At 70.1% G+C, this 55,315-nt stretch carries 49 protein-coding genes (1 of these 49 only partly in view); 16 read left to right on the top strand and 33 right to left on the bottom strand.

The window, feature by feature from the left end; genetic code table 11:
* Positions 1-196: 196 nt before the first annotated feature.
* A complete protein-coding gene (locus QRD43_RS09340; RefSeq protein ID WP_285982211.1) occupies positions 197-910 on the bottom strand; it encodes an ABC transporter ATP-binding protein in 714 nt (237 codons plus the stop codon).
* 10 nt (positions 911-920) lie between these two features.
* Between QRD43_RS09340 and QRD43_RS09335 the strand changes: the two genes are divergently transcribed.
* Positions 921-1,553, top strand: coding sequence for an arylesterase (locus QRD43_RS09335; RefSeq protein WP_285982210.1), 633 nt, complete (start codon positions 921-923; stop codon positions 1,551-1,553).
* A gap of 25 nt (positions 1,554-1,578) precedes the next feature.
* On the opposite strand, the gene QRD43_RS09330 is transcribed toward QRD43_RS09335, so the two are convergent.
* Entirely contained in the window at positions 1,579-3,612 is a 2,034-nt protein-coding gene (locus QRD43_RS09330) for a DUF6600 domain-containing protein (RefSeq protein WP_285982209.1), read from the bottom strand.
* 104 nt (positions 3,613-3,716) lie between these two features.
* The gene (gene def / locus QRD43_RS09325) at positions 3,717-4,253 is read right to left on the bottom strand and encodes a peptide deformylase (RefSeq protein WP_285982208.1); all 537 of its coding nucleotides are present in this window, start codon (positions 4,251-4,253) and stop codon (positions 3,717-3,719) included.
* Between the two features lie 51 nt (positions 4,254-4,304).
* Here def and QRD43_RS09320 point away from each other — a divergent pair, with 51 nt between their 5' ends.
* Positions 4,305-5,264, top strand: coding sequence for an MBL fold metallo-hydrolase (locus QRD43_RS09320; RefSeq protein WP_285982207.1), 960 nt, complete (start codon positions 4,305-4,307; stop codon positions 5,262-5,264).
* A 13-nt stretch (positions 5,265-5,277) separates the two neighbouring features.
* On the opposite strand, the gene ntrC is transcribed toward QRD43_RS09320, so the two are convergent.
* From ntrC to QRD43_RS09270, 10 genes are all read right to left on the bottom strand, one after another.
* Positions 5,278-6,780 carry a nitrogen regulation protein NR(I) gene (gene ntrC / locus QRD43_RS09315; RefSeq protein WP_285982206.1) on the bottom strand — a complete coding sequence of 501 codons (1,503 nt, stop codon included), beginning with the start codon at positions 6,778-6,780 and terminating at the stop codon, positions 5,278-5,280.
* A 30-nt stretch (positions 6,781-6,810) separates the two neighbouring features.
* Positions 6,811-7,902, bottom strand: a complete 1,092-nt coding sequence (gene glnL, locus QRD43_RS09310; protein ID WP_285982205.1) for a nitrogen regulation protein NR(II) — start codon at positions 7,900-7,902, stop codon at positions 6,811-6,813.
* A gap of 26 nt (positions 7,903-7,928) precedes the next feature.
* On the bottom strand, positions 7,929-8,471 hold the full coding sequence (locus tag QRD43_RS09305) for a hypothetical protein (RefSeq protein WP_285982204.1): 543 nt from the start codon (positions 8,469-8,471) through the stop codon (positions 7,929-7,931).
* A gap of 162 nt (positions 8,472-8,633) precedes the next feature.
* A complete protein-coding gene (gene glnA / locus QRD43_RS09300) occupies positions 8,634-10,049 on the bottom strand; it encodes a type I glutamate--ammonia ligase (protein ID WP_269629735.1) in 1,416 nt (471 codons plus the stop codon).
* Positions 10,050-10,328: 279 nt separating this feature from the next.
* Positions 10,329-11,123, bottom strand: a complete 795-nt coding sequence (locus QRD43_RS09295; protein ID WP_285982203.1) for a competence/damage-inducible protein A — start codon at positions 11,121-11,123, stop codon at positions 10,329-10,331.
* A 13-nt stretch (positions 11,124-11,136) separates the two neighbouring features.
* The gene (locus QRD43_RS09290) at positions 11,137-12,063 is read right to left on the bottom strand and encodes an EI24 domain-containing protein (protein WP_285982202.1); all 927 of its coding nucleotides are present in this window, start codon (positions 12,061-12,063) and stop codon (positions 11,137-11,139) included.
* A 90-nt stretch (positions 12,064-12,153) separates the two neighbouring features.
* The gene (locus QRD43_RS09285) at positions 12,154-13,161 is read right to left on the bottom strand and encodes a sterol desaturase family protein (RefSeq protein WP_285982201.1); all 1,008 of its coding nucleotides are present in this window, start codon (positions 13,159-13,161) and stop codon (positions 12,154-12,156) included.
* A 24-nt stretch (positions 13,162-13,185) separates the two neighbouring features.
* A complete protein-coding gene (locus QRD43_RS09280; RefSeq protein WP_434063846.1) occupies positions 13,186-13,995 on the bottom strand; it encodes a polysaccharide deacetylase family protein in 810 nt (269 codons plus the stop codon).
* Positions 13,995-14,990: a YncE family protein gene (locus QRD43_RS09275; protein ID WP_285982200.1), complete on the bottom strand. Its 996-nt coding sequence runs from the start codon at positions 14,988-14,990 to the stop codon at positions 13,995-13,997. Before QRD43_RS09275 ends, QRD43_RS09280 begins: the two co-directional genes overlap by 1 nt.
* 157 nt (positions 14,991-15,147) lie before the next feature.
* On the bottom strand, positions 15,148-15,960 hold the full coding sequence (locus QRD43_RS09270; protein WP_285982199.1) for a TIGR00266 family protein: 813 nt from the start codon (positions 15,958-15,960) through the stop codon (positions 15,148-15,150).
* Positions 15,961-16,055: 95 nt separating this feature from the next.
* On the opposite strand from QRD43_RS09270, the gene QRD43_RS09265 reads away from it, so the two are divergent.
* Positions 16,056-16,862, top strand: a complete 807-nt coding sequence (locus QRD43_RS09265) for an IclR family transcriptional regulator domain-containing protein (RefSeq protein WP_285982198.1) — start codon at positions 16,056-16,058, stop codon at positions 16,860-16,862.
* A gap of 402 nt (positions 16,863-17,264) precedes the next feature.
* Here QRD43_RS09265 and phbB read toward each other — a convergent pair whose 3' ends face one another.
* The 3 genes from phbB to phaC all read right to left on the bottom strand — a co-directional run bounded on the left by phbB (position 17,265) and on the right by phaC (position 21,103).
* Positions 17,265-18,008, bottom strand: a complete 744-nt coding sequence (phbB, locus tag QRD43_RS09260) for an acetoacetyl-CoA reductase (RefSeq protein WP_285982197.1) — start codon at positions 18,006-18,008, stop codon at positions 17,265-17,267.
* A gap of 181 nt (positions 18,009-18,189) precedes the next feature.
* A complete protein-coding gene (locus tag QRD43_RS09255; RefSeq protein WP_285982196.1) occupies positions 18,190-19,371 on the bottom strand; it encodes an acetyl-CoA C-acetyltransferase in 1,182 nt (393 codons plus the stop codon).
* A gap of 70 nt (positions 19,372-19,441) precedes the next feature.
* Complete coding sequence (gene phaC, locus QRD43_RS09250) at positions 19,442-21,103, bottom strand: class I poly(R)-hydroxyalkanoic acid synthase (RefSeq protein ID WP_434063862.1); 1,662 nt, start codon at positions 21,101-21,103, stop codon at positions 19,442-19,444.
* 294 nt (positions 21,104-21,397) lie between these two features.
* Between phaC and QRD43_RS09245 the strand changes: the two genes are divergently transcribed.
* A complete protein-coding gene (locus QRD43_RS09245; RefSeq protein ID WP_285982195.1) occupies positions 21,398-21,703 on the top strand; it encodes a hypothetical protein in 306 nt (101 codons plus the stop codon).
* Here QRD43_RS09245 and pgeF read toward each other — a convergent pair.
* Positions 21,635-22,420: a peptidoglycan editing factor PgeF gene (gene pgeF / locus QRD43_RS09240; RefSeq protein WP_285982194.1), complete on the bottom strand. Its 786-nt coding sequence runs from the start codon at positions 22,418-22,420 to the stop codon at positions 21,635-21,637. The genes QRD43_RS09245 and pgeF overlap by 69 nt on opposite strands.
* Complete coding sequence (gene maiA, locus QRD43_RS09235) at positions 22,417-23,055, bottom strand: maleylacetoacetate isomerase (RefSeq protein ID WP_285982193.1); 639 nt, start codon at positions 23,053-23,055, stop codon at positions 22,417-22,419. The genes pgeF and maiA overlap by 4 nt, the downstream gene beginning before the upstream one ends.
* Positions 23,056-23,146: 91 nt before the next feature.
* On the opposite strand from maiA, the gene QRD43_RS09230 reads away from it, so the two are divergent.
* The gene (locus QRD43_RS09230) at positions 23,147-23,695 is read left to right on the top strand and encodes an NUDIX hydrolase (protein ID WP_285982192.1); all 549 of its coding nucleotides are present in this window, start codon (positions 23,147-23,149) and stop codon (positions 23,693-23,695) included.
* 49 nt (positions 23,696-23,744) lie between these two features.
* On the opposite strand, the gene QRD43_RS09225 is transcribed toward QRD43_RS09230, so the two are convergent.
* Positions 23,745-25,685 carry a bifunctional diguanylate cyclase/phosphodiesterase gene (locus QRD43_RS09225; RefSeq protein ID WP_285982191.1) on the bottom strand — a complete coding sequence of 647 codons (1,941 nt, stop codon included), beginning with the start codon at positions 25,683-25,685 and terminating at the stop codon, positions 23,745-23,747.
* A gap of 37 nt (positions 25,686-25,722) precedes the next feature.
* Positions 25,723-26,328, bottom strand: a complete 606-nt coding sequence (locus QRD43_RS09220) for a transglutaminase-like cysteine peptidase (protein WP_285982190.1) — start codon at positions 26,326-26,328, stop codon at positions 25,723-25,725.
* Positions 26,329-26,663: 335 nt separating this feature from the next.
* Here QRD43_RS09220 and QRD43_RS09215 point away from each other — a divergent pair, with 335 nt between their 5' ends.
* Positions 26,664-27,527 carry an HDOD domain-containing protein gene (locus QRD43_RS09215; RefSeq protein WP_285982189.1) on the top strand — a complete coding sequence of 288 codons (864 nt, stop codon included), beginning with the start codon at positions 26,664-26,666 and terminating at the stop codon, positions 27,525-27,527.
* A gap of 104 nt (positions 27,528-27,631) precedes the next feature.
* Here QRD43_RS09215 and QRD43_RS09210 read toward each other — a convergent pair whose 3' ends face one another.
* Entirely contained in the window at positions 27,632-28,675 is a 1,044-nt protein-coding gene (locus tag QRD43_RS09210) for a M35 family metalloendopeptidase (RefSeq protein ID WP_285982188.1), read from the bottom strand.
* A 267-nt stretch (positions 28,676-28,942) separates the two neighbouring features.
* A complete protein-coding gene (locus tag QRD43_RS09205) occupies positions 28,943-30,124 on the bottom strand; it encodes a rhodanese-like domain-containing protein (RefSeq protein ID WP_285982187.1) in 1,182 nt (393 codons plus the stop codon).
* Positions 30,125-30,312: 188 nt separating this feature from the next.
* Here QRD43_RS09205 and sorT point away from each other — a divergent pair, with 188 nt between their 5' ends.
* The 4 genes from sorT (at position 30,313) to QRD43_RS09185 (ending at position 33,515) form a co-directional block, all read left to right on the top strand.
* Positions 30,313-31,542: a SorT family sulfite dehydrogenase catalytic subunit gene (gene sorT / locus QRD43_RS09200; RefSeq protein ID WP_285982186.1), complete on the top strand. Its 1,230-nt coding sequence runs from the start codon at positions 30,313-30,315 to the stop codon at positions 31,540-31,542.
* Complete coding sequence (gene sorU, locus QRD43_RS09195) at positions 31,542-31,919, top strand: SorU family sulfite dehydrogenase c-type cytochrome subunit (protein ID WP_285982185.1); 378 nt, start codon at positions 31,542-31,544, stop codon at positions 31,917-31,919. Before sorT ends, sorU begins: the two co-directional genes overlap by 1 nt.
* 129 nt (positions 31,920-32,048) lie before the next feature.
* On the top strand, positions 32,049-32,831 hold the full coding sequence (locus QRD43_RS09190) for a hypothetical protein (RefSeq protein ID WP_285982184.1): 783 nt from the start codon (positions 32,049-32,051) through the stop codon (positions 32,829-32,831).
* Positions 32,832-32,930: 99 nt separating this feature from the next.
* Complete coding sequence (locus QRD43_RS09185; RefSeq protein ID WP_285982183.1) at positions 32,931-33,515, top strand: hypothetical protein; 585 nt, start codon at positions 32,931-32,933, stop codon at positions 33,513-33,515.
* A 66-nt stretch (positions 33,516-33,581) separates the two neighbouring features.
* On the opposite strand, the gene QRD43_RS09180 is transcribed toward QRD43_RS09185, so the two are convergent.
* From QRD43_RS09180 to QRD43_RS09160, 5 genes are all read right to left on the bottom strand, one after another.
* Positions 33,582-34,349: a LiaI-LiaF-like domain-containing protein gene (locus tag QRD43_RS09180; RefSeq protein ID WP_285982182.1), complete on the bottom strand. Its 768-nt coding sequence runs from the start codon at positions 34,347-34,349 to the stop codon at positions 33,582-33,584.
* Positions 34,346-34,744 carry a LiaI-LiaF-like domain-containing protein gene (locus tag QRD43_RS09175; protein WP_285982181.1) on the bottom strand — a complete coding sequence of 133 codons (399 nt, stop codon included), beginning with the start codon at positions 34,742-34,744 and terminating at the stop codon, positions 34,346-34,348. Before QRD43_RS09175 ends, QRD43_RS09180 begins: the two co-directional genes overlap by 4 nt.
* Positions 34,745-34,925: 181 nt before the next feature.
* The gene (locus QRD43_RS09170; RefSeq protein WP_285982180.1) at positions 34,926-35,900 is read right to left on the bottom strand and encodes a J domain-containing protein; all 975 of its coding nucleotides are present in this window, start codon (positions 35,898-35,900) and stop codon (positions 34,926-34,928) included.
* 6 nt (positions 35,901-35,906) lie between these two features.
* Complete coding sequence (locus tag QRD43_RS09165) at positions 35,907-36,266, bottom strand: hypothetical protein (protein WP_285982179.1); 360 nt, start codon at positions 36,264-36,266, stop codon at positions 35,907-35,909.
* Complete coding sequence (locus QRD43_RS09160) at positions 36,263-37,174, bottom strand: J domain-containing protein (protein WP_285982178.1); 912 nt, start codon at positions 37,172-37,174, stop codon at positions 36,263-36,265. Before QRD43_RS09160 ends, QRD43_RS09165 begins: the two co-directional genes overlap by 4 nt.
* 345 nt (positions 37,175-37,519) lie before the next feature.
* Here QRD43_RS09160 and QRD43_RS09155 point away from each other — a divergent pair, with 345 nt between their 5' ends.
* Both QRD43_RS09155 and QRD43_RS09150 read left to right on the top strand, forming a co-directional pair.
* Complete coding sequence (locus tag QRD43_RS09155) at positions 37,520-37,954, top strand: response regulator (RefSeq protein WP_285982177.1); 435 nt, start codon at positions 37,520-37,522, stop codon at positions 37,952-37,954.
* A 2-nt stretch (positions 37,955-37,956) separates the two neighbouring features.
* Positions 37,957-38,865, top strand: a complete 909-nt coding sequence (locus QRD43_RS09150; RefSeq protein WP_285982176.1) for a dienelactone hydrolase family protein — start codon at positions 37,957-37,959, stop codon at positions 38,863-38,865.
* 461 nt (positions 38,866-39,326) lie between these two features.
* Here QRD43_RS09150 and lpdA read toward each other — a convergent pair whose 3' ends face one another.
* From lpdA to aceE, 3 genes are all read right to left on the bottom strand, one after another.
* On the bottom strand, positions 39,327-41,138 hold the full coding sequence (lpdA, locus tag QRD43_RS09145; RefSeq protein WP_285982175.1) for a dihydrolipoyl dehydrogenase: 1,812 nt from the start codon (positions 41,136-41,138) through the stop codon (positions 39,327-39,329).
* An 80-nt stretch (positions 41,139-41,218) separates the two neighbouring features.
* On the bottom strand, positions 41,219-42,871 hold the full coding sequence (aceF, locus tag QRD43_RS09140) for a dihydrolipoyllysine-residue acetyltransferase (protein WP_285982174.1): 1,653 nt from the start codon (positions 42,869-42,871) through the stop codon (positions 41,219-41,221).
* Between the two features lie 41 nt (positions 42,872-42,912).
* The gene (gene aceE, locus QRD43_RS09135; RefSeq protein WP_285982173.1) at positions 42,913-45,624 is read right to left on the bottom strand and encodes a pyruvate dehydrogenase (acetyl-transferring), homodimeric type; all 2,712 of its coding nucleotides are present in this window, start codon (positions 45,622-45,624) and stop codon (positions 42,913-42,915) included.
* Positions 45,625-45,868: 244 nt separating this feature from the next.
* Between aceE and QRD43_RS09130 the strand changes: the two genes are divergently transcribed.
* The 4 genes from QRD43_RS09130 (at position 45,869) to QRD43_RS09115 (ending at position 52,124) form a co-directional block, all read left to right on the top strand.
* The gene (locus QRD43_RS09130; protein ID WP_285982172.1) at positions 45,869-48,421 is read left to right on the top strand and encodes a PAS domain S-box protein; all 2,553 of its coding nucleotides are present in this window, start codon (positions 45,869-45,871) and stop codon (positions 48,419-48,421) included.
* The gene (locus QRD43_RS09125; protein ID WP_285982171.1) at positions 48,418-49,047 is read left to right on the top strand and encodes a response regulator transcription factor; all 630 of its coding nucleotides are present in this window, start codon (positions 48,418-48,420) and stop codon (positions 49,045-49,047) included. Before QRD43_RS09130 ends, QRD43_RS09125 begins: the two co-directional genes overlap by 4 nt.
* 70 nt (positions 49,048-49,117) lie before the next feature.
* Positions 49,118-49,978, top strand: coding sequence for a bifunctional methylenetetrahydrofolate dehydrogenase/methenyltetrahydrofolate cyclohydrolase FolD (gene folD, locus QRD43_RS09120; RefSeq protein WP_285982170.1), 861 nt, complete (start codon positions 49,118-49,120; stop codon positions 49,976-49,978).
* 100 nt (positions 49,979-50,078) lie between these two features.
* Positions 50,079-52,124 (top strand): M3 family metallopeptidase, encoded by a 2,046-nt coding sequence (locus QRD43_RS09115; protein ID WP_285982169.1) that lies wholly within the window; start codon positions 50,079-50,081, stop codon positions 52,122-52,124.
* Positions 52,125-52,280: 156 nt separating this feature from the next.
* Here the strand turns inward: QRD43_RS09115 and QRD43_RS09110 are convergent, their stop codons facing one another.
* The 3 genes from QRD43_RS09110 to QRD43_RS09100 all read right to left on the bottom strand — a co-directional run.
* The gene (locus QRD43_RS09110; RefSeq protein ID WP_285982168.1) at positions 52,281-52,628 is read right to left on the bottom strand and encodes a DUF192 domain-containing protein; all 348 of its coding nucleotides are present in this window, start codon (positions 52,626-52,628) and stop codon (positions 52,281-52,283) included.
* A gap of 257 nt (positions 52,629-52,885) precedes the next feature.
* On the bottom strand, positions 52,886-54,082 hold the full coding sequence (locus tag QRD43_RS09105) for an MFS transporter (protein ID WP_285982167.1): 1,197 nt from the start codon (positions 54,080-54,082) through the stop codon (positions 52,886-52,888).
* Positions 54,079-55,315 carry the 3' portion of a DNA recombination protein RmuC gene (locus tag QRD43_RS09100; RefSeq protein ID WP_285982166.1) on the bottom strand. Its footprint extends 254 nt past the window's final position, so 1,237 of the gene's 1,491 nt are visible here — the last part of the coding sequence; its start codon lies beyond the right edge, outside the window; it ends in the stop codon at positions 54,079-54,081. Before QRD43_RS09100 ends, QRD43_RS09105 begins: the two co-directional genes overlap by 4 nt.

The following is a 55,315-nucleotide window of genomic DNA, read 5'->3' as shown; positions in this document are numbered from 1 at the left end:
CGCCGGGTTTTTTCAGGAGCGCCCGGCCTGGCGCCGGCTTGCTCACGCGTCCCCGGCCGTGTGCCGGGCCTTCCAGGCGAGCGTGGCCCGGCGCGGCCAGGCCCTCCCCGCCAGCACGCGGGCACTCCCGCGGGAGCCCTCGGCGAAGCCGGCGCTCGCCCGGCGCGGCGCCGGCGGACCCGGCGCCGCCGGGCCGTCAGGCGTGGCCCGTCGCGGGGGCGGCCGCCGGCTGTCGCGGAGGGACCACCAGCCGGCCGGCCTCGATGCGCAGCTGCCGCTCGCAGCGTTCGGCGATGGCCAGATCGTGCGTGACCATCACCAGCGTCGTCCCCGCCTCGCGGTTGAGCTCGAACATCAGCGCCATCACCTGCGCGCCGGTCGCGAAGTCGAGGCTGCCGGTGGGCTCGTCCGCCAGCAGCAACGCCGGGCGCTGCACGAAGGCGCGGGCCAGGGCGACGCGCTGCTGCTCGCCGCCCGACAGCACGCGGGGATAGTGGTAGAGCCGCTGGCCCAGGCCGACGCGCTCCAGCATGGCCTGCGCCTGCGAGCGGGCCTCGCGGTCGCCCCGCAGCTCGAGCGGCAGCATCACGTTCTCCAGCGCCGTCAGGTTCGACAGCAGCTGGAAGTTCTGGAACACGAAACCCACGTGCGCCGCGCGCAGGGCCGCGCGGGCGTCCTCGTCCAGCGCGTAGAGGTCCTGGCCCTGCAGGCGCACCGCGCCATGGGTGGGCGTGTCCAGGCCCGCCAGCAGCGCCAGCAGCGTGCTCTTGCCCGAACCGGAGGCGCCCACGATGGCCACGGATTCCCTGGCCTGCAGGTGGAAGCTGATGTCATGCAGAATCGTCAGCTCGCCCGTGGCATCGCTGACCGTTTTGCCCAGGTGTTCGACTTCAAGAATGGATGCAGACATGAGGAGCGCGATGCAACGCCGGATGTGGATGGGCTACTCTAGCCTGAGCGTGGCCCTGCTGCTGGTGCCGGGTCTTGCCCGCGCGACGAAACGCAAGATCCTGGTGGTGGGCGACAGTCTCTCCGCTGAATACGGCCTGGCACGCGGCAGCGGCTGGGTGGCCCTGCTCGAGGCGCGACTGAAGGCGCAGAAGCGCGAGATCGAGGTGGTCAATGCCAGCATCAGCGGAGACACGACCTCGGGCGGCCGCTCCCGCCTCGGCGCGCTGCTGAAGAAGGAGCAGCCGAGCCACGTGATCATCGAGCTGGGCGGCAACGATGCCCTGCGCGGCCTGCCGCTGGCCATGACACGGGACAACCTGCGCGCCATGGTCCAGGACAGCCGCAAGGCGGGCGCCCGCGTGCTGGTGGTGGGCATGCAGATGCCGGCCAACTACGGGGCGGCCTACGGCAAGGAATTCGCGGGCAGTTTCGAGACCGTGGCCCGCGAGGAGAAGGTCGGGCTCGTGCCCTTCCTGCTGGCGGGCGTGGCCGACCGCCCGGACGCCGAGGCCTGGTTCCAGGCCGACCGCATCCACCCGCTGGCCAAGGCCCACCCGCTGATGCTGGAGCAGGTCTGGAAGGGCCTCGCGCCGCTGCTCTGAGCGGCGCGAGGCCCCGCCCGGCGGCTCAGCGCTCGTCCTGGCGGCCCTTGCGCGGCACGTTGTCCTGAGGCACGGGACGGGCGGGCCGCGCCTCTTCCTGGCGCTGCGGGGGCGCCGCCCGCGGCGCCTCCGGCGCACGGACCGGCTCGCGGACCACCTCGCGAGGCATCTCCCGCGGGCGCTCGGGCTGGGCCTGGCGCAGGGGCACCTCGCGCGGCTGCTGCTCGAATCGCTGCTGGCGCTCCTGGCGCTCCATGCGGTCCACGCGATCCTGGCGTTCCTGGCGCTCGCGCTCCATCAGGCGCTCGCGGTCCTGGCGTTCACGGTCGGCACGCTCGCGGTCCTGGCGCTCGCGGTCCTGGCGCTCCTGGAACGCGCGGTCGGGGACCGCCGTCGGAACCTGACCTTGCATCTGAAGTGCAGGCTCGCGACTCTCGTGGCGCGAGGGCGTGTCGGGCAGGCGGCGCAAGGGCGGACCATCGTCCCGCGGGCGGGCCGGCACGACCTGCGGCACGGCGGCGGGCGAGGTCGGCACCGACACCTGAGGCACCGGCACGGCAGCGGGCGGCGCCACCGGCGGCGTCGAGCTCAGCACGGGCGCCTGGCCGGGCTGCAGGCGCAGCGGCACGCCAGGCCCCGGATCCTCACCGCGATCGCCCCGACCGCGCCCCACGTCCCGGCGAGCCGGGGCGACATCGGGCGAGGCGGCCACGCCGGGCACCGCCGGCAGGGTGCGCAGCGGGACGCCGGCATCGCCGCGGGCCTCCTGCGGACGCCACTCCTGACGGCCGGGCGCCTGCGGCAGCGGCCGCAGCGGCACGTTGGCATCGGCGTGGACCACGGCACGCGCGGCCCCGTCGTTCCAGACGCTGACGGCGCCGTGGACCTCGCGGTTGCTGCGGGGCGGCGGCAGGGCCGGGCCGCGGTTCACCACGGTCACGGGGTCATGCTCGCGATTGATGCGCTGCTCGTAATGCGGGGTGTGGCGGTAGCTCGGCACATAGACCTCGCGCGGGGCCAGCGGATACCAGCCATAGCGCGGCACCGGCCGCGCACCGATGCTGATGCCCACGCTCACGTGCGGTCCGCCCACCCAGGCCACCAGGGCCGGCGCGTAGACCGGGCGCGCGACATAGCGGCCGGGCACCCAGCACCAGCGCTCGCGCACCATGACCCAGCGGCCGTAGTGGAAGGGCGCGAAGCCCCAGGGCGCGTCGTCGACCCAGGTCCAGCCCCAGTGGCGGGTCCAGGTCCAGCGTCCGTAGCGGTAAGGCGCCCAGTCCGGCGCCACCTGCTGCGGAATCCAGACGGTGCCGTACTCGTCAGAGGCCTCCCAGCGGCCATGGCGGTCGAGGTCCTCGGCGCCGGTCATCTCCGGCGAGACATAGCGGTAGGCCGGCAGGTCGCCCTCGCTGCGGTTCATGCCCAGCAGCCAGTCGGCGAAACGATCGCGCTCCAGCACTTGGCGCTCGACGCGCGGACCGTCACCCCACCAGAACTCGGCCTGCTCATTGGGCTGCAGCCACACGGGCGGCGTGCCCGGCGCGCGGGCCTCGAAACGAAGCTCGCCCTCCCAGTTGTAGGCACGGCTGCCACGGTCGAGCTGGTCGATGCGGTACAGGCCCTTGCGCTCGAAGGAAAAGCGCCCCTCGCGCGTGCGCACCTGCAACTCGCGCACGGCCTCGGCATTGCGCAGGCGCAGACCCAGCTGGCCGCGCGCCAGCAGCAGTTCGAGGTGGTCCTCGTCGAGGCGGCTCAGTTCGAGATCGGCGGACTGGTCCACCCACAGGCTCGTGGAGCCCACCCGCAAGGCCAGGCGGCCATCGCGCTCGGTGCGGATCCGGTCCCCCTCACCCAGCGTCTGGTTCGGCGCGAGGCGCTGCCAGTCCTTGGTCTCGGCATCGAAGACCCAGGCGGTGCCCTGCGTCTCGGCCACGCGGGCGGCGCGCGTGGGCGGATCCTCCGCATGCGCCACAGGGGCCCAGAGGCTGGCGGCCAGCAGCAGCGCGGTGGCCAGGGGGCGCCAGGGTCGGGCGCGGGACGGTGTCATTGTGGGCATGGAGGCTCTCCTCGGCTGCAGCCCCAACGCGGCAGACGGCCTGCGGGATGACGCCGCGGATGTAACAGGTGGGCGGCCTTCGCCCGCCCTGCGAACGTGGGCGTTCAGTCGTCCGTGTTCGGGTCCAGGTCGGGGAACAGGACCGAGGTGTAGCCGAAGCGGCTGAAGTCCCGGATGCGCGAGGGATAGAGCCGCCCGATGAGATGGTCGCACTCGTGCTGGACCACCCGCGCATGGAAGCCCTCGGCCTCCCGCTCGATGGGCCGGCCCTGCGGGTCGACGCCGCTGTAGCGGATGCGCTGCCAGCGGGGCACCACGCCGCGCAGGCCCGGCACGGAGAGGCAGCCTTCCCAGCCGTCCTCCTGTGCCTCGCCCAGGGGCGTGATGACGGGGTTGATCAGCACCGTCAGCGGCACCGGCGGCGCTTCCGGGTAGCGCTCGTTGCGCTCGAAGCCGAAGATCACCACCTGCAGGTCGACGCCGATCTGCGGCGCCGCGAGGCCCGCGCCGTTGGCGGCCTTCATGGTGTCCTGCATGTCCTCGATGAGCGAGGCCAGCGCCGGCGTGCCGAACTCCGTCACGGGCTGGGCCACGCGCAGCAGGCGCTCATCTCCCATCTTCAGCAGCTCGCGAACAGCCATGGGGTCATCCTCACGCATCAGTTATCGTTGCGGGCATTCTAGGGAGCCTGCATGCCACCGTATCTGTTGTCCTTGGGCCCCGGCCTGTACCGCATCGACACCGCCTTCCAGCGCGACGACTTCGACGCCGCCTACCTCGTGGTCGACCAGGGCCGCGCGGCCTTCATCGACACCGGCACCAACCATGCCGTCCCGCGCCTGCTGGGCGCCCTCGCCCACCTGGGGCTCGCGCCGGAGGCCGTGGACTGGGTGATCCCCACGCACGTGCACCTGGACCACGCCGGCGGCGTCGGGCTGCTGATGCAGTCGCTGCCGCAGGCGCGCCTGCTCGCCCACCCGCGCGGCCTGCGCCACCTGGTGGATCCGCGCGCGCTGTGGGCCGGTGCGCTCGCGGTCTATGGCGAGGAGGAAATGCAGCGCTCCTACGGCCAGCTCCAGGCCGTGCCTGCCGAGCGCGCCGTGGCCAGCGAGGACGGCCAGCGCGTGCGCGTGGGTGGCCGGGAGCTGCTGCTGATCGACACACCGGGCCACGCCCGCCACCACCACTGCCTCTTCGACGCGCAGAGCGGCTGCTGGTTCACGGGGGACACCTTCGGCCTGTCCTACCGCGAATTCGACGTGGACGGCCAGCCCTGGGTCTTCCCCACGAGCACGCCGGTGCAGTTCGAGCCCGAGGCGCTGAAGCAGTCGATGCAGCGCATGCTCGACGCCCGGCCGCAGGGCATGCTGCTCACCCATTTCGGCCGGATCGGCCACAGCGAGGGCGAGGTCCGCGCCTTGCACGTGGCGCTGCTGGCGCTGCTCGACGAGACCGTGGCGCTGAGCCTGGCCCTGCGCGGCGCCGAGGATCGCCATGAGGCCCTGAAGGCGGCGCTGTCGGGGCTCTACCTGGACTCGCTGGCCGCGCACGGCTGCATGCTGCCGCGCGAGCGGCAGCATGCGCTGCTGGCCATGGACATCGAGCTCAACGCCCAGGGCATCGGCGTCTGGCTGGACAAGCTGCCCGACTGAGCCCGGGCCGCGCTCACACGTCCAGGCCCAGCTCCTGGATCTTGCGCGTGATGGTGTTGCGGCCGATGCCCAGCTTCTGGGCGGCCTCGATGCGGCGGCCGCGGGTCATGTCCAGCGCCGTCATGATGAGGCTGGCCTCGAAGCGGCGGCAGAGCTGATCCCAGACATCCGTCTCGCCGGCGGCCAGCAGGCGCCGCGCCTCCCGGGCCATCTCGGCCACCCAGGCGTCCGGACCCCCGCCGAAGCTCGGCAGGGCCGGGGTGCTCCCGGCAAAGGCCGGCATCGCCTGCCCGGCCGCTGCATTGAGCGACGCAGCAACGCTGGCGGACTCGCCCCCCGGCACGGCATCCGGCGCGCGTTCGCCCTGGAGCAGCTCCTGCGGGAGGTCCTTGGCTTCGACCTGCTGCGACGGCGCCATCACGCTGAGCCAGTGGCAGATGTTCTCCAGCTGCCGCACATTGCCCGGGAAGTCGAAGGCACACAACGAGGCCAGCGCCGCGTCCGACAGGCGCTTGGGCTCCACGCCCAGCTCGGTGGCACTGCGCTGCAGGAAGAAGCGGGCCAGCACGGGCACGTCCTCGCGACGCTCGCGCAGCGGCGGCAGGCGCAGGCGGATCACGTTGAGGCGATGGAACAGATCCTCGCGGAAGGCGCCCTGGCGCACGCGCTCCTCCAGATTCTGGTGCGTGGCCGCGATGACGCGCACATTGCTGCGCAGCGGGCTGTGCCCCCCCACGCGGTAGTACTGGCCGTCGGACAGCACGCGCAGCAGGCGGGTCTGCAGGTCCAGCGGCATGTCGCCGATCTCGTCGAGGAACAGCGTGCCGCCCTCGGCCTGCTCGAAGCGGCCGCGCCGCGTGGCCTGCGCGCCGGTGAAGGCGCCGCGTTCGTGGCCGAACAGCTCGGACTCCAGCAGGTCCTTGGGGATCGCCGCCGTGTTGATGGCCACGAAGGTCCCCTCGGCCCGCGGGCTGTGCTTGTGCAGCGCACGTGCGACCAGCTCCTTGCCGGAGCCCGACTCGCCGGTGATCAGCACGGTGACATTGCTCTGCGAGAGCCGGCCGATGGCGCGGAACACGTCCTGCATGGCCGGCGCCTGGCCCAGCATCTCGGGCACCTGCGCCGCCGACTCCTGCTCGACCGCGGCCTCGCGCAGGCTCTCCTCCTGGGCGCGGCGGATCAGCTCCACGGCCCGCGAGAGATCGAAGGGCTTGGGCAGGTACTCGAAGGCGCCGCCCTGGAAGGCCGAGACGGCGCTGTCGAGGTCGGAGTAGGCCGTCATGATGATGACCGGCAGCCCCGGATGTCGCTCCTTGACCTTGGCCAGCAGATCGAGGCCCGAGCCGCCGGGCATGCGGATGTCGGAGACCAGGACCTGCGGGCTGTCCTCCTCCAGGGCGGCGAGGAGGTCACGCGTGTTGGAGAAGCAGCGCACCGGCAGCCCCTCGCGCGCCAAGGCCTTCTCGAGCACAAAGCGGATCGAATGGTCGTCATCAACAATCCAGATGGATTTCATGCAGCTCTCCCCTTTGCCACAAGTACTCCCTCAAGGCAAAGGCAGGGTGATTCGGAAGTCCGTCCGTCCAGGCTCGCTGTCGCAGTCGATCATGCCCTGGTGCTGTTGCGCGATCGTCTGCGAGAGTGTCAGCCCGAGGCCCGAACCGCCCTCCCGCCCCGAAACCAGGGGATAGAAGATGCGGTCATGGATCTCGGGCGGCACGCCCGGCCCGTTGTCCTCGATATGCAATTCCAGTGCCAGGCGCCAACGCTGCTTGCCGAGGGTCACCTGGCGTGCCACGCGCGTGCGCAGCACGATCTCGGCGTCCCCGGCGGCGATGCGCGGCGCCAGGGCCTGGGCGGCGTTCTGCACGATGTTGAGCACGGCCTGGATCAGTTGCTCACGGTCCCCACGGAAGTCGGGCAGCGAGGTGTCGTAATCGCGCCGTACCTTGAGCCCCTTGGGGTACTCGGCCAGGATCAGCGAGCGCACCCGCTCACAGACCTCATGGATGTTGACGTCCCCCACCACCTGCGCGCGGCGATGGGGGGCCAGCAGGCGATCAACGAGGGACTGCAGGCGGTCGGCCTCGTGGATGATGACGTCGGTGTACTCGGCCAGCTCCGGGCCGAGCTCGGTCGGCTGCAGCTCCAGCGCCAGCAGCTGCGCGGCGCCGCGGATGCCGCCGAGCGGGTTCTTGATCTCGTGGGCGAGGTTGCGGATCAGCTCCTTGGTGGCCTGCACCTGGTCCAGCGTGCGCTCCTCACGGTCCTGGCGGGACTGCTGGGCGTTCTCGATCAGCTCGAGCAGCAGCAGGTCCGGCGAATCCGTCTGGCTGACGATCACCTGGACGGGCAGCGCCTCCTCGTGCGGTCGCAGGCCCCGGCGCAGCAGCGTCTCGAAGCGGCTGCTGGAGTAGGCATTGCGGGAGACGCCGTCGATGGCCTCGCGCAGCCGTGCCCCATCCTCGAGCCAGTCCTGCACATGGCTGCGCGCCAGGACGCGGCGCGAGAGCTGCATCTGGGTCTCCAGTGCCGCGTTGACATGCACGCAGGCACCATCACGGTGCACCAGCGCCACCATGGTGGCCAGCATGTCCAGGGCGCGCAGGCCCTCGGGGTCTTGATCAATGGCAGTCATGTCGGAGTCCAGCCCCGGCACGATGCTCAGGGCAGTTTGCTGAGTTCCCGCTTGATGGCGCCGATGTCCGCCTCCTGGCGCGAGATGCTGGCCTTGAGGTCCGCCACGCGGTCCAGGTACTTCTGGTAGTTGCGCTCATCCCCGCGGCGCTCGGGCGTGCCGCCGGCATATTCCTTCTGCAGCTCGGCGAGCTTGCCCTCGGCCTCGCGCAGCTCGCGCTCCAGCACGCCACGGCGATCGGAGTCGCGGGCCTTCTGCAGAAGGGGATCCACCTTCGCGGTGGCACCCTCGGCACTGCCCTGCCCCGAAGCGGCGGGGCGCGCCGGCTTGGGCACCGACACCACCGTCACCGGCGACCCCTCGATCGTGCGGCAGCCCTTCTCCTGGGCCTCCTTGGGCGAAAGCGAATCCGTGTAGAGCACCGGCGGGCCGGGGCAGCGGTAGACCTGGGAGCCCTGACTCGCCTGGGCCGCTGCGGACAGCGGGGCACTCAGTGCCAGCAGTCCGGTCAGCAGGGCCAGGCCGTGAGCGACCGGGCCGCGGAAGGAGAAGGTGGTGTTGCTTTGCATGCAGCGGGGCGCGTTCGGAGCCAAGAGCAGCCATTGTGGCGCATCCCGGGCCGAACATCGCGCCGGAATGACGCCTGCAAACACCCCGCAACAAAAGAAAAAGGGACGGCTGACGCCGTCCCTCTTGTTGCGCGGTCTGTGCAGACACCCCGCGCATCCCCATCACAGGGCGTAGTACATGTCGTACTCGACCGGGTGGGTGGCCATGCGGAAACGGGTCACCTCTTGCATCTTCAGATCGATGTAGGCATCGATGAAGGCATCGGTGAACACGCCGCCCTTGGTCAGGAAGGCACGGTCCTTGTCCAGATACTCGAGGGCCTGGTCCAGGCTGTGGCAGACGGTCGGGATCTTCGCGTCTTCTTCCGGGGGCAGGTGGTACAGGTCCTTCGTGGCGGCTTCGCCCGGATGGATCTTGTTCTCGACACCGTCCAGGCCGGCCATCAGCAGCGCGGCGAAGCACAGGTAGGGGTTGGCGCTGGGATCCGGGAAGCGGGCTTCCACGCGACGGCCCTTGGGGTTCGCCACGTACGGAATGCGGATCGAGGCCGAGCGGTTCTTGGCCGAGTAGGCCAGCTTCACCGGGGCTTCGAAGCCGGGCACCAGGCGCTTGTAGCTGTTGGTGCCGGGGTTCGTGATGGCGTTCAGGGCACGGGCGTGCTTGATGATGCCGCCGATGTAGTACAGGGCGAAATCGCTCAGGCCGGCGTAGCCGTCACCGGCGAACAGGTTCTTGCCGTCCTTCCAGACGGACTGGTGCACGTGCATGCCGCTGCCGTTGTCGCCCACGATGGGCTTGGGCATGAAGGTGGCGGTCTTGCCGTAGGCGTGGGCCACGTTCTGGATCACGTACTTCTGCAGCTGCGTCCAGTCGGCGCGCTCGACCAGCGAGCTGAACTTCGTGCCGATTTCCATCTGGCCGGCGTTCGCCACCTCGTGGTGGTGCACTTCGACGGGGATGCCCAGCGATTCGAGGATCAGGCACATCTCCGAGCGCATGTCCTGGCCGCTGTCGACCGGGGGCACGGGGAAGTAGCCGCCCTTGACGGTGGGACGGTAGCCGCTGTTGCCGTGCTCGTATTCCTTGCCGGTGTTCCAGGCGGCTTCTTCGGATTCGATCTTGAAGAAGCAGCCGGACATGTCATTGGCCCAGCGCACGGAGTCGAAGATGAAGAACTCGGGCTCGGGACCGAAGAAGGCGGCGTCGCCCAGGCCGGAGGCCTTCAGGTAGGCTTCGGCGCGCTTGGCCAGGGAGCGGGGATCGCGCTCGTAGGCCTTGCCGTCGGCCGGATCGATGACGTCGCAGGTCAGGATCAGGGTCGGCTCTTCGAAGAAGGGGTCGATGTTGGCCGTGTTCGGGTCCGGCATCAGCAGCATGTCGGAGGCTTCGATGCCCTTCCAGCCGGCGATCGACGAACCGTCGAAAGCGTGGCCCGACGTGAACTTGTCTTCATCGAAGTGAGACACAGGCACGGACACGTGCTGTTCCTTGCCACGGGTATCGGTGAAACGGAAGTCGACGAACTTGACTTCGTTCTCCTTCACCATCTTCATCACATCAGCGACGGTCTTGGCCATCAATCACTCCTAGCGGGTAGCAGGTATGGGGGTCTCGGAATTCGGCGGGCGCCGCGGCTGATCTCAAGCCGGCGGCACATGCACCAAAAACAGAGCAGGTTTCGTGCCAAAGCGCTGCAGGGCGGCCCGCGCCTCATCGGGCGGCGGCCCAGCCCGGTGCACAGGCCCTGGCGACGCGGGATTATGCGCCGCGGCCCCTTGCCGGGACATGACGCCGATCGACAAGCCAGCATTCAGGCCGCGGCGCCCATGCACCAAAGCAGAGCCACCACCGCCCCCTCATCGCACCATTTCGGTGCCAATGGATGCACCAAGTTGGACAAGCCCGGCCTTCATCGCCGCAAAGGCGGCGTCGAGCAAGCCGGCGTCGCCCTTGACGCCCAGCTCCACATGACGGCCCCACTGCGGATGGTCCACGCTGGGCAGGCTGAAGACCTTGATGCCCGGGAACTCCGCCTCGAGGCGAAGCATCAGGGGCGTCAGGGTCCCTTCGAGCGCGCCGGGCAGGATCACCGAGCGCTCCTGGACGGTGCGCGCACGCCGCAGCTGCGGGTAGCGGGTGTCGAGCACCCATTCCATCATCGGGTGGGCCATCACCGGGAAGCCCGGGACGAAATGGACATCGCCCACGAAGAAGCCGGGGATGCGGTTGTAGGGGTTCGGGATGAGGCCGGCGCCCGCCGGGAACTCGCCCATCTGGAAGCGGCGCTGGGTGTCCGGCGATTGCTCGTCGGCCGTGGCGCCCTGCTCCGCGGCCATCTCCTGGATGCGCTGCCAGATGAGCGCCCGCGCCTCGGGGTGCAGCACGAGCGGGCGCCCGAGCGCGGCGGCGGCGGCCTGGCGGCTGTGGTCGTCGGGCGTGGCGCCGATGCCGCCGCAGCTGAAGACGAGGTCGCCGCTGGCGAAGGCCTCGCGCAGCACCGCCGTCTGCGCCTCGCGGTCGTCGCCGATGTAGCGCGCCCAGGCGAGGCCCATGCCCCGCGCGGTCAGGCGCTCGATGGTGGCCGCCAGGTGCTTGTCCTGGCGCTTGCCCGAGAGGATTTCGTCGCCGACGACGATCAGTCCGATGCGCATGGCAGCCCGCCGCTCAGTGGGGCGACGAGGGCGCGGGCAGCGCGGGCGGCTGCTCCTGCGCCTCCTCGAGCGCGGGGGGCGCGGCCTCGTCGGCCGGCCGGGGGTCCAGCAGATCGCCGGGGGCCTCGGTGGCGCGGGACTGCCGCAGCTCGTGCAGCGCCTGCAGGCAGTAGTGGGCGAACCACAGCGAGCTGAAGGCGAACACCAGGGTGTAGAGGAAGACCGAGGCCAGGATCAGGAAGGGCGCGAGCGCCAGGCTCAGCACGCCGAAGGCCCAGATCGCGGTGGGCGCGGCGCCCAGGAAACCGGTCAGCACGCCCAGCCCCAGCAGCGGCACCCGGTGCTCGGCCAGGATGCGCCGCCGCTCAATGCGGGAGGCGTGCTCGGCCAGCGCATCGAAGCCGAAGACGCGGTAGCCCAGCCAGCCCCAGATCAGCGGCGGCAGGAACAGCGCCAGCGGCGGGATCAGCCAGAAGGGCATGCTCAGCAGCAGCGCCAGCACGGCCAGCAGCGTGTGCCCGAGGGACCACAGCACGCTCAGCCAGAACGGCGCCCCGCGCTTGCGCTCGAGACCGGGGAAGCGGCGCTGCGCCACCAGGTTCGTCATCGCAGGGGTCATGAGCACCGCCACGAGCAGCAGGCTGAAGACCAGCAGCGCCGGCACCGCCATGGCCAGCAGCACCAGCGGCGCGATGGCCGTGCGCAGCCCCTGCAGACCCACGTGGTCCAGCCAGGTCAGCACCGTCTCGATCAGGCGCCAGGACTCCAGCGTCGCCCGCACACCGTCGACCGCCGGCTCCCAGAAGAAGTACATCAATCCCCAGGCCAGCGGCCCGGCGATCAGCAGGGGCAGCAGGGACAGCGCGATGACGCGCGGATGCAGGCAGTAGGCCGCAGCACGCCAGAAGGCGTCAGCCACGCGGGACAGGGTGCTGATCATGGATCTCCTCGAGGGCAGCGCCCGGTCGGGGCCGGATTCGCTGGGGCCTCAGCATAGCAAGGCCCGCCCGCGCGGCGACCGTGCCGGGGGTCAGGGGCGCTCGGGCTTGCCGGCAAGCGGCTGGCCAGCCGCCGGACGCAGGGCGCCGGCGAGGCGCGTCAGGCCGAGCCATTGCTGGGCCCAGAAGCCGCGGCCGTAGTCCCGGGCGCCCTCCCCCTCGAGCTGGTCGCGCACGCCGGTGGCGTCGTAGCGCAGCTCGAAGTTGGCCGTGCGGAAGAGGATGTCCCAGACCGGGAAGAGCACCGCGAAGTTGTGCCCGCCCAGCGTGCCCTTGCCCCCGGACTCGTGCCCGATGCCGATGGAGTGATGCAGGCGATGGAAGCGCGGGCTCACGAAGAGCCGCTCCAGCACCGGGCCGAACCACAGCCGCACATTGGCGTGCTGCAGGTTCTCCATCAGCTGCGAGAAGGCGACCAGGGCCACGAACTGCCCCGGCTCCACGCCGATGAAGCGGGCCAGCAGCACGAAGAAGACATCGCGCAGGACGTCGTCCAGCAGGTGGTTGCGGTTGTCGCTCCACATGCTCATCGAGCGCTGGCTGTGGTGCAGCGAATGCAGGGCCCACCACCACTCGAACTGGTGCTGCGCGCGGTGCAGCCAGTAGTTGAAGAAATCGAAGACGAGCAGGTAGAGCAGGAAGCTCACCCAGGGCAGGTCGGTGACGCCGGGCCACAGGGCATCCAGCTGCCAGGTGGGCAGGCCGGCCAGCCGCATCTCGCCGGAGACCATGTCCAGCAGCGGGTCCAGGCTGAAGAACATCGCGAGGCGGAAGAGCCCGAGGCGATGGATCAGCGTGTAGATCACGTCCACCCGCACGGCGCGGCGGTCCTGCTGCGACTCGACAGGGCGCCAGCGCTCCAGGCTGCGGATCACCACCAGCATCAGCAGCACCTGGATGAGGCCGACCAGCAGCCAGCCGGTGCCGTCATAGGCCTCTTCCAGCCGGTTGCCGAGTCCGAGGCCGAAGCCCAGCGGCTGCACCACCTGCTCGAAGAGCCATTGCTGGGCTTGGGCGAAGAGATCGGTGAACCAGTCCATGCGTGAGGTCGTCGTTCCGGTGGGTCAGGGCTTGCGGGCGGCCAGCGGGCGCTCGGGGCTGCCGCCCTTGAGCAGGCCGGCGTAGCGAGGATGGTCGCGCAGCGGGGCGAAGCAGTAGCCCTTGTCCTTGAGCCCCTTCATCAGCGGCTCCAGCACGGCGGGCGCCCACGCGTCCTGGCGCGACCAGATGCCCAGATGGGCCATGAGGATGTCGCCCGGCTTGACGTTCTTCAGCGCCCGGCTGAGCAGCTGCTCGTTGGAGTAGCGTTCCGAGGGCAGCTCGTCGCCCAGGAAGCCGGCGGGGCTCCAGCCCACATGGGTGTAGCCGCAGGACTTGGCCGCCGCCAGCAGCGCGGGCGAGGTCCGGCCGGCGGGCGCACGGAAGATGGGGTCCAGGCGCTGGCCCGTCATCTCGGTGAAGCGCTGGGCGGTCCGGTTGAGCTCCTCGCAGTACTCGGCGGCGCTGAGATCCCGCATCTTCGGCGGCTCGATGCCGGCCTGCACCTTCATGCGGAAGCGGCCGTCGGGCAGGTCCTCCATCCAGATGTCGTGCGACCAGGTGTGCGAGCCGAAGTCGTGGCCTTCCGCCGCGCGGGCGCGCCACCACGGCGCCCATTCCTCGTCCAGCGTGCGGCCGTCCGACAGCGTGGGCTCGTTGGCGAGGAAGAAGGTGGCCTGCGCGTCGTAGCGCTTGAGCAGGTCCGCCACCAGGGGCGCGACGCCCATGTGGCCGGTGTCGAAGCTCAGGAAGACCGGCTTCTCGTCAGGTTTGCAGGCCGCCTGCGCCGCCACCACGACGACGACCAGGGCCGGCGCCACCATCCACTGTTTCATCACTGCCTCGACACATGGTCCAGGGTCCAGACCCCGTGAGGCGACTTGCCCACGTTCACCTGCTTGACGACCTTCTTCGTCTGCAGGTCGATCATGGTCAGCTTGCGGGCCCAGCGCGAGGTCACGAGCAGCGTCTTGCCGTCGGGCAGGATCTCCATGTCGTCCGGGCCGCCGGGCGCCTTGAAGGTCTCAACCACCGTGAAGCTTTGCAGGTCGATCTTGCTGATGGTGTTGTTGGCGCGGTTGCTGACCAGCACATGGCGCTTGTCGCCCATCGAGCGGAAGCTGTGCGCTCCCTCGCCCGTCTGCAGGCGCTTGACCAGCTTCGGCGCCGGGCCGCTGACGTCGTAGACCTCGACATGGCTGTCGCCGGTGAGCGCCACCAGCAGGTGCTTGTCGTCCTGCGTCAGGAAGATGTCCGCCGGCATCTTGCCGACCGGCACCTTCCAGCGCGGGGCCTGCGTGGCCAGGTCGATGGCGGTGATCTCGTCGGAGTCCTGCAGGCTCACGTAGACCACCGAGCTCTTGGTGTCGACGTAGAGGTGGCTCGGCGTCTTGGGGGCCGGGATGCGCTTGACCAGCTGCAGCGGCTCCTTCGCGTTCTGCGGCTGCCAGCGGTACAGGGCGATGTGGTCCAGACGGTTGCCCGCCGTGATGAACCACTTCATGTCCGGCGAGAAGCGCAGGTGGTAGGGATCCGTGATGCCGTGCAGCACGCGCTGCACCTGGGCAGTGACCGGGTCGATGAAGGTCAGCGAATCGCCCAGGGCGTTGGCGACGATCATGGACTTGTCGTCCGGCGTCAGGTAGAGGTGGTGCGGCTCCTTGCCGGTCGGGATGCGGCGGACCTGGGTGAAGCTCACCGGGTCGATGACGCTGATGTCGGCGTCCAGCGAATTGAGCACGAAGAACGGGTGCGGGGCGGCCTGGGCCGGGGCCAGGGCCGCGCTGGCCAGCAGGGCCAGGGCCAGCAGGGGCCGGCAGAAACGGGACATGTGGATTCCTTGAACCGGGGGCGCAGCGATCGACGCTGCCATCACCCTCAAGTGTATTCGCCTGCCCGGATCACCGGCCGCCCGGCCAGCTGCGCTGGCTCAAGCCGGGCGCAGATCGCCGGTTCCGGCGGCCTGCGCCCGCGGGGTGCGCGACAACTTACTCGTCGTCGCCACCCAGGATGGAGCCGAGCACGCCGCCGGCACCGAAGCCGCCCAGCAGCGAGCCCTCCTCCTTGCGGCCGCCGTTCTGAGGCGCCGCGGCGAAGATGCGAGAGGCCAGGCGCGAGAAGGGCAGGCTCTGCAGCCAGACCTCGCCGGGGCCCGTCATCTTGGCCAGGAACAGGCCCTCGCCGCCGAACAGCGCCGTCTTGATCTTGCCGACGTACTGGATCTCGAAGTTGACGCTGGGCGTGTAGGCCACCACGCAACCGGTGTCGACCAGGATCGTCTGGCCCGGCTGCAGGGTGCGGCGCACCACCGTCCCGCCGGCGTGCACGAAGGCCAGGCCGTCACCGTCGAGCTTCTGCATGATGAAGCCCTCGCCGCCGAAGAAGCCCGTGCTGAGCTTCTGCTGCACGGCGATGCCGAGGGACACGCCGCGCGCCGCGCACAGGAAGGCGTCCTTCTGGCAGATCAGCGTGCCACCGAGCTGGCGCAGGTCCATGGGCAGGATCTTGCCCGGGTAGGGTGCCGCGAAGGCCACGCGCTGCTTGCCGCTGCCGTTGTTCGTGTAGATCGTGGTGAAGAGCGATTCACCGGTGACGAGGCGCTTGCCCGCGCCGAGCAGCTTGCCGAAGAAGCCGCCCTGGTTGGCAGAGCCGTCTCCGAAGATGGTGTCCATCGAGATGCCTGCATCCATGTACATCATGCTGCCGGCCTCGCCGATGGCCGCTTCGCCGGGGTCGAGCTCGACCTCCACGAACTGCATCTCCGCACCCTTGATCTCGTAATCGACGACGTCCATGGCCATTGCAGGTCCTCCTCAGATAATCAAATAAACCTTGGCGGCGTGATGTTAACGAATGAAAACGGCTTGGCGTCGGGGCTCTGCCTATACTGCGCCGCATGGATGAGCCGACGACGCAGCCCCAGGGGGCGCCCGCCTTGAAGCCAGGGGACAGCTATGTGCAGTCCTTTGCCCGCGGCCTGTCCGTCATCCGCGCCTTCAGCGCCGACGCCCCCGCCCAGACGCTCACCGAGGTCTCCCGCCGCTGCGGCCTCACCCGTGCCGGCGCGCGCCGCATTCTGCTGACCCTGGAAACACTCGGTTATGTCCGCACCGAAGGCCGGCTGTTCTCGCTGACGCCCAAGATCCTCGACCTCGGCTTTGCCTACCTCTCCTCGCAGCCGCTGTGGCAGTTTGCCGAGCCGGTGATGCAGGTGCTGGCCAGCGACCTCAAGGAGAGCTGCTCCGCCGCCGTGCTGGAGGGCCAGGACATCGTCTACGTGCTGCGCGTGCCCGCGCGCAAGATCATGAGCGTGAATCTGGGCGTGGGCAGCCGCCTGCCGGCCTGGTGCACGTCCATGGGCCGCGTGCTGCTGGCCGGCCTGCCCGAGGCCCAGCTGGAGCAGCATCTCGCCCAGGCCCGCTGGCAGCCCTATACGCAGCGCACCGCCATGAACATGGACGAGGTGCGTGCGCGCATCGCCCAGGCCCGAACCCAGGGCTGGTGCCTGGTGAACCAGGAGCTCGAGGATGGCCTCGTGTCCCTCGCCGCCCCCATCGTCGATCGCCAGGGCCGGACCATCGCCGCGCTGAACATCGGCGCCCAGGTCAACCGCACCCCGCCCGAAGCCCTGCTGGAAAACGCCCTGCCCCGCCTCCTGGATTCGGCACGCAGCATCTCCCGACTCCTCCAGATCAAGACCTGACCCCCCCCTACCGGCTTCGCCGGCCCCCCAGGGGGCGAGCTTGAGGGCCCGGCAAAGCCGGATCCCCAAGCTCCGTGCCTGAAAAACAAAACGGGACCCGATGGTCCCGCTTTGTTTTGTCCTAAGCTTCCGATGCGAAGCGGTCATGCCGCCTTCGTTATGGCTGAGCAGCGACATCCCCGACCGAAGCGCGTGCCCTGACAAACAAAACGGGACGCAACGCGGGTCCCGTTTTGTTTCCCCAGCGGAGCTTGGGGATCCGGCTCCGCCGGGCCGTCAAGCTCGCCCCCCTGGGGGGGCTGAGGTCGGACACAAACGCCTTGGCGTTTGTGCCTACCGAAGGGCCAGGCCTCTGGCCTGGCGCGGCCTGCAAGGCCGGCGAAGCCGGTAGGCGGGGAGTGTTCACCCCATATGCAAGCCACCATTGCAGGAGAAGTCCGCCCCGGTGGTGAAGCCCGAGTCCTCGCCCGCCAGCCAGGCCACGATGGAGCCGATCTCCTCGGGCATGCCCAGGCGCTTGACCGGAATGGTGCCGACGATCTTCTCGAGCACCTCGGGCTTGATGGCGCGGACCATGTCGGTGCCGATGTAACCCGGGCTCACGGTGTTGACCGTCACGCCCTTGGCAGCCAGCTCCTGCGCCAGCGCCATGGTGAAGCCGTGCATGCCGGCCTTGGCGGCGGAGTAGTTGGTCTGGCCCGCCTGGCCCTTCTCGCCATTCACCGAGCTGATCTGGATGATGCGCCCCCAGCCCTTCTCCACCATGCCCGGCACGACCTGCTTGGTCACGTTGAACATGGAGTTGAGGTTGGTGTCGATCACGGCCTTCCAGTCGTCCGGCGTCATCTTCAGGAACATGCGGTCCCGGGTGATGCCGGCGTTGTTCACCAGCACATCGACCGTGCCGTGCTCGGCAATGGCCTTGCCGAAGGCGGCGACCGTCGAGTCCCAGTCGGCCACGTTGCCGACCGAGGCGTGGAAGGTATAGCCCTCGGCCTTCTGTTCATCCAGCCACTTCTGGAAGTCCCGGCTCGGGCCGCAGCCCGCGATGACCTTGTAGCCGGCGTTGTGCAGCCTGCGGCAGATGGCGGTCCCGATGCCGCCCATGCCGCCGGTGACGTAAGCAACTTTCTGTGTCTGAGTCATGTGAATCTCCTTCGCCTCCATGGCTTGTCAGGGGAACCCGGTGTCGGCGCCGCGTCCTACGCGCCATCCGGGCTGCTGTTGTCATTCGAAGAAGACGCGCATTGCCGGACCTCAGGCTCCCCCAGCCCCCGGATGGGGTCAAGCGGGTTGGCCCTGAGTCCGTGCCTGTGAACGGTGCGGCTCAGCGCTCCACGCAGAGCGCCACGCCCATGCCACCGCCGATGCACAGCGAGGCGATACCCTTCTTCGCCTCGCGCCGCTGCATCTCGTGCAGCAGGGTGACCAGGATGCGCGCGCCCGAGGCGCCGATGGGGTGGCCCAGGGCAATCGCGCCGCCGTTGACGTTGACCTTGGCCAGGTCCCAACCCATCTCCTGGTGCACGGCACAGGCCTGGGCCGCGAAGGCCTCGTTGATCTCCAGCAGGTCCAGATCCTGCGGCGTCCAGCCGGCGCGCTGCAGCGCCTTGCGGGCGGCGGGCACGGGGCCCATGCCCATGGTGGCCGGGTCCAGGCCCGCGCTGGCATAGGACGCGATCCGCGCCAGCGGCGTCAGGCCCAGGGCCTTCGCCTTGTCGGCACTCATCAGCAGCAGCCCGGCGGCGCCGTCATTGAGACCCGAGGCATTGCCCGCCGTCACGGAACCCGCCTTGTCGAAGGCCGGACGCAGACCTGCCAGCGCCTCGGCATTCGTCTTGCGGTTGATGAACTCGTCGGCGTCGAAGACGATCGGATCGCCCTTCTTCTGCGGCAGGCTCACCGGCACGATCTCGTCCTTGAAACGGCCGGCATCCTGCGCCGCCGCGGCCTTCTGCTGCGAGGCCAGGGCCAGCGCGTCCTGCGCCTCGCGGCTGATGGCGTACTGCTTCGCCACGTTCTCCGCCGTGATGCCCATGTGGTACTGGTTGTAGACGTCCCAGAGGCCGTCCACGATCATGGTGTCGACGAGCTTCCAGTCGCCCATGCGCTGGCCGTCACGCGAGCCCGGCAGCACGTGGGGCGCCAGGCTCATGGTCTCTTGCCCGCCGGCGATGACGATCTCCGAGTCGCCGTCGCGGATGGCCTGCGCGGCCAGCATCACCGCCTTCAGGCCGGAGCCGCAGACCTTGTTGATGGTCATGGCCGGCACGGCATGCGGCAGGCCGGCCTTGATCACGGTCTGGCGGGCGGGGTTCTGGCCCGAGCCGGCGGTCAGCACCTGGCCCAGGATCACTTCGCCGACCTGTTCGGGCGCCAGGCCCGAGCGGCGCAGCAGCTCGCGCACCACGGTGGCGCCCAGCTCCGGGGCGGCGGTCTTGGCCAGGCTGCCGCCGAACTTGCCGATGGCCGTGCGGGCCGCGGCGACGATGACGATCTCGGTACTCATGGATGGATCTCCGATGATGGGTAGAGGGTGTGGGTGCGGCCGCCCGTCGGGGGGCCGCACCGGGGCGGGCTCAGGCCTTCTGCTGGACGTAGCGGCCGGGCGCCGGTTCGATGGCTTTGTGCTGGCGGTTGCCGGGGGCCTTGGGCGCCGGCTTCAGCGGGCCGGCATGGCTGGCCAGCCACTGGGACCAGTCGGTCCACCAGGAGCCGGGATGCTCGACGGCCGTGTCGAGCCACTGGCCCGCCTCGGCCGGCAGCGCCGCCGTCTTGCCCGTCCAGTAGCTGCGCTTCTTCTTGGCGGGCGGGTTGATCACGCCGGCGATGTGGCCGGAGGCGCCCAGCACGAAGCGCTTCTTGCCCTTGAAGACCTGGGTGCTGCGGTAGGCGGCCTCCCAGGGCACGATGTGGTCCTCGCGCGAGCCGTAGATGTAGACCGGCGCCTCGATGGCCCCGAGGTCCAGGCGCTCGCCACAGACGGTCAGGGCGCCGGGCTTCTTCAGCTCGTTCTGCAGATAGGTGTGCCGCAGGTACCAGCAGTACATCGGGCCGGGCAGATTGGTCGAGTCGCCGTTCCAGTACAGCAGGTCGAAGGCCGGCGGGGCCTCGCCCTTGAGGTAGTTGCCGACCACATAGTTCCAGACGAGGTCGTTGGGCCGCAGGAAGCTGAAGGTCGTGGCCAGCTCCTGCCCCTTGAGCAGGCCGGGGCCCTTGGGGGCGTCAGGGCCGATGCTCATCTCGCGCAGGCGCACGGAGCCCTCGTCGACGAAGAGGTCCAGGACACCGTTGCTCGCGAAGTCGATCAGCGTGGTCAGCAGCGTGACGCTGGCGGCCGGCTGCTCGCCGCGGGCCGCGAGCACGCCCAGCGCCGTGGCGAGGATGGTGCCGCCGACGCAGAAGCCGAGGGTGTTGATCTTCTGGCTGCCGCTGATGGCCTGCACCGTGCGGATCGCCTGGATGGCGGCCTGTTCGATGTAGTCGTCCCAGGTCCAGCCCACGCAGGATTCGTCGGGGTTGCGCCAGCTCACCACGAAGGTGCGATGGCCCTGCTCCACGGCATGGCGGATCAGCGAGTTGTCCGGCTGCAGGTCGAGGATGTAGTACTTGTTGATGCAGGGCGGCACCATCAGGAAGGGCAGCTCGTGCACTTCCTTGCCCAGCGGGCGGTACTCGATCAACTGGAAGAAGTCGTTCTCGAAGACGACGTCGCCGGCAGTCGTCGCGACATTGCGGCCGACCTCGAAGGCGGATTCGTCCGTCTGGGAGACATGGCCGCGCTGCAGGTCGGCCCACAGCAGCTGCATGCCGCGGGCGATGCTCTCGCCCTGGGTCTTGAGCGCCAGCTCCTGGGCCTCCGGATTGAGCGCGAGGAAGTTGCTGGGCGCAGACGCGTCGACGAACTGCTGCACGGCGAAGCGGATGCGGGCGCGGGTCTTGTCATCACCCTCGACCTGCTCGGCCATGCGCTGCAGCGTCTGGGCGTTGAGCAGGTACAGCTGCGCCGTGAAGGCGGCCACCGGATTGCTGCCCCAGGCCTCGTTCGCGAAGCGCCGGTCGGGCAGCTTCGCCGGATGGCCGGCGGATGCGCTAACCGCCTGGTTCCACAGCCCGCCGGCCTGCTCGAGGTAATCCTTCTGCAGGGCAGCCCAGGCATCGACGGGGACCTTGAGCCCTGCAAAGCTCTTCATGGCTTCGCCGATGCCGGTTTGGAAGTCGCTGGCCATGTGCTCGGCCATCCTGCCCGCCGCCTCGGCGGCAGCGCCGAGGGAGAAGGGGTCGTTGGCGGGTGCGTTGCCCGCACCCTTGCTCTTGGAATTCATGTGTCTCCTCGCGGAATGAACGGCACCCGGGTGCCGTCCGTGGCAGGTTCAGGCCGGATGCACCGGCGCTGGCTCAACCCTTGAGCCAGCGTCTCACGATGGCTTCACAGCATACCCAGGCAAGAAGCTTGCCACAGTCGATGTTGTACGCTTCAAAACTTACCTTCTTATGACGCTCGCGATCCGAGGATCGCGGCCCCGCCCGTCCGCATGTACCTCATCGCCATTGCCTGGCTCTACGTCGCCCTCATGATGGCCCTGGCCGAAGCGAGCAGCCCGCAGGGCAGCATCTTCGGCGCCTTGATCACCTTCCTGCTCTACGGCGTGGCGCCGTTGGCGCTGGTGATGTACCTCGTCGGAACGCCCGCCCGGCGCCAGGCGCGGCGGGCCGCCGAGGCCCTGGCGGATGCCCAGGCGCAGGCTCAGCCCGCGAGCGACACCCCGGCCTCAGGCCAGCGTGATGGCCGCGACGAGCCGCCCGCTGAGCCGCTCCCGACGGTAGGAAAAGAACCGTGAGGGCTCGCTGTACGTGCACCAGCGCCCGCCGCTGAGGCGCGTCACGCCCGCCGCCCGCAGACGCAGCGCCGCCAGCGCCGGCAGATTGGCCCGCCAGCGGGGCTCGCCGGCCACATTGGGCTGGTAGCGGAAGAGCTGCGACTGCGCCGGGCCGAGGTCCGCGCGCGGCTCCACGCCGAAGGCCGTCAGCACATCCGCCCCCACCTCGAAGGCCGCCGGGCCGATGCTCGCCCCGAGCCAGGCCTGGACCTCGCCCGGCTCGCAGGCGGCCGCCTCGCACAAGGCCTGGACGGTGTTCTCGAGCACGCCGTCGGCAAGTCCCCGCCAGCCTGCATGCGCGCCGCCGACCGCCCTTGGTGCAGCGAAGAGCACCGGCAGGCAGTCCGCCACCTGAATGGCGCAGCCCAGCCCCGGGATGGTGCTGATGCAGGCATCGGCCTTGGGCACCTTGGCATCCGGCGCCGCCCACTCCGGCTTCAGGCGCAGCACCTTGCTGCCGTGCACCTGCGGCAGGAAGACCAGCGAGGCCCCCAGCGCCTCGGCCACGCGACGGCGGTTCTCCTCGACGGCCGCCGGCTCGTCCTGCACCGCCGAGCCCACGTTGAGGCTGGCATAGGGCCCGGTGCTGACGCCGCCGGCGCGCGTCGTCATCAGCGCGCGCACCTGCGGCGCGTCCCACTCGGGCACGAGCCAGTCCGGATGCGGCCCGGCACTCATTCGGCGTCCGGGCAGGCGGAAGGCTGGGTCTTGGCGAAGGCGTCCAGCTTCATGCAGGCCTCATGGATGCGCATGACCGTGGGCACGTGGTCCAGCCGCGCCTTGAAGCGCTGGGCGTTGAAGATCTGCGGCACCAGCAGGCAGTCCGCCATGCCCGGGGTGTCCCCGAAGCAGAAGGTGCCGGCGCGGCCCTCGCCCACCAGTCGGCGCTCGACCACCTCCAGCCCCGTCTCGACCCAGTGGCGGTACCAGCGGTCCTTGTTGTCGTCGCTGACACCCAGCTCCTGCGTCAGGTAGCGCAGCACACGCAGATTGTTCAGCGGGTGGATCTCGCAGGCGATGTCCTGCGACAGCGCGCGCACGTAGGCGCGATCCAGCGGGTCGCGCGGCAGCAGCGGGGCGTCCGGGTGCGTCTCGTCCAGGTACTCGATGATGGCCATGGACTGCGTGACGGTGGCGTCGCCATCGCGCAGCAGCGGCACCAGGCGCGAGGCCGAGACGGCGGCATAGGACTCGTTGAACTGCTCGTTCTTCGCCAGGTGCACCGAGCGGTAGTCGTAGGCCAGGCCCTTGAGCGCGAGGGCGATGCGCACGCGGTAGGACGCGGAGGAGCGGAAGTAGTTGAAGAGTTCCATGGCAGGTTCGAGACGAAGTCGGGAGACAGTGGCGACGGGGCGGCCGCAGGCCGCTGGCGGTATGTTGCCACGGCCCCGCTACACTGGCCCGATGTTCCTCACCCGACGCTTCAAGCACTGCCCCAGCTGCGGCAGCCAGGTCGCCTACCAGGTGCCGGCCGACGACAACCGCGAGCGGGCCACCTGCACCGGCTGCGGCGCCATCCACTACGAGAACCCGCTCAACGTGGTCGGCACCCTGCCCGTCTGGAACGACCAGGTGCTGCTGTGCCGCCGGGCCATCGAGCCGCGCCATGGCAAATGGACGCTGCCGGCCGGCTTCATGGAGCTGGGCGAGACCACCGCCGAGGGCGCCGCCCGGGAAACCGACGAGGAGGCCGGCGCACAGATCGAGCTGCAGGGCCTCTACTGCGTGCACAACGTCGTGCAGGTCGGCCAGGTGCATCTGTTCTACCGGGCGCGGCTGCTGAGCCCCGTCTTCAACCCCGGCCCCGAGACCCTGGAGGCCCGCCTGTTCCGCGAGGACGAGATCCCCTGGGACGAGCTGGCCTTCCGCACGGTGCGCGAAACGCTCGAACGCTTCTTCGAGGACCGCCGCCGCGGCGAAGGCTACGGCCTGCACAGCGCCGACATCCGCTGAACGCCCCCGGTGAAGCCCGGGGCGTGCCGGGCGCCGGCAGGGCCCCGCGTCAGGGCTTGATCATCTGCCCCGTGGCCCAGGGCCCGGTGATGCCGTCGACCTCGATGTCCCACAGCGCCTGGGCGTCCAGGCCGTCGTTGACACCCTCGGCATAGACCTTCAGCGCCAGGCTGCGCAGCATGATGACCAGGCCGCGCACGAAGGCGGCCCGTGCGGCATCCGCCGCGATGCCGGTGACCACCGCCGCGTCGAGCTTCACGTAGTCCAGCCCGGCCTGGTAGAGGCGGTCGACCTGCGCCAGGCCGGCGCCGGCATGCTCCAGGCCCAGCGCCACGCCCAGCGGGCGGATCTGCCGGCCGAGCTCATGCAGCAGCTCGAAATGCACCAGCGCCGCGGACTCGCCCAGCTCCAGCCCCAGGCGGCGCGCCGACTGCGGGGACTGGAAGATCACCTCGCGCAGCCGCGCCACGAAGCTGCCTTCCTGCAGCGAGGCCGGCGCCAGGTTGACGCAGCGCGGCTGGCCGTCGTCCGCGATGGCGGAGAGCGCCAGCTGCACCGCGCGCAGATCGGCCTCGGCGCTGAGTCTGCTGCGCAGCGCCAGCGGCAGCCAGCGGGTCGCCGGCAGGAACTCGCCCTGGGGCAGCAGCTGCAGCTGCAGCGGGCATTCCCAGTGCAGCAGCAGGCCCTGCCGATCCATGACGGGGAAAGGCTGCAGGCGCGCACGCCCCGCATCCAGGCAGTCACCGATCTGCTGGCGCCACACGCGCTCGCCCTGCGAGGGCAGGTCCTCGTCCTCGACGCGCTGGAAGGCCAGGCTCACGCCCCCGCCCTGCTCCGCACGTGCCAGCACGGCGTCGGCCTCCGCGAACCAGTGCGACATCGGGCGCGTGCGGGACATGTCGATGGCGGCGATCGACAGCTGCACGCCCCCCTCGACCGTCCCGCCGGTCCCGGCCCCCGTGCCCCCCGGCAGGGCCGAGCGCAGCGCATCGGCCAGCGCCTGCGCCGTGTCCTCGGCCACGTCAGGGGCCGGCAGCCACAGCGCGAGGTCGGTGCCGTTGAGGCGTCCGGCCAGGCAGCCGCGCACGCGGTCGGGATAGGCCTTCACCGCCCGCGCGATCGACTGGATGAGCTGATCCACCTGCGCGTGCCCGAGCCGCTGGTTCAGCGAGGCCAGCGCGCCGAGGCGCAGCAGGATGAAGCCACCGCGCACCGGGCCGTCGTCCCGGCCCAGTGCCGACTCGAACTCCGCCAGGAACTGCTTGCGCAGCGTCAGCCCCGTCAGGCTGTCGCAGTAGGCCTGCTGCTGCAGCACCTGCAGCTGCTCGGCCTGCGCCTCGAACAGGGAGCGGACCTTGACCACCATCGTGTTGAGCGCGCCCGTCAGACGGGCCAGCTCGGGCACGCGGGCTTCCTCGATGGTCATGAACTGGCCCTGGACGAGCGCATTGGCCTGCTGCACGGCGGCGTCCAGCGGCGCGCGGATGCGGCGCAGGCCGACGGCCGCCAGCCCGGCGGCCACGAGGCCCACGCCCAGCAGCCAGGCGGCGATGCGCAGGAAGCTCAGCCACAGGGTCTCGTGGGCATAGGCGCTCTGGCTGCGGACCTCCACCGTCCCCAGCGCCTGCCAGCCGTTGGACACCTGCGCCATGCCCGGCTGCACGTCCAGCGGCAGCCAGCCCTTGAACCAGTCCGGCGCGCGGCCCGGTGCAGGCGCGGCAGTCTTCTCGAAGGCGACTGTGCCGTCCGCCCGCCGCCAGCGCAGCACCTCGTAGGCGCCGGTGTCGAACTGCGCCGAGACCAGCAGGCTCATCAGGCTCTCGTCGCCATGCTGCTGGGACAGCGCCAGGGCCAGGGCACCGGCGTTGTCCTCGTTCTTGAGTTGCAGCTGGGTCTGCAGCACCTGGCGGACCGACCCGGCAGACACCGCCACGCTGGCCAGCAGGGCCAGCAGCAGCACGGCGAGCAGCAAGGCCGCGACTTGACGCATCAAAGACATGGTTGGTGGTTCCCCTCGGCGGTATTCATTAGAAGCCCTCGGCACGAGCCTTGCCCAGCGCGTCGCGCCATTGCGACAGCCGGGCGGCCGGATTGCCCGCAGGCGCGCCCGCGACCCCGCTCCACAGCCCCTCGCTGTTGAAGCTGAACACGGGCGACAGGTCGGTCCGTGCCGAGGCCGGCCGGATCTGCGGCTGCAGGTTGTCCAGGATCAGGGGCTCGGCCTGCGGCTGCGCATAGTAGGCCAGCACCATGTGGGCCTGCGGCCGCCCGTCCAGCATGGCCCGGACATAGACGAGGCGCAGCCGGGCCGGCTCCACGCCCAGGGCGAGCAGGCTGAAGTACTTGGCGATCGCGTAGTCCTCGCAGTCGCCACGGCCCTTCTCCAGCGTCTCGAGCGGGCTCGCCCAGTAGTCGACCACGCCCCAGACCTCCTGGTCGTCGCGGAACTGGATGCGGCGGTTGTAGAAGTCGTTGACGGCGGCGAGCCGGGCCTCCTCGTCCAGCGGCTGGGCCTTCTCCAGCAGTTGCACGAGTGCGCGGGCCCCGTTCAGCGCCTTGGTGGAACGCGAGGCGGCGATGTCGAGGAACTGCTGGGTGTCGAGCGCCTGGCTCCACAGGCTCAGCCCGGCCATCAAGCCGGCCAGCAGAACGAGGCGCCCACGCCGCAACGCCTGCCGGGGCCGGCCCGGCCGAGGCGGGGCCGCCCCGGGCCGGCCGGGGGCAGGAAGGACGTTCGGCAAGCGCAAGGGGAACCTGGGTCGCTCGAAGGGTGAGGGGTCGGAGTCCGGGACCGGGCCAGTATCGCTCGCCCCTCCCGGCCCCTGCCCGGGATTTGCCTGGATGGCCGGCGGGCGTGCCCCGCAATGCCGCCAGAGCGGGGAATTTCCACAGTTTGCGCGCCGTCGCCGGCGGGTGCCCGACCGATAATCGACAGCGTCACGGCCCCTCCCGGCCAGCCCCCGCCCCCATGAATTCCCAAGCCATTCGCCAGGAACTGGACCAGTCCCGCGCCCACGGTCCCCTGCGTCAGATCGTCATCCCCCCCTGCCCCGACCTGCTGCAGCGCCTGCAGCACGCCATGAAGGAGGCCGAGCCGGATCTGACCGAGGTCGCCCGGATCGCAGCCAGCGACGTCGCCATGGCCGCCACGCTCTTGCGCACGGCCAACAGCCCGCTGCACCTGGCCGACGGCATGCCCTGCAGCACCGTCGGGCAGGCCATGAACCGCCTGGGGCTGGACGAGACGGCGGCCATCCTGACCGGCTTCGCGCTGCGCAACGCCATCCCGGTCAACAGCCCCCATCTCACGCGCTTCTGGCAGCGCGCCGCCAAGCGCGCACATGCCATGCGCTACATCGCCCGCCAGCTGCCGGGCCTGTCGCCCGATCTCGCCCATACCTACGGCCTGTTCTGCCATGTCGGCATCCCCGTCCTGCTGCAGAGCGTGCGCGGTTACGGCGCCACGATGGTGGAGGCCGGCGCCCGCATCGACCGCCCCTACATCGCCACCGAGAACGTCAACCACAAGACGGACCACGCCGTGGTGGGCGCCCTGCTGGCGCGTGCCTGGAGCCTGGCGCCCTCGCTGATGGCGGCCATCCGGCTGCACCACGACTTCGAATCCCTGGGCGATGCCGACATCGAGCCCGAGGTCCACACCCTCGTGGCCGCCGGGCTGATCGCCGAGCAGCTCATGCGCCGTCACGAGGGCCTCCCCGAGGACGCCGACTGGGCCAGCCACCACCAGCGCGCCATGGACTGGCTGCACATCAGCGAGGAAGACCTGGAGAACTGGAACGAGGCCGTCCAGGACCTGCTGAGCGAGGAATAGCGCTCCCGCGTCGCTCGCTCCATGAAAAAGGCAGGCCCGCGGGCCTGCCTTGTTTCATTTCATGCGGGGCGCCGGCAGCCGGCGCCCGATGAGCCCGCCCGTGCTCAGGGCTGGACGGGGTTGTTCTCGGCGAAGTACTCGTGGCTGTCGGCGTTGTCCAGGGCCTTGGTGGGATTGGACAGGGCCAGCGACTTGGCCGCGCTCTGGCCGTACGCCCAGTCGTCGGTGCCGGCCACGACGGTGAAGTGCGTCATCTCGTGCACCAGCGTGCCGCCCTTCGAGTCCGTCCCGGTCATCGGGGCCGACCAGAAGGCGCCGCAGACGTAGATCTTGTACGGCTGGTTCGGATAGACGTAGGCGTAGGTGCCGGAGTCCTTGCAGCTGCAGTCGAGCGTCAGGGGCTTGTTCTTGAAGGCGTCCAGGGCTTTCGAGTAGTGCGACTTGGCGGTGTTCCAGCCGGTGGTGCTGAAGGCGCCGAACCAGGTCTTGTAGCGCGTCGTGGCCGAGGGTGTGGCGCTCAGGTAGTTGTACGAGGACTGCGAGTAGTTCGTCGCCGCCGTCACGGCGCTGGCCAGCGTGCTCTTCTGCGTGGCCGTGCAGTTGCCGGTGTAGGAGATGGAGGCGGCCAGCGACGGTGCCAGGGCGGCCTGGGCCTGCGGCTGCGGCGTGCGGCCCTCCAGCCAGAGGTAGGTCGGTGCGGCGGCGTCCGCGGCCAGGAAGGCGGTCTGGCCGGACTGCTGCTTCGCCAGGCCGATGTACTCGATGGCATACCGGCCGTTCTCGCTGAGGTCATAGCCACCGGTCAGCTCGACCTGGAAGCTCATCGAGGCGCCCGGTGCCAGGCGCACGACGTCGCGCTCGGCAGCGGCGGTGCGCTTGACCAGGCGCCCCTGGTAGGCCACCGGCTCGCCATCGCGGGTGATGCGGAACAGCGCGGCCTCGTGCACCTCGCCCGGCAGCTGGGTCTTGGGCAGGAACATCGGCGTGCGCGAGGTGTTGGTGAGCGTCAGCGTGACGTGGACGTCCACATCACCCTTGAGCACCGGGCTCGCGACATCGAGACGGACGGACAGACCTGCGGCCTGGGCGGACACGGCTGCGGTGGCAGCGCCGGCCAGAACGGCCCACTTGACCAGGGAATGGTTCATTGGTGACTCCATCGAGTTTGAGGGGCGCCGTGCACCACCCCCGTGGCAGTGCACAAGCTGCCAGCGACTCTAGGAACCCCCTCCCGGGGCGCCAACTGTCAGGCCCTACAGGGCCCCGTCAGGTGTGCAAGGGACAGGGAAATCGGGAAAACATGGAGGCACGAACGGCGCGTTTCGTGGCTTCGCGCGACGGGCGGGCGCGCAGACGGCGCGCCATGAAAAACGCCGGGCACGGGCCCGGCGTATCGAGCAACGAGCGGCAGGCGATCAGCTGCCGGCCGACTCCACCGGCAGGCCCTCGGCTTCCCACTCGGGCAGGCCGCCGCGCAGCCAGTACACGGTCTTGAAGCCCTTGGCCTGGGCCTGCTTCGCCGCCTTGTAGGACTTCCAGCACTCCGCGCCGTTGCAGGCGAAGATCACCGCCTGCGAGGGCTTGAGCTTGTCGGCCTTGTCGAGCGCGCTGAAGTCGTCCATCGCCGGGTTGAAGGCGACGTCCTTGAGGCTCTTCTCGACGTAGGGCACCCACAGCGCCCCGCGGATGTGGCGCGCGCTGTATTCCTTCTCGATGCGGGTGTCCACCAGCACGGCGCCCTTGGCCTGCAGCTGCTGGGCCTCGCGCGCCGTCACGCGCGTCACGCCGGGCAGCTGCGTGGGCGTGAAGTGGCCGAGGTCCGCCACGCGCTTGTACTCCTGCATCTCCGGCTTGAACTTCGCCTGCGTCAGGCCGGTGCTGGCGGGCACGGCGGCAAACCACTGCGCCAGGCGCGCGCGGGCGTCGGCCGGCATGTCCTTCTTGACGACGACGCTGAAGCCGCCCGGCACCGGTTCGGAGCTGGCCAGCACCTTGGCGGCGGTGCCATGCTGTCCCTGCCAGTCCTTCCACTCGCTCTGGCGCACGACGGTGGCATCGGCGCTGCCCACCAGCAACGCAGCCAGACCGGCCTGCGGATAGCGCTCGTGGGCCACGCGCAGATCCTGCATCGACAGCCCGCCCTGCGTGAGCAGGCCGCGCGCCATGTAGGTGTAGATGGAATCCTGCTGCGGCAGGTAGAGGCGACGCCCGCGCAGCGCGCCGAGGTCGGCCACATCGGCGCGGACGACCAGCACGAAGGGCTCCGAGCCCTGCGTGGCGCCCAGCAGCTCGTAGCCGCGGCTGAGGGCCGAGGCCGCAATCTGCGCCGGGCCGATGAAGAGCTCGTAGCCGCCGCTTCGCGTGGCACGCATCATGTCGGTCAGGTCCTCGCTGGTGGCGAGGCTCACGGGCTGGCCGAGCACCTTGCCCAGGCCGGCCTCGACCCCCTGCTGCGAAACGATCAGCCCCGCCTTGCGCGCCGTAGGCTCGACCACCACCATGGCATTGACCGCCGCGTGCACCTGCCCCGCAAGCAGCACGCCCAGCATGGTGGCGGACGCCCGGCCCAGGACGCTCGCGTTGCCAGCTTTCCTCATGATTTTCCCCAACTGTTCTTGATAGGCCTGAAGCGTAGTGCGACAGGTGCTCACTCTCTGTCGAATGTCGGTGAGTTTTGTTTCAGATCGTCACAGCTGCGTCCTGTCCAGCGGGGACTTGCTGTCATCCGCTGCCCTCACAATGCGCGCAGCGCCCACCGGGCCACACCATCACAAGAGGAGCCACCATGACCACCAAGAGCCATGACGACCTGATCGCCCGCCGCCGCGTGCTGGGCGGAGCCGCCACCGCACTGGGCGCCCTGGGCCTCAGCGGCTGGGCGCAGGCCCAGACCTCGGCCACCACGCCGCTCGCCGCCCCCGCGGCCAAGCCGCTGCCGGCCTACGCTGCCTGGAAGAACCCGTCCGCCGTCGTGGTCCACAGCGCCACCACCATCGAGACGCGCCGCAGCGCCTTCGGCAGCAGCGTGATCACGCCGGCGCAGCAGCTCTACATCCGCAACAACCTGCCCGCGCCCGACGCCGCCATCGTCGAGAACCGCGACGCCTGGACGCTGGACGTCGAGGGCGTGAAGCAGCCCCGCTCGCTGACGCTGGCCGAGCTCAAGACGCTGGGCCTCGAGACCGTGGCCACGGTGCTGCAGTGCTCCGGCAATGGCCGCGGCTTCTTCCCCAGCAAGCCCAGCGGCACGCCCTGGACGGTCGGCGCGGCCGGCTGCGTGCTGTGGAGCGGCGTGCCCGTGCGCAATGTCGTGGCGGCCTTGGGCGGCCTGGCGGACGGCGCGGTCTTCATCACCGGCACGGGCGGCGAGAAGCTGCCCGAGGGCGTGGACCCGCTGAGCGTGGTCGTCGAGCGCTCCGTGCCCATCAAGGCCCTGGGCGACTGCCTGCTGGCCTGGGAGATGAACGGCGAGCCGCTGTCGCTGGCGCACGGCGGCCCGCTGCGGCTGATCGTGCCGGGCTACCAGGGCGTCAACAACATCAAGTACATCAAGCGCCTGGCCTTCGGCAGCACCGAGTCCAAGGCCAAGATCATGGCGCACGGCTACCGCATGACGCCGCCGGGCGGCCAGAGCAGCCCGGACCAGGCCTCCGTCTGGGAGATGAACGTCAAGTCCTGGATCAACGGCCCGCTGTCGGACGGCGGCCCCGTGAAGGCCGGCCTGGTGCAGCTCCACGGCGTGGCCTTCGGCGGCACGCGCGCGATCGAACGCGTGGAGGTCAGCACGGACGGCGGCCAGACCTGGCAGACCGCCCGCCTCGTGGGACCGGACCTCGGCCGCTTCGCCTGGCGCCAGTTCAGCCTCGAGGTGAAGCTGGCCCCCGGCAGCTACCAGGTCGCCAGCCGCGCCGTCGACTCGGCCGGACAGGTCCAGCCGGCCGAGCGCGTCGAGAACGCCCATGGCTACAACAACAACAGCTGGCGCGACCACGCCATCTCGCTGGCGGTGGCCTGATGGCAAGACCTGACCCCGCGCCGTCGCGGCGTCCGGCCCTGCTCGCGATGCTGCTGGGCCTGGGCCTGGGCGTCGGCACCGGCGCCGTCGCCCAGGGCGCTGCGAATGGGCTGGACGCCCAGATGCAGCGCGGCCGCGCCCTCTTCACGGGCAAGGCCGCCCCGCCTTGCGCCCTGTGCCACACCCTGGCGGCGGCCGGCAGCGACGGGCAGATCGGCCCGGTGCTGGACGAGCTCAAGCCGGACGCCGCCCGCGTGCGGCGCGTGCTGCAGAGCGGCCTGGGCGTGATGCCCAGCTACGCCGGCAAGCTGGACGCCGCCGACATGGAGGCCCTGGCGCAGTTCGTCTCCCGCTCGGCGGGCACCGCCGCGCCCTGACCGCGGGGCGGACGCGCCGAACGGCCGTTCGTGCACAAGTGCACGGCCCGGGGGCGCGGCGCGAGTGCAAACCCTGAGCGACGCCCGGGTGCCGGTTCCCTAGGATGCCCGCACTCAGGGAGAAATCACATGTCACGACGCTGGCGCCTGGGGCTGGCCCTGCTTGCGATGGCCGGGCTGCTCGGGCTGAGCTGCCACCAGTACCAGAGCCTGCAGGCCGCCTTGCCGCTGCCGCTGCAACCGGACCCGCGTGCCGCCGAGTACCAGGCCCTGAGGAAGCTCGCCGTGGTGCTGAGCAGATCCCTGAGCGAACCCGGCGTCGCGCAGGACGAGGTCCTCGAGTTCCGCGCCCGCCAGCGTGCGCTGGGCCTTTTCTCGGCCTATGTGAACAGCAGCCCCTTCCGCTCCGAACTGCTCCTGGTGGCCGACAAGCCCGCCTGGACCGAAGGCTGGCTGAGTGCCGCCGCCCCCACCCGGCTGCATGAGGGTCTGTCGGGCGAGGCGAACTGGATCATTCCCGTGACGACCGGGCTGAGCGCCCCGGGCGCCCCGGCCATCCGCTGGTCCTTGCAGGTGCGATCCCTGGAAGCGACGGCCCCGCCGCTGGAGGCCTCCCGGCTCCAGCGCCACCTGGGCGCCCTGCTGGTGTGCAGCAGCCTGGCAGCCCTGCTGGGCGGCCTCATGCTGGGGCGGCTGTGGCGCTCGGGCCGTGACCGCGACACGCGGCTGCAGGGGGCGGCCCACCCCGCCTGGGACGGCGTCCGCACCGACCTCGGCCCGCTGGACGACGCCGTCAGTGACCACATGCGCCTGCGCGGCGAGCTGGCCCGCCAAAGTGAGGAGCTCGCCGCCGTGACCGAAGCCGTGCGACTGCGCCGCGAGCAACGACGCCGCGAGGGCCAGCCCGCCTGAGCCAGGACGGGATCCGGACAGCGCCAGGCCTGGGCGCTGCCCGGCCCGCAAGCGCCCGCCCGCGCCGGCCGGCGTCGGCACAGCCGCGACAATCGCCGCATGTCCGCCCGCCTCGACTACCTCTCCAACCGCGACCGTCAGCACCGCATCGCCGCCCTGGTCATCGCGCTCCTGTTCGCGCCCCTGGGCTGGAAGCTGTTCGGCCCGCGCGGTGAATGGGTCACCATCCAGACCCTGCGCTGGCAGCGCGACATCGAGATCGAACGCCTCTCGGAGGTCCATGACTCCAGCTGGTGCGACGAGATGCCAGACGGCGTGCAGGAGGTCCAGCGCAAGCTGATGGACGACCCCACCGGCCAGCGGCCCGAGGCCAGCCCGCACTGCCGCTACACGGGCCTGCAATGGCGCACGCTGCGCGCCGTGCGTGCGCAAGGCGAGCATCCGCAGCCTCCGTACTGGGGCACGCCGACGCTCGCCGCCGTGCCGCCGGGGCAGCCCGGCGCCGAGCGCATCAGCAAGTACAAGGGGATCTACGAGGTCGTCATGGTCGACAGCCAGGCGCGCGACTGGACCTGCCGGCTGACCCTGCAGCAGTGGTCGGCCCTGAAGCCGGGCCAGGAGTTCCGCCTCTTCGTGGACCGTTTCGGCGTGGCCAACTGCAGCACGGTGCCGGGCGTCCGCTGATCCCGCCGATCCCGCCACGCCCGGCCGTCCGCCCTCACGGGCAGGCCCCGGGGGTCGCCGGCGGCATCAATGGCGGATGGTGATGCCCCCGAGCACCAGCGAGCCGCGGACTTCCAGTTCGCGGGCCGCGGCCAGCGGCGGATGGGTCTTGTCCTCGACCTGCCCCAGCACCGACGAGGCCGTGACGCGCACCCGGCAGTCCGTCGGCACTCGCAGCTCCAGGCCGGCCATCACGAGGGACACGTCGATCACGGCACGCTGGAAGCCCGCCTGGCTCAGATCCAGCTCGACCCCGCCCAGCGCCACCTGCACCTGCCCGCCGGTGAAGTCCTGTGCCTGCACGCGGACCTGCTGCCCGCTCAGCACCGCCTTGACGTCCAGCGGACCGCCCGGGTGGTCCTGCCGGCCATGGCCGAACAGGCCGGCCTTCCCAGGCATCCCCCCCTGGCCGGGGCGACGGGTCAGGAGCATGCCGCCCACGCCGATCAGGAACAGCGGCCAGAGGTCCCGGAAGTCCATGTGCAGCCAGCCCAGCCGGCGGAACAGCAGGAAGCAACCGATCGCGAGCAGCACGCCACCCACCACCTGCTCGCCCTTGTCATTCGGCGCGGCCGTCAGCAGGCGCGCCGCGCCCAGGGCGATGATGAGCACCGGCCAGAACGGCAGGTAGTGGCGCAGCTCGACGAGGTGGAGGCTGTCCAGGAGGAAGGTGCACCCCGCCAGGACCAGCGCCAGGCCCAGCCACAGCTGGTGGCTGGGCGCCCGCCGGGGCGCTGGCGTGGTCGGGGGGGTTTGCGGGCCCGACGAGGGGCCGGAGTGGTCGGGCATGCTCATGCGGCCTCCTCATCGAAACGTTCCAGGACGAAATGCAGGATCTTGGCGACGCCCAGCGCGATCAGCAGCCAGGGCCAGGACTCGCGGAAGCTGAAGTCATACCAGCCGGTCTCGCAGGCATAGAACCAGGCGGCGACGGCACCGAGGAAGAGCGCGCGGGTGAGGCTGCGGGCGCTCCGCGCGAGCACGAGGCTCAGGGCTGCGACGGCGGCGATCACCAGGGACCACGGCGCCTCGAACTGGAACCAGCTCGGCCAGCCATGCCGGTGCACCAGCAGCGCCACGCCCGCCACGATCAGGAAGATGCCGAAGCCGCTGCGCCCTTCGCCTCGCGCATCACGGCGCCTCCGTTCGGCGCGGCGCAACGCGCGCTCCTGCTGCTGTTCGATGTTCATCAGGTCCTCCGGTCGCCCGCGGCACGGATGGCTGCGGATCTGGCGGCACCATAGCGGCCCTCGTCGGCGCTGTCTTCAGGGAAGTTGCCAACGGGCTGCCGGGCGTGACGAAACGCAGGGATGCCCGACGAACGGAGGCTCATACCTGCCGCCCGCCCTCGGGACGCCTGCCCACCCCGGTTCAGCCGGGGTTGTACGGGCGATAGCTGAGGTGCTGGGGCAGCTGCACGCGCAGGAGGCCGTAGCGTCCCGGGGACTCGTGCCAGGTCGAGGGATAGAGCTCCTCCGGCGGCGAGCCCATCGCCTTGACCAGCGTGTCCTGGATCAGCGTCTGCACGTACTGCTCGCCGGCGGCCCCCACCAGGTTCGACACGTTCGCGTTGTTCAGGGCCCGCGTGACGTCGCCCACCAGCAGTTCGCGGTTCTTGAGGAGGTAGCTGCGCAGCGTCTGGGCGTCGAAGCTCCCGAGGACCAACTCAATCTGCGGGACGGTCAGCACGCCCGTGCCCAGGTAGATCTCCAGCTTGGCATCCAGCAGCCGGAACGTGCGCGCCTCGAGGTCCCGGGCACGCTCCGTGTCGTCCCGCTCGCGCAGCGCCGGTGACTGCTGCAGGAGCGCCTCCTTGCGGCGCAGCATCTCGCGCAGCTCGTCCTCGGTGTGGCCGCCGGCCGAGAAACGCTGGCGCAGCGCGGCCCAGTCGTCGCCCTCTGCCGGCCGCTGCGCCCCGTAATGGCCCACCAGCGCCGCGGCGCCCAGCGCGAGCACCAGACCGATCGCCCAGCGCCCCAGCGACACCGGCGTGGCCGCCCGCGCCGGCCCCCGCGCCCCCCCCCGGGTCCGGCCCGCGGAGGCGGCCCCTGCCGCACCCGCCGACCGGGCGCCCCGGGACGAGCCGGCCGCTGCCGCGCCCGCGGCATGAGCGCCGGCCGGCACCGCCGACGCCTGCTGAGCGGCCAGCGCCTCATCGTAGGCGGCACGGCGGGCCGGGTCCGACAGCACGTCGTAGGCTTCCGTGATGGCGGCCGTGCGCGCGGCGGCTTGCGGATCGTCCGGGTGCCGGTCAGGGTGGTAGCGCTGCATGAGGCTGCGGTAGGCAGCGCGCAGCACCTCCGGGCTTGCCCGGCTGCTGACCTCGAGGGTGTCGTAGTGGTTCACAGGCCGTCAGTCCTGGCGGTCAAAGGTGGTCTGCGAGCCGTCCCGCTCGAGCAGTACGAAGCGTCGGGCGTCCACGGACACCACGGCGTTGACGTCCCGGGCGAGGTCGCCGTTGTCGTCCCGGAAGGTCCAGACCAGGCGCTGCCCGTCCAGCTGCCACAGGCCGTACTGCAGGACCTTGCCCTCGGGCGTGCGGATCTCCCATTCGCCGTTGGGCAGCAGGTGCATCGGGGTCAGGGCCAGCCGCGAGGACTTCCACTGCCCCACGAACTGCGCGGCCTCCAGCTTCTTCTGACAGGCCGCCAGCAGGGCCGGCATCATCGCAAGGCCAGCCAGGCTGGCGAGGGCGCGACGGCGCGGGCTCATGGGGTGTTCATCCGCTCCTTGAGCTGCTTCAGGCGCAGCTGCAGGCGTTTGCGGTCGTATTCGTTGTTCGTCAGCGAGATCTCGAGCGCCAGCTGTTCGGCCTCGAACTTCAGCCGCTGCTGCTCCTCGGCCTGCTCGGCCATGGCCCGCTGCACCTCGCGGGTCGTCTCGTCGCCCCGCCGGCGGTTTTCCTCGTCGATGCGGCGCTGCTGCTCCTCGGCCCGCTGGTTGTCCACGCTGGTCTGGCGCTCCAGATTCTCGCGGCGGCGGCGCTCGGCCTCCAGCATCTCCATCTCGGCGCGGTTGGCCGGACGCACGCCGTGGGTCTGGTAGTAGTCCTGCAGCGCGGCCTGTTCCGAGGCGCGGCGCTCCTGGGCCTCCCGTGCCTCGATCTGGGCGCGGGCGCTCTTGGTGGAGCAGCGGGACACGCCCATGGACACGCCGATCAGCAGCGCCACCAGCAGCGCATAGCCCAGCAGGCGGGCCATGCCGGGCGGCCAATCGCTGAAGAGGCCGTCGGGACGGGCCGAGGCGGCGCCGATGTCCGCTCGCGCCATCAGGGCATCCGCACGCAGCGCCAGGGCATCCGCGCGCAGGCCCAGCGCGTCCGCACGGGTGCCGGCGGACGGCCCCCCGATCGTCGCCAGAGCCCCCGACCCGTAGCCCGCGGCTGCGGCCTTGGCGGCGGCGTCGAGGTCGGCGTCATAGCCTGCACGGGAAATCGGGTCGTTGAGCGTGGTGTACGCGACGCGCAGCAGCTGCACGCGGTCGTCGAAGTCCTGCTTCGGCAGCGTGGCGCGCAGCGCCTCGAGCGCATCCAGCTCCAGTCGATAGCCGGTCCGGATCTCGGTGGCCGTGGCCTCCCGTCGCACCCCCAGCAGCTCGTACAGCGTTCTCGTGTCCTTCATGCCCTACCCCAAGTGCCTCGGTCGAACCGGGCCGTGCTTGCTCGCCGTCGCCCCAGGCCGGGGCTACCTCTTGTGTGCCCATGACCGGGCCCCGCCAAGTGTAGCGAGGCTGAAGCGCGCTCCGGGCGGGCCCGCTCCATCGAGGCGACAGGAAATCCCTGCCCTCCCCCTCGCCGGGCCCGGGCGTTGGCCCCGCGACACACGGGGGGATCCCGCCGCCCCCCTGGCGACGCGCCGGCGCCAGCTGCCGCGGCGAAGGCCCGGCACTTTTGCTCGCGACCGCGACGCAGCCCCCGCGCGCGGCGCCGGCCCGCGTTACGCTTCTGCTTTTCGGAGTGGCGACCCATGGTGACGACGGTCAAGCGCGAGGATTTCACTTTTCTGGTGGTGGACGATTTCTCGACCATGCGGCGCATCATCGGCGGCCTGCTGCGCGAGATCGGCTTCAAGAAGATCCTGGAGGCCGAGAACGGGCTGATGGCCCTGCGCCAGCTGGAGCTCTCGGCCGAGTCCGGCGAGCCCATCCACTTCGTGCTCAGTGACGTCAACATGCCGGAGATGAACGGCTTTGAGCTGCTGGAGGCCATCCAGTCCAAGCCGGCCGAGAGCCCGCTGCGCAAGGTCCCCATCCTGCTGGTGACGGCCGAGGGCCGCAAGGACGACATCCTGCGTGCGGCCAAGGGCGGCGCCTGTGGCTATGTGGTCAAGCCCTTCAACAAGGAGACCCTGGCCGACAAGATCCACCTGGCGCTGAAGCACCGCGCCATCCTGGTGGAATGAGCATGGCACGGCGCTGCCGGCGCCTTGCCGGCCTGCTGTGCGCCCTGGCCCTGGCGCCGATGACGGGCGGCGCGGCCCCGGCCGCCACACCTGCCTCCACAAAAGCCGCCGCACCCGGCGCGCCGGTCCAGGTCCTCGTGCCCAGCCTCGAGTCACGCGGCGCCCGGCCGCTGGAACTGGATGGCTTCTGGTTTACCGCTCCCGGCGAGGGCCGACGCCCCGCCCTCGTGCTGCTGCATGGCTGCGGCGGGCCGTACGACCGGCAGGGCCGTCTGGCCTCGCGCATGCGGCACTACGCCGGGCTGCTCCGCGAGCAGGGCTGGCATGTGCTGGTGCTGGATTCGCTCACCGCACGCGGCGAGTCGGAGCTCTGCACGCAGCGCATCGGCACCCGCGCGGTGACCATGGCCAACCGCCGCCTCGATGCCCTGGGCGCCCTCGCCTGGCTCGCGCAGCGCGAGGACGTGGACGCCGACCGCCTGGTCCTGCTCGGATGGTCCAACGGCGGCAGCACGGTGCTGTCCGCCAGCAACCTGACGCATGACGACGTCGCCGCCGCCCGGCCGCGGCCCCGGGCGCTGGTGGCCTTCTATCCCGGCTGCGATGCCGAGCTCAAGCGGGGCTACCGGCCCAGCGCGCCGCTGCAGCTGCTGGTGGGCCTGGCCGACGACTGGACGCCCGCCGCCCCCTGCGTGGCCCTCGCCGACCGGGCCCCCGCCTCGGCGCCGATCGCCATCGAGCGCTACGAGGGCGCGTACCACGGCTTCGATTCCACGGCCCCTGTCACGCGGCGCAAGGACGTGCCCAACGGCGTGCACCCGGGCCAGGGCGTCCATGTCGGCGGCAACGCGGCGGCGGAGCAGGCCTCGCGGACGCGGATGCTGGCCTTCCTGAATGAGCAGATGCGCTGATCGTCGCTCAGGGCTCCTGCGTCCGCAGGGCCTCGTCCACGGCCCCCACCCAAGGCCTCCAGCCAGTGGGGATCGAGGTCCCGCTGGCACATCAGGTGCCGCGTCGGCGACGCCGCCATGCCGGGCCGCACGCCCCCCTCCAGCGCACTCGACTCGGCGCCCAGCGCCGCCAGCAGGTGGTCCGCCTCGGCCGGGTCGGTGAACAGGAAGTCGGCATGGCCGCGCAGGCGCATGGGGACCTGGCGAGCCGGCGGGGCCCACCGTCCCCGGGCCCCTGAGCGGGTCGTCACCCCACCACCGTCGCCAGCGAGGCCCCCCGGCGGAGCGGGTTCATCGAGGGAATGCACGGTCGGCGCTAGCCATGCCCGCCTGCGATCCGGGCGAACATCGCCCGCACCAGAAGCACAAAGGCCCGGACCGCAGGAGCGGTCCGGGCCTTCTCAGGCGATCAGCGCAGCGGCTTACTTGCGCGCCGGCGGCACGTCCGTGCAGCTGCCATGCGCCACCTCGGCGGCCATGCCGATGCTCTCGCCGAGCGTCGGGTGCGGGTGGATGGTCTTGCCGATGTCCACGGCGTCGGCGCCCATCTCGATGGCCAGGGCGATCTCGCCGATCATGTCGCCGGCATGCGTGCCGACGATGCCGCCGCCGACGATGCGGTGCGTCTCCTCATCGAACAGCAGCTTGGTGAAGCCCTCGTCGCGGCCGTTGGCGATGGCGCGGCCCGAGGCGGCCCACGGGAACAAGCCCTTCTTGACCTTGACACCCTGTGCCTTGGCCTGCTCCTCGGTGAGGCCCACCCAGGCCACTTCCGGATCGGTGTAGGCCACGCTGGGGATCACGCGGGCGTCGAACTGGCTCTTCCTGAGCTTGTCGTCGTTCAGCAGCTCGCCGGCGATGACCTCGGCCGCCACATGCGCCTCATGCACCGCCTTGTGCGCCAGCATGGGCTGGCCGACGATGTCGCCGATGGCAAAGATGTTGGGCACATTGGTGCGCATCTGCACATCGACGTTGATGAAGCCGCGGTCCGTCACGGCCACACCGGCCTTGTCGGCGGCGATCTTCCTGCCGTTGGGCGTGCGGCCCACGGCCTGCAGGACGAAGTCGTAGACGCCTTCGCTCTTCGTGCCGTCCAGGCCCTCGAACTGCACCTTGATGCCCTCCGGCGTGGCCTCGGCCCCGACCGTCTTGGTCTTCAACATGATCTTGTCGAAGCGGGGCTTGTTCATCTTCTCCCAGACCTTGACCAGGTCGCGATCCGCGCCCTGCATCAGGCCGTCCATCATCTCGACCACGTCCAGGCGGGCGCCCAGCGTCGAGTAGACGGTGCCCATCTCCAGGCCGATGATGCCGCCGCCGATGATCAGCATCTTCTTGGGCGTGCCCTGGAGCTGCAGCGCGCCGGTGGAGTCGACGATGCGATCGTCCTGCGGCAGGAAAGGCAGGCGCACGGCCGCGGAGCCGGCGGCGATGATGGCCTTCTTGAAGCGCACCACCTGGCTCGTGCCCGTCTTGTCCTGGGCCGTGCCGGTGGTCTCTTCCACGCTCAGGTGGTAGGGGTCGATGAAGCTGCCGTAGCCGCGCACGACGGTGACCTTGCGCATCTTGGCCATCTGCGAGAGGCCGCCGGTCAGTTTGCCGATGACCTTTTCCTTGTGGCCGCGCAGCTTGTCGATGTTGACGGTGGGCGCGCCGAAATCGACGCCCAGGTCGGCCATGTGGCTGACCTCGTCCATCACCGCCGCCACGTGCAGCAGGGCCTTGGACGGGATGCAGCCCACGTTGAGGCAGACGCCGCCCAGCGTGGCATAGCGCTCGACCAGCACGACCTTCAGGCCGAGGTCGGCGGCGCGGAAGGCGGCCGAGTAGCCGCCCGGGCCACCGCCCAGCACCAGCACGTCGGCCTCGAGGTCGGCGGCACCGCTGTAGCTGCCCGCGGGCAGCGGCGCCGCGGGTGCTGCGGCAACAGGGGCCGGCGCCGGCGCCGGGGCCACCGCAGGCTCGGCCGCAGCCGGCGCCGGCGCGGCAGCGCCTTCGCTGTCCAGCATCAGGATCACCGTGCCCTGGTTGACCTTGTCACCCAGGCTCACCTTCAGTTCCTTGACCACGCCGGCGTGCGTCGAGGGGATCTCCATCGAGGCCTTGTCGCTCTCGACGGTCAGCAGGCTCTGGTCCACCTTCACCGTGTCGCCGGCCTTGACCAGCAGCTCGATGATGGCCACGTCCTTGAAGTCGCCGATGTCCGGGACCTTCACTTCTTGCAATGCCATGTCTGTCTCCTGGGGCGGCAGGCCGCGCGCTCATGACGCGCAGGCCCGGCCCGGTGGGGGTTCTTTGCGGTGGGGCGAGCTTACAGCGCGATGCGGCGGAAGTCGGCCAGCAGAGAGGCGAAATAGACGTTGAAGCGCGCCGCAGCGGCCCCGTCGATCACGCGGTGGTCCCAGCTCAGCGACAGCGGCAGCATCAGGCGCGGCTGGAAGGCCTTGCCGTCCCACTTGGGCTCGATCTGGCTCTTGCACACGCCCATGATGGCCACCTCGGGCGCATTGATGATGGGCGTGAAGTAGCGCCCGCCGATGCCGCCCAGGGACGAGATCGTGAAGCAGCCGCCGCTCATGTCCGCCGGGCCCAGCTTGCCGTCGCGGGCCTTCTTGGCCAGCTCGGCCATCTCCAGGCTGATCTGGACGATGCCCTTCTTGTCGGCGTCCTTGATGACCGGCACCACGAGGCCGTTGGGCGTGTCCGCCGCGAAGCCGATGTGGAAGTACTGCTTCATCACGAGCGTGTCGCCATCCAGGCTGGCGTTGAACTCGGGGAACTTCTTGAGCGCGGCCACGGCGGCCTTGATCATGAAGGCCAGCATGGTGACCTTCACGCCGCTCTTCTCGTTCTCCTTGTTCAGGAGCACGCGGAAGGCCTCGAGGTCGGTGATGTCGGCATCGTCGTGGTTGGTGACGTGCGGGATCACCACCCAGTTGCGGTGCAGGTTGGCACCCGAGATCTTCTTGATGCGGCCCATCTCCTTGCGCTCGATGGGGCCGAACTTGGCAAAGTCCACCTGCGGCCAGGCCAGCAGGCCGGGGAAGGCGCCACCACCGCTGGCAGCACCGCCCGCGGGCGCGGCGGCCTTCTGGGCCGCGGTCTGGGTCTGCCCGGTCATCACGGCCTTGACGAAGCCCTGCACATCGGACTCCAGCACGCGGCCCTTGGGACCGCTGCCCTTGACCTCGTCCAGCGGCACGCCCAGCTCGCGGGCCAGCTTGCGGATGGTGGGCGAGGCGTGCGGCAGGCGGCCCTTGTTGGCGGTCGGGTCATGCGCGGGCAGCGCGGCGCTGGCGCTCGCCGCGACGGGCGCGGCAGCCGGCGCAGCCGCAGGGGCGGCAACGGGCGCAACCGCCGGCGCACTGGCCGCCGGCGCTGCCGCCCCGGCGGCGGTCTGCACCACGGCCAGCAGCGTGCCCTTGGCGACCTTGTCACCCAGCTTGACCTTCAGCGCCTTGATGACGCCGGCATGCGAGGACGGGATCTCCATCGAGGCCTTGTCGCTCTCGACGGTGATCAGGCTCTGCTCGACGCGGATCGTGTCGCCTTCCTTCACGAAGACCTCGATCACGCTGACTTCGTCGAAGTCGCCGATGTCCGGCACCACGACGTCCACCAGGCCGCCACCGGCCGCCGGTGCAGCAGGCGCAGCCGCCGCAGGAGCGGCCGCGGCAGGCGCGGGCGCCGCCACCGGTGCGGTCGCAGGCGCAGCCGCCGCAGCGCCCGCCCCTTCCACGATCAGCAGCAGGCTGCCTTCGTTGACCTTGTCGCCCACGGCGACCTTCACTTCCTTGACCACGCCCGCGTGCGTCGAGGGAATCTCCATGGAGGCCTTGTCGCTCTCCACGGTCACCAGGCTCTGGTCGACCGAGATCGTGTCGCCCACCTTCACCAGCAGCTCGATCACTGCCACGTCCTTGAAGTCCCCGATGTCGGGCACCTTCACTTCAAGCATTGCCATGCGGATGTCTCCGTTGAATTCGTTGCGCTATGCGGATGGGATCAGGCGTACAGCGGATTGATCTTGTCGGCCTTGATGCCGTACTTCGCAATCGCCTCGGCGACCTTGGCCAGCGGCAGCTTGCCTTCATCGGCCAGGCTCTTGAGCGCAGCCACGACGATGTAGTGGCGGTTGATCTCGAAGTGCTCGCGCAGCTTGGTGCGGAAGTCCGAGCGGCCGAAGCCGTCGGTGCCCAGCACCTTGTACGAACGGCCGGCCGGCACGTAGGCACGGATCTGCTCGGCGTAGTTCTTCATGTAGTCGGTCGAGGCGATCACCGGGCCGCTGGTCTTGGACAGCTGCTGGGTGACGTAGGCCGCGCGCGGGGCCTCGGTCGGGTGCAGGAGGTTCCAGCGCTCGGCATCCTGGCCGTCGCGGGCCAGCTCGTTGAAGCTGGGGCAGGACCAGATGTGGGCGCCGACGCCCCAGTCCTTCTCGAGCAGCTCCTTCGCGGCCATGGACTCGCGCAGGATGGTGCCCGAGCCCAGCAGGTTGACCTGCAGCGCGCTGCCGGCCTGGGCTTCGTCCAGCAGGTACATGCCCTTGAGGATCTGCGCCTCGGTGCCGGCCTTCAGCCCGGGCATCGGGTAGTTCTCGTTGAGCAGCGTGATGTAGAAGAACACGTTCTCCTGGTTCTCCACCATGCGCTTCAGGCCGTTGTGCATGATCACGGCGACTTCGTGCGCGAAGGTCGGGTCGTAGGAGATGCAGTTCGGGATGGTGCCGGCCAGGATGTGGCTGTGGCCATCCTCGTGCTGCAGGCCTTCACCGTTGAGCGTCGTGCGCCCGGAGGTGCCGCCCAGCAGGAAGCCGCGGGCCTGCATGTCGCCCGCCGCCCAGGCCAGGTCGCCGATGCGCTGGAAGCCGAACATCGAGTAGTAGACGTAGAACGGGATCATCACCCGGTTGTTCGTCGAGTAGCTCGTGGCCGCCGCGATCCAGCTGGCCATGCCGCCGGCCTCGTTGATGCCTTCCTGCAGGATCTGGCCGGCCTTGTCCTCGCGGTAGTACATCACCTGGTCCTTGTCGACCGGGGTGTAGAGCTGGCCCTTGGGGTTGTAGATGCCGATCTGGCGGAACAGGCCTTCCATGCCGAAGGTGCGGGCCTCGTCCACCAGGATGGGCACCACGCGCGGGCCGAGCTCCTTGTCGCGCAGCAGCTGCGTGAGGAAGCGGACGTAGGCCTGGGTCGTGGAGATCTCCCGGCCTTCCGCGGTGGGCTCCAGCACGGCCTTGAAGGTGTCCAGCGGCGGCGTGACGAAGCTCTCGTCGGCCTTCACGCGGCGCTTGGGCAGGTAGCCACCCAGGGCCTGACGGCGCTCGTGCAGGTAGCGCATCTCGGGCGTGTCGTCGGCCGGCTTGTAGTAGGGCAGCTTGGGCAGCTCGCTGTCCGGCACGGGGATGCCGAAGCGGTCGCGGATGTACTTGATGTCGTCGTCCGTCAGCTTCTTGGTCTGGTGGACGGTGTTCTTGCCTTCACCGGCCTTGCCCATGCCATAGCCCTTGACGGTCTTGACCAGCAGCACCGTGGGCTGGCCCGTGCCGTTGTTGTGGGCGGCGTGGAAGGCGGCGTAGACCTTCTCGGGCTGGTGGCCCCCGCGGCGCAGCTCGAAGATCTCCTCGTCGCTCATGTGCTCGACGAGCTTGGCGGTCTCGGGGTACTTGCCGAAGAAGTGCTTGCGGACGTAGGCGCCGTCATTGGCCTTCATGGCCTGGTAGTCGCCGTCCAGCGTCTCCATCATGAGCTGCTTGAGCTTGCCGCTCTTGTCGCGCGCCAGGAGCTCGTCCCAGCCCTTGCCCCAGATCAGCTTGATGACGTTCCAGCCGCTGCCGCGGAACTCGCCTTCCAGTTCCTGGATGATCTTGCCGTTGCCACGCACCGGGCCGTCCAGGCGCTGCAGATTGCAGTTGATGACGAAGACCAGGTTGTCCAGGCCCTCGCGCGCGGCCAGGCCGATGGCGCCCAGGCTTTCCGGCTCGTCCATCTCGCCGTCGCCCATGAAGGCCCAGACCTTGCGGCTGGCGGTGTCGGCGATGCCGCGGGCGTGCAGGTACTTCAGGAAGCGGGCCTGGTAGATGGCCATCAAGGGGCCCAGGCCCATCGAGACCGTCGGGAACTGCCAGAAGTCCGGCATCAGCTTGGGGTGCGGGTAGCTGGACAGGCCCTTGCCATCGACTTCCTGGCGGAAGCTGTCGAGCTGGGCCTCGTTCAGGCGGCCCTCCAGGAAGGCGCGGGCGTAGATGCCGGGCGCGCTGTGGCCCTGGATGTAGAGCAGGTCGCCGCCATGCTTCTCGCTCTCGGCGTGCCAGAAGTGGTTGAAGCCGGCGCCCAGCATGGACGCGAGGGAGGCGAAAGAGCCGATGTGGCCGCCGAGGTCGCCGCCGTCCGCCGGGTTCAGGCGGTTGGCGCGCACGACCATGGCCATGGCGTTCCAGCGCATGTAGGCGCGCAGGCGCTTCTCGATCTCGATGTTGCCGGGGCAGCGGGCTTCCTGGTCGGCCGGGATCGTGTTGATGTACGGCGTGTGGGCCGAGAAGGGCACGTCGATGCCCGACTGCCGGGCGTGGTCGATCAGCGTGTTGAGCAGGAAGTGGGCGCGCTCGCCTCCTTCCTCACCGATGACGGCGGACAGCGCGTCGAGCCATTCCTTGGTCTCGAGGGCGTCGATATCTTGGGCGGCTGCGCCTGGGAGGGACTGGGGCTGCGCGGACATGCTGTCTCCTTGCAAATCTCGGGTGTCGCGATGTGGATGCCAGGCTTGACCGCCGCCAATTGCCGCCACAGACGCAGCAATCCCGGGGCCCGCCGAAGTTCCGGCCGGAGTGTCGCACAGCCTCCCCGATTTTTCCAAATCGTGCGATAGCGTTTCACATTGTGCAATTCCAATCACCGCGAATGGGCGGTCAAAGGGATTGCTCGCTGACGGCCACCGGTGCCGCCGCCCGATAATCCGCGCCATGTCTTCGCGTTTTGATGTCAAGAGCCAGCTTCGTCGCTGGTCTCAGCCCCTGCGTTTGCTGGCCACCACATGGTGGCGCCGCCAGTCCCCTTCCCGCCAGGACCGCTTCGCCACACTCGGCCCCCTGATCTCCGTCCTGCTGTTCCTGGCGGCCATCATCCTGGCCTTCTGGTACCTGCGTAACGAGGAAATAGAGCGCGAGCAGGAGGCCGTCAAGCGCGACACTGAGATCGCCCAGAAACAGATCCAGCTGCGTCTGATCGAGAACCAGGAGCAGCTGGTGCGCATCGCCCGGGAGATCGCCACCCGCGCGACCGACACCCACGAGTTCAACACCCAGGCCAGCACCTGGGCGCGCGACCGGCCCGAGATCACCCACGTGACCTGGCTCAGCAACCGCCGCGAGCGGCGCGCCAGCGTCAGCGCCGCGGGCTACCAGGCGGACAGCCTCATGGCCCTGGACGGCGGCGATCCGTCCATGCCGGCCGGCACCCCCGGCAGCGCCGCCGAGAGCGTCTTCCAGCTCGTCAAGGAGCGCCGCCAGCCGGCCTACTCCCAGGCCTTCAGCGACGCCAACAACACCATGGTCTTCCAGATCCAGGTGCCGCTGATCGACCGCACGGGCTTCTCCGGCGTGCTGATCGCCGAGTACACGGTGGAGGGCCTGCTGCGCTACTACGTGCCGTCCGACGTCGCCGTGCGCCACGCCATCGCCGTGCTGGACTCGCGCGACCTCGTCGTGGCCAGCACCGTCACGCCCATGCCGGGGCAGAAGCTCAAGAAGCCGTCCATCTTCCACGAGGTGCCGCTGGCGCCGGCCTTCAATGGTCTAGTGCTGCGCGGCCAGGGCTACCGCACCTCGGTGGGCCTGATCTCCAACACGCTCTTCTGGATGGTGGTGGCGCTGTCGGTGCTGACCGTCTGGATGCTGCTGGGCACCTGGAAGCACATGCGCCGCCGCATGCAGGCGCAGAACGCGCTCATCAACGAGACCAACTTCCGCCGGGCCATGGAGAACTCCATGCTCACCGGCATGCGCGCCATGGACATGGAGTCGCGCATCTCCTACGTGAACCCCGCCTTCTGCGCGATGACGGGCTTCTCGGAAGGCGAGCTGATCGGCCGCAAGCCGCCCTTCCCCTACTGGCCCCCCGACCGCTACGAGGAGAACGCCCGCCTGCTGCAGCAGGAGATCCAGGGCCGCAGCCCGGCCGGCGGTGCCGAGGTGAAGGTCATGCGCAAGGACGGCACCACCTTCGACGCCCGCATGTACGTCTCGCCCCTGATCGACCCCAAGGGCAAGCAGACGGGCTGGATGACCTCGATGACCAACATCACCGAGGCCAAGCGGGTGCGCGACCAGCTCTCGGCCTCGCATGAGCGCTTCACGACCGTGCTGGAAGGCCTCGATGCGGCGGTGTCGGTGCTGTCCGTGCAGCAGGGCGAGCTGCTCTTCGCCAACCGCAGCTACCGGCTGTGGTTCGGCGCCGACCCCAAGGGCCACGCGATGCTGGCCGGCGGGCAGCTCAGCCGCAGCAAGGAGGACCCGGACCACGACGAGGAGGTCGACGACTACTCCGGCCTGCCCGCGCAGCCGCTGATGGAAGTGGGCGCGGACCCGCGCGAGGTCTACATCGACAGCCTGGAGATGTGGTTCGACGTGCGTGCGCGCTACCTGCAGTGGACGGACGGCCGCCTGGCGCAGATGCTGATCGCGACCGACATCACGGCCCGCCGCCGTGCGGAGGAGCAGGCCGCGCAGCAGGCCGAGAAGGCCCAGGTCACGAGCCGCCTGATGACGATGGGCGAGATGGCCTCGAGCGTGGCGCACGAGCTGAACCAGCCGCTGACCGCCATCACGAACTACTGCAACGGCATGGTCTCGCGCGTGCGCAACGACCAGATCGGCAAGGACGACCTGCTCGCCGCGCTCGAGAAGACGGCCAAGCAGGCGCAGCGGGCCGGGCAGATCATTCACCGCATCCGCAACTTCGTGAAGCGCAGCGAGCCGCAGCGCGCGCCCTCGCAGGCGCATGACATCGTCGAGGATGCCGTCGAGCTGGCCGGCATCGAGCTGCGCCGCCGCAACGTGGCCATCCACACCTATGTGGCGCAGCGCCTGCCGACGCTGATGGTCGATCCCATCCTGATCGAGCAGGTGCTGATGAACCTGCTCAAGAACGCCGCCGAGGCCATCGACAACGCCGGGCTGCCGGTCTCGCGCCGCCACATCGAGCTGCGCGTCGTGCCCAAACACACGCCGGAGCTGGGGGCCAACATCGAGTTTTCCGTGACCGACATGGGTCCGGGCTTGCCCGAGGAAGTCATCGTGCGGATGTACGAGGCCTTCTTCTCCACCAAGGCCGATGGCATGGGCATCGGACTAGGGTTATGCCGGTCTATCGTGGAGTCCCACCAGGGCCGGATCCGCGCTGAGAACTTATACAATGGCTCGGCGATCGTGGGGTGCAGGTTCTCCTTCACCATCCCCGTCGAAATCCCGCGCCACGAGGCGCCGGGCACTGCCTCAAACACTGCCGAAACACCATGAGCCTGATTCCGAAGAAGGGTACCGTCTACGTTGTCGATGACGATGAAGCAGTGCGAGATTCCCTGCAATGGCTGCTGGAGGGCAAGGACTACCGCGTGAAGTGCTTCGATTCCGCCGAGTCCTTCTTGAGCCGCTACGACCCCCGCGAAGTCGCCTGCCTGATCACCGACGTGCGCATGGAAGGCATGAGCGGCCTGGACCTGCAGGACAAGCTGCTGGAGCGCAAGAGCCCGCTGCCCGCCGTGTTCATCACCGGCCACGGTGACGTCCCGATGGCCGTGAACACCATGAAGAAGGGCGCGATGGACTTCATCGAGAAGCCCTTCAAGGAAGAGGAGCTGCTGGCCCTCGTCGAGCGCATGCTGGAGCAGGCCCGCGTCGAGTTCTCGCAGCACCAGGAAGCCGCCAGCCGCGACGCCCTGCTGTCCCGCCTGACGACGCGCGAGGCGCAGGTGCTGGAGCGCATCGTCGCCGGCCGCCTGAACAAGCAGATCGCCGACGACCTGGGCATCAGCATCAAGACGGTGGAGGCGCACCGCGCCAACATCATGGAGAAGCTCAACGCCAACACCGTCGCCGACCTGCTCAAGATCGCCCTCGGTGCCTCTGGCCAGCCCAAGGCCTGACCCCCGTCCCATCTCGGAAAAGCCGCTGACAACCCAGCGGCTTTTTGCATTCTCCGGAGCCTTTTCACCCATGACCGCAACCCTCATCGACGGTGTCGCCCTCTCCAAGCAGCTTCGCACGGAGGTGGCGCAGCGCGCCGCCGCCCTCGCCCCTCAAGGCATCAAGCCCGGCCTCGCCGTGATCCTCGTGGGCGACAACCCCGCCAGCCAGGTCTATGTGCGCAACAAGGTGAAGGCCTGCGAGGACGTCGGCTTCCACTCGGTGCTCGAGAAGTACGACGCCGCCCTGACCGAGGCCGAGCTGCTGGCCCGCGTCGAGGCGCTCAACGCCGACCCGGCCATCCACGGCATCCTCGTGCAGCTGCCCCTGCCCAAGCACATCGACGATCACAAGGTCATCGAGGCCATCTCGCCGCTGAAGGATGTCGACGGTTTCCACGTCGCCTCGGCCGGCGCGCTGATGGTCGGCGAGACCGGTTTCAAGGCCTGCACGCCCTATGGCTGCATGAAGATGCTGGAGAGCATCGGCATGAAGGACCTGCGCGGCAAGCATGCCGTGGTGATCGGCCGCTCCAACATCGTCGGCAAGCCCATGGCCATGATGCTGCTGCAGGCCAATGCCACCGTCACCATCTGCCACAGCGGCACGGCCGACCTCGCCGCCATGACGCGCCAGGCCGATGTGGTCGTGGCGGCCGTGGGCAAGCGCAACGTGCTGACCGCCGACATGATCAAGCCTGGCGCCGTCGTGATCGATGTCGGCATGAACCGCAATGACGAAGGCAAGCTCTGCGGGGACGTCGACTTCGACGGCCTGCTGCCCGTGGCCGGCTACCTGACCCCGGTGCCGGGCGGCGTGGGCCCCATGACCATCACGATGCTGCTGGTCAACACCATGGAATCGGCCGAGCGCGCGGCGGCGGGCCGCTGAGTCCCCGCAGCGTCCAGGGGCGTGCCGGGCTCGCGGGAGCCGGCGCGCCTGCCCGCGTACCATCGACACCACCAGAGGCACCCGCGCCCAGGGAGATCCCTTGAACAACCCGCTGCTCAGTACCGCCCCCCTGCCCGCCTTCGCGAGCATCCGCCCGGAGCACATCCAGCCGGCCATCACCGAACTGCTGGCCGGCGCGCGGCAGGCCCAGGCCGACGCGACGGCACCGACCACCCCGGCGGACTTCGACACCCTGGAGCGCCTCCTGAGCACCGCCACCGAGCGGCTGTCCGTGGCCTGGGGCGCGGTCAGCCACCTCAACGCCGTGGCCAACACGCCCGCGCTGCGCGAGGCCTACAACGCCATGCTGCCCGCGGTGACGGAGTTCTACACGGGCCTGGGCGCCGACGAGACGCTCTTCGCCAAGTACAAGGCCATCCAGCAGACGCAGGGCGCCACGCTGAATGCCGCACGGCAGCAGGCGCTGCGGCACTGGATCCGCGACTTCGTGCTCTCCGGCGCCGACCTGCAGGGCGAGGCCAAGACGCGATTCGCCGCCATCCAGGAACGCGCGGCCGAGCTGGGCCAGGCCTTCAGCGAGCACGTGATGGACGCCACCGACGGCTGGACGCACTACGCGACACCCGAGGAGATGCAGGGCGTGCCCGACGATGTGCGCACCCAGACGGCCCAGGCCGCCGAGGCCGACGGCAAGCCCGGCCTGCACAAGATCACGCTGCACTTCCCCTGCTACCTGCCGGTGATGCAGTACGCCAGCCACCGTCCGCTGCGCGAGCGCGTCTACCGGGCCTACGTCACCCGCGCCAGCGAGCTGGGCGACAAGCCCGAGTGGGACAACAGCGCCCTCATGCAGGAGATGCTGGCGCTGCACCAGGAGGAGGCCCGTCTGCTGGGCTATGCGAACTACGCCGAGGTCTCCCTGGTGCCCAAGATGGCGGAATCGCCCGCCCAGGTGATGACCTTCCTGCGCGAGCTGGCCGCCAAGGCGCGCCCGCATGCCCAGCGCGACCTCGACGCCCTGCGCGCCTTCGCCCGTGAGCAGCTGGCCGCCGAGTTCCCGGACGGCGAGCTCAAGGCCTGGGACCAGGCCTACGTCTCCGAGAAGCTGAAGATGGCCCGCTACGCCTTCAGCGACCAGGAGGTGAAGCAATACCTGACCCTCCCGCGCGTGCTCGAGGGCCTGTTCAGCATCCTGGAACGCGTCTTCGGCGTGCGCCTGGTGGCGGATACGGCCGAGGTCTGGCATGAGTCCGTGCGCTTCTACCGCCTGGAGCGCCAGGGGGCCGTCATCGGGCAGGTCTACCTGGACCTCTACGCCCGCACCGGCAAGCGCCCCGGCGCCTGGATGGACGAGGTGCGCGGCCGCTGGCGCCGCCCCGAGGGCATGCTGCAGCTGCCGGTGGCGCACCTGGTGTGCAACTTCGCATCCCCCGTGGGCGACAAGCCGGCCCTGCTGACCCATGACGACGTCACCACCCTCTTCCACGAGGTTGGCCATGGCCTGCACCATCTGCTGACGCAGGTCGAGGAAGCCGGCGTCTCGGGCATCTCCGGCGTGGAATGGGACGCCGTCGAGCTCCCGAGCCAGTTCATGGAGAACTTCTGCTGGGAATGGGAGGTGCTGCAGCAGCTCTCCCGCCATGTGGACACCGGCGAGCCGCTGCCCCGCAGCCTCTACGACAAGATGGTGGCGGCCAAGAACTACCAGGCGGGCCTGCAGACGCTGCGCCAGATCGAGTTCGCGCTGTTCGACATGCGCCTGCATGCCGAACCCGGCAGCGAGCAGCGCATCCAGCAGGTGCTGGACGAGGTGCGCGCGGAGGTCTCCGTCAACCCGCCGCCCGCCTTCAACCGCTTCCAGCACAGCTTCTCCCACATCTTTGCGGGCGGCTACTCGGCCGGCTACTACAGCTACAAGTGGGCGGAGGTGCTCTCGGCCGATGCCTGGAGCGCCTTCGAGGAAGAAGGCGTGTTCAATCCCGCCGTGGGCCGGCGCTACCTCGAGAACATCCTGGAAGTGGGTGGTTCGCGCGACGCCATGGACAACTTCAAGGCCTTCCGGGGCCGCGAACCCAGCATCGAGGCCCTGCTGCGCCACCAGGGCATGGCGACCGAGGCCGCCTGACGCCCGGGGTCGCGGCCTGACGGCGGCGATGCGCTCAACGGCGGCCAGTGGCGGTCAGTGCGCATGGCCGCACGGCGGCACCCGCGACGCCTCGGCCGAGGGGTCGCGGCAGCGGTGACTCCGGCCGGCCCGCCGTGACACCGGCGGCGGCCGGGATCAGGTCGCCAGATCGAGCGCGGTCCCCGGCGCCAGCCCCAGGCGGCGGGCCATGCCGGCGCGCAGCTTGAGCACGGAGCGCGCCTCCTGGCATCGCACGGTGCGCCACGGGCGCACGCCCGTGACCACCCGCGCCACGGTGCCGTCGGCGTTCAGGAAGACGGCGTCCACCGCCTGGCGCATCCACCAGGTGGACAGCGTCTTCGTCGGGGCGATCCACAATCCGTAACTCTTGGCCCGCCCGTAGCTGGGCAGGGGCTGGCCGATCGGCCGCAGCCACCAGGGCAGGGTCTTGTGCACGTGATAGGGGGTTGCCTGCCCGTCCACGTGCAGGGCAATCGTCGCCATTCGAAACTCTCCTCGCTGTATCTCCTCGCCGCCCTGGCGCCACGGCTTCGATCCGAGCCGGTGTGCAGACAGGGGCGGCCGCCCGGCAGCCCTCCTCGGCTGCCACGTCCCGCGGCAATCGCCTGCGGGTGCGGGAAGATATCGCGCCCACTCCGACTTGTCGGTCACGAGCCGTGAGCACCCGTAAGCATTTGTCGATCGAGGGCGCGAGCCCGGCGGCGGCGATGCGGGCCGCGCAGGCTCGACGTCAGGCCCGTTCAGGCCTTGATGCGGATGCCCCGCGCCAGCCATTGGGCGCCGCCCAGCAGCCCGGCCATCAGCCACATGGGGGCGGCGTGGATCGTGGCGGCGGCCAGCAGGCCGAAGCCCGCCGGCATGCCCACCGTGGCGGCGTTGATCATCAGCATGCGCAGGCCCAGCGCCTGCCCATGGGCGTCATGCGGCGTCACGCGGTGCAGCATCGACAGCACCATGGGCTGCACGGAACCGAGTGCCACCCCGAGCAGCGCGGAGCCCAGCATCAGCCCCGGCGTGCCCGGCAGCCAGGCATAGACGGCCAGCATCAGCATGGCCAGACCCATGGCCCAGCGCAGGGCGCGCAGCTCCTCCACCGCCTCGCCCCAGCGGACGATGGCCAGGCGCACGCCCGTGGCCGCCACCGCGAACGAGGCGAGCACCAGGCCGATGCTGGAGGCGCTCAGCCCCTTGGCGTGGCCCACCACGGGCACGACGAAGCTGTGCGCGTCCCAGCAGGCCGACAGGATGATGTTCACGAACAGCAGGCGGCGCAGGGACTGGAGCTTCAGCAGATCCCAGGCGGGCCGCTGGCGGGCCGCCATCGTCTGCGGCGGGGGCGTGTGGCGCGGCACCTGCCGGGCGATGAGCCAGGCCAGCGGCGGCAGCAGCACGGCCAGCGCGAAGGCCCAGCGGAAGCCGGCGTGGTCGATCAGCAGGCCGGTCAGGATGGGCGCGATGGCGTTGGACAGCGCCGGCCCCAGCGCCACCCAGCTGAAGACCTTCTTGAGCTCGGACGGCCCCGAGGCCATCAGCCCGGCCTCGCGCTGGATGGCCACGGCCGCCACCGCCACGGCACCGCCGCTCAGCAGGCCGCTCAGCGCGATCGCCCACAGCTGCATCGAGCCCCAGGCCACCAGCGCCCCCGCGCCCGCCATGCAGACGCCGAGGCCCACCGGGCGATGGAAGCCATGCCGGTCCGCGAGGCGCCCCGCCCACAGGGCCAGGACGATGGGCGCCAGCGCGAACAGACTCAGCAGCAGGCCGACGGCCATCTCTCCGTGCCCCTCGCGCAGCACCCACAGGCTCGCGGCCACGCGCGTGACGGACATGCACGCGTGCACCGCAATCAGGCTGGTGATGACCCAGGGAAAGGCGGCGCTCAGCGAGGCCTTCGTGGCGGCAGGATCGTCAGGCGCGGCGGGCTCGGGGTCCGTCATGCGGGCTCGTCCTCACCGGCGTCCGCGAGGCCCAGGGCCAGCAGGCGCTGGGTGCTGTCCTCGGGCAGCGCCTCCACGGTCTTGAGCTTGCGCGTCATGGCGCGGGTGCGGACCTCGGCGGCATCGATGGTGTTGCTCGCCTCTTCCAGCTTCTTCTTGGTCTTGGCCAGCACGTCGCCGAACTTGCCGAACTCTGTCTTGACGGCGCCCAGCACCTCCCACACCTCGGCCGATCGCTTCTCCAGCGCCAGCGTGCGGAAGCCCATCTGCAGGCTGGACAGCGTCGCCAGCAGCGTCGTCGGGCCGACCAGCATCACCTTGTGCTCGCGCTGCAGCGCCTCGACCAGGCCGGGGCGGCGCAGGGCCTCGGCGTAGAGGCCTTCCGTGGGCACGAAGAGCATGCCGAAGTCCGTGGTGTGCGGCGGGCCGATGTACTTCTCGCGGATGGTGCGGGCCTCCAGGCGCAGGCGTGCCTCGATGGCCTTGGCGGCCTGCTCGACGGCCGCCGCGTCGGCGCGGTCCTGGGCCTCCAGGAGGCGCTCGTAGTCCTCGCGGGGGAACTTGGCGTCGATCGGCAGCCACAGCGGCGCGCCGTCCTCGCGCTGGCCCGGCAGCTTGATCGCGAACTCCACACGCTCGCTGGAGCCCGGCAGCGTGGCCACATTGGACGCGTACTGCTCGGGCGTGAAGACCTGCTCCAGCAGACCGGCCAGCTGCACCTCGCCGAAGATGCCACGCGTCTTCACATTGGTCAGCACGCGGTTGAGCGAGCCGACGTCCCGCGCCAGGTTCTGCATCTCCCCGAGGCCCTTGTGGACCTGCTCCAGGCGGTCGGCCACCTGCTTGAAGCTCTCGCCGAGGCGCTGCTCCAGCGTGGCGTGCAGCTTCTCGTCGACGGTGGCCCGCATCTGCTCGAGCTTCTTCTCGTTGTCCTGCTGGATGGACTGCAGGCGCTGCTCGACGGTGAGACGCAGCTCCGCCAGGCGCTGCTCGTTGCCCTGCTGCAGCTGCTTGAGCTGCTCACGCAGGCCCTGCGCGAGCTGGGCCAGGCTCTCGGCCTGCGCCTGGCTGCTGCGCAGCTGGGCCGCGTCCTGCGCCTCGCGCGCGGCCAGGGCCTGCGCCGCCAGCGACTGCGTCGTGGCCTGCAGGCCCTGCGACAGCGCGGTCTGCAGGCTCGCGAGCTGCACGCGCAGGCTGTCGATCTGCTCGTTCTGCGTCCGCACGGCGTCGCCG

The organism is Roseateles subflavus (genome assembly GCF_030285365.1).
Classification (GTDB): Bacteria; Pseudomonadota; Gammaproteobacteria; order Burkholderiales; family Burkholderiaceae_C; genus Roseateles_B; species Roseateles_B subflavus.
The sequence above is the reverse complement of the archived record's forward strand: the minus strand, read 5'-3'. Positions and strand labels throughout refer to the sequence as shown.

Excerpts from the sequence above, each read along its gene's own strand:
- QRD43_RS09340 (WP_285982211.1), bottom strand. The coding sequence starts at position 910 with ATGTCTGCATCCATTCTTGAAGTCGAACACCTGGGCAAAACGGTCAGC.
- QRD43_RS09335 (WP_285982210.1), top strand. The coding sequence starts at position 921 with ATGCAACGCCGGATGTGGATGGGCTACTCTAGCCTGAGCGTGGCCCTG.
- QRD43_RS09330 (WP_285982209.1), bottom strand. The coding sequence starts at position 3,612 with ATGCCCACAATGACACCGTCCCGCGCCCGACCCTGGCGCCCCCTGGCC.
- def (WP_285982208.1), bottom strand. The coding sequence starts at position 4,253 with ATGGCTGTTCGCGAGCTGCTGAAGATGGGAGATGAGCGCCTGCTGCGC.
- QRD43_RS09320 (WP_285982207.1), top strand. The coding sequence starts at position 4,305 with ATGCCACCGTATCTGTTGTCCTTGGGCCCCGGCCTGTACCGCATCGAC.
- ntrC (WP_285982206.1), bottom strand. The coding sequence starts at position 6,780 with ATGAAATCCATCTGGATTGTTGATGACGACCATTCGATCCGCTTTGTG.
- glnL (WP_285982205.1), bottom strand. The coding sequence starts at position 7,902 with ATGACTGCCATTGATCAAGACCCCGAGGGCCTGCGCGCCCTGGACATG.
- QRD43_RS09305 (WP_285982204.1), bottom strand. The coding sequence starts at position 8,471 with ATGCAAAGCAACACCACCTTCTCCTTCCGCGGCCCGGTCGCTCACGGC.
- glnA (WP_269629735.1), bottom strand. The coding sequence starts at position 10,049 with ATGGCCAAGACCGTCGCTGATGTGATGAAGATGGTGAAGGAGAACGAA.
- QRD43_RS09295 (WP_285982203.1), bottom strand. The coding sequence starts at position 11,123 with ATGCGCATCGGACTGATCGTCGTCGGCGACGAAATCCTCTCGGGCAAG.
- QRD43_RS09290 (WP_285982202.1), bottom strand. The coding sequence starts at position 12,063 with ATGATCAGCACCCTGTCCCGCGTGGCTGACGCCTTCTGGCGTGCTGCG.
- QRD43_RS09285 (WP_285982201.1), bottom strand. The coding sequence starts at position 13,161 with ATGGACTGGTTCACCGATCTCTTCGCCCAAGCCCAGCAATGGCTCTTC.
- QRD43_RS09280 (WP_434063846.1), bottom strand. The coding sequence starts at position 13,995 with ATGAAACAGTGGATGGTGGCGCCGGCCCTGGTCGTCGTCGTGGTGGCG.
- QRD43_RS09275 (WP_285982200.1), bottom strand. The coding sequence starts at position 14,990 with ATGTCCCGTTTCTGCCGGCCCCTGCTGGCCCTGGCCCTGCTGGCCAGC.
- QRD43_RS09270 (WP_285982199.1), bottom strand. The coding sequence starts at position 15,960 with ATGGCCATGGACGTCGTCGATTACGAGATCAAGGGTGCGGAGATGCAG.
- QRD43_RS09265 (WP_285982198.1), top strand. The coding sequence starts at position 16,056 with ATGGATGAGCCGACGACGCAGCCCCAGGGGGCGCCCGCCTTGAAGCCA.
- phbB (WP_285982197.1), bottom strand. The coding sequence starts at position 18,008 with ATGACTCAGACACAGAAAGTTGCTTACGTCACCGGCGGCATGGGCGGC.
- QRD43_RS09255 (WP_285982196.1), bottom strand. The coding sequence starts at position 19,371 with ATGAGTACCGAGATCGTCATCGTCGCCGCGGCCCGCACGGCCATCGGC.
- phaC (WP_434063862.1), bottom strand. The coding sequence starts at position 21,103 with ATGGCCGAGCACATGGCCAGCGACTTCCAAACCGGCATCGGCGAAGCC.
- QRD43_RS09245 (WP_285982195.1), top strand. The coding sequence starts at position 21,398 with ATGTACCTCATCGCCATTGCCTGGCTCTACGTCGCCCTCATGATGGCC.
- pgeF (WP_285982194.1), bottom strand. The coding sequence starts at position 22,420 with ATGAGTGCCGGGCCGCATCCGGACTGGCTCGTGCCCGAGTGGGACGCG.
- maiA (WP_285982193.1), bottom strand. The coding sequence starts at position 23,055 with ATGGAACTCTTCAACTACTTCCGCTCCTCCGCGTCCTACCGCGTGCGC.
- QRD43_RS09230 (WP_285982192.1), top strand. The coding sequence starts at position 23,147 with ATGTTCCTCACCCGACGCTTCAAGCACTGCCCCAGCTGCGGCAGCCAG.
- QRD43_RS09225 (WP_285982191.1), bottom strand. The coding sequence starts at position 25,685 with ATGCGTCAAGTCGCGGCCTTGCTGCTCGCCGTGCTGCTGCTGGCCCTG.
- QRD43_RS09220 (WP_285982190.1), bottom strand. The coding sequence starts at position 26,328 with ATGGCCGGGCTGAGCCTGTGGAGCCAGGCGCTCGACACCCAGCAGTTC.
- QRD43_RS09215 (WP_285982189.1), top strand. The coding sequence starts at position 26,664 with ATGAATTCCCAAGCCATTCGCCAGGAACTGGACCAGTCCCGCGCCCAC.
- QRD43_RS09210 (WP_285982188.1), bottom strand. The coding sequence starts at position 28,675 with ATGAACCATTCCCTGGTCAAGTGGGCCGTTCTGGCCGGCGCTGCCACC.
- QRD43_RS09205 (WP_285982187.1), bottom strand. The coding sequence starts at position 30,124 with ATGAGGAAAGCTGGCAACGCGAGCGTCCTGGGCCGGGCGTCCGCCACC.
- sorT (WP_285982186.1), top strand. The coding sequence starts at position 30,313 with ATGACCACCAAGAGCCATGACGACCTGATCGCCCGCCGCCGCGTGCTG.
- sorU (WP_285982185.1), top strand. The coding sequence starts at position 31,542 with ATGGCAAGACCTGACCCCGCGCCGTCGCGGCGTCCGGCCCTGCTCGCG.
- QRD43_RS09190 (WP_285982184.1), top strand. The coding sequence starts at position 32,049 with ATGTCACGACGCTGGCGCCTGGGGCTGGCCCTGCTTGCGATGGCCGGG.
- QRD43_RS09185 (WP_285982183.1), top strand. The coding sequence starts at position 32,931 with ATGTCCGCCCGCCTCGACTACCTCTCCAACCGCGACCGTCAGCACCGC.
- QRD43_RS09180 (WP_285982182.1), bottom strand. The coding sequence starts at position 34,349 with ATGAGCATGCCCGACCACTCCGGCCCCTCGTCGGGCCCGCAAACCCCC.
- QRD43_RS09175 (WP_285982181.1), bottom strand. The coding sequence starts at position 34,744 with ATGAACATCGAACAGCAGCAGGAGCGCGCGTTGCGCCGCGCCGAACGG.
- QRD43_RS09165 (WP_285982179.1), bottom strand. The coding sequence starts at position 36,266 with ATGAGCCCGCGCCGTCGCGCCCTCGCCAGCCTGGCTGGCCTTGCGATG.
- QRD43_RS09160 (WP_285982178.1), bottom strand. The coding sequence starts at position 37,174 with ATGAAGGACACGAGAACGCTGTACGAGCTGCTGGGGGTGCGACGGGAG.
- QRD43_RS09155 (WP_285982177.1), top strand. The coding sequence starts at position 37,520 with ATGGTGACGACGGTCAAGCGCGAGGATTTCACTTTTCTGGTGGTGGAC.
- QRD43_RS09150 (WP_285982176.1), top strand. The coding sequence starts at position 37,957 with ATGGCACGGCGCTGCCGGCGCCTTGCCGGCCTGCTGTGCGCCCTGGCC.
- lpdA (WP_285982175.1), bottom strand. The coding sequence starts at position 41,138 with ATGGCATTGCAAGAAGTGAAGGTCCCGGACATCGGCGACTTCAAGGAC.
- aceF (WP_285982174.1), bottom strand. The coding sequence starts at position 42,871 with ATGGCAATGCTTGAAGTGAAGGTGCCCGACATCGGGGACTTCAAGGAC.
- aceE (WP_285982173.1), bottom strand. The coding sequence starts at position 45,624 with ATGTCCGCGCAGCCCCAGTCCCTCCCAGGCGCAGCCGCCCAAGATATC.
- QRD43_RS09130 (WP_285982172.1), top strand. The coding sequence starts at position 45,869 with ATGTCTTCGCGTTTTGATGTCAAGAGCCAGCTTCGTCGCTGGTCTCAG.
- QRD43_RS09125 (WP_285982171.1), top strand. The coding sequence starts at position 48,418 with ATGAGCCTGATTCCGAAGAAGGGTACCGTCTACGTTGTCGATGACGAT.
- folD (WP_285982170.1), top strand. The coding sequence starts at position 49,118 with ATGACCGCAACCCTCATCGACGGTGTCGCCCTCTCCAAGCAGCTTCGC.
- QRD43_RS09110 (WP_285982168.1), bottom strand. The coding sequence starts at position 52,628 with ATGGCGACGATTGCCCTGCACGTGGACGGGCAGGCAACCCCCTATCAC.
- QRD43_RS09105 (WP_285982167.1), bottom strand. The coding sequence starts at position 54,082 with ATGACGGACCCCGAGCCCGCCGCGCCTGACGATCCTGCCGCCACGAAG.